This window comes from Roseivivax jejudonensis, from assembly GCF_900172265.1.
Lineage (GTDB): Bacteria > Pseudomonadota > Alphaproteobacteria > Rhodobacterales > Rhodobacteraceae > Roseivivax > Roseivivax jejudonensis.
Genome location: NZ_FWFK01000005.1, coordinates 333,515 through 388,531, shown reverse-complemented (window position 1 = coordinate 388,531; position 55,017 = coordinate 333,515). Strand labels below are relative to the sequence as shown.

The 55,017-nt window shown below is 68.9% G+C and carries 55 protein-coding genes (2 of these 55 only partly in view); 18 read left to right on the top strand and 37 right to left on the bottom strand.

Annotated elements, in window-relative coordinates:
* From ROJ8625_RS15460 to ROJ8625_RS15450, 3 genes are all read left to right on the top strand, one after another.
* Positions 1–178: the final stretch of a sigma-70 family RNA polymerase sigma factor gene (locus ROJ8625_RS15460; protein ID WP_234984284.1), read on the top strand. The gene continues 494 nt to the left of window position 1, outside the view; 178 of the gene's 672 nt are visible here — the last part of the coding sequence; the start codon falls outside the window, past its left edge; the stop codon is at positions 176–178.
* A gap of 11 nt (positions 179–189) precedes the next feature.
* Positions 190–834 (top strand): ChrR family anti-sigma-E factor, encoded by a 645-nt coding sequence (locus ROJ8625_RS15455; protein WP_234984283.1) that lies wholly within the window; start codon positions 190–192, stop codon positions 832–834.
* A 242-nt stretch (positions 835–1,076) separates the two neighbouring features.
* On the top strand, positions 1,077–1,283 hold the full coding sequence (locus ROJ8625_RS15450) for an MbcA/ParS/Xre antitoxin family protein (RefSeq protein ID WP_085792784.1): 207 nt from the start codon (positions 1,077–1,079) through the stop codon (positions 1,281–1,283).
* 87 nt (positions 1,284–1,370) lie between these two features.
* Here the strand turns inward: ROJ8625_RS15450 and lpdA are convergent, their stop codons facing one another.
* The 7 genes from lpdA to ROJ8625_RS15415 form a co-directional block, all read right to left on the bottom strand.
* A complete protein-coding gene (gene lpdA, locus ROJ8625_RS15445) occupies positions 1,371–3,161 on the bottom strand; it encodes a dihydrolipoyl dehydrogenase (RefSeq protein WP_085792783.1) in 1,791 nt (596 codons plus the stop codon).
* A 10-nt stretch (positions 3,162–3,171) separates the two neighbouring features.
* Entirely contained in the window at positions 3,172–4,488 is a 1,317-nt protein-coding gene (gene aceF / locus ROJ8625_RS15440; RefSeq protein ID WP_234984282.1) for a dihydrolipoyllysine-residue acetyltransferase, read from the bottom strand.
* Positions 4,489–4,514: 26 nt separating this feature from the next.
* Positions 4,515–7,169, bottom strand: a complete 2,655-nt coding sequence (gene aceE / locus ROJ8625_RS15435) for a pyruvate dehydrogenase (acetyl-transferring), homodimeric type (RefSeq protein WP_085792782.1) — start codon at positions 7,167–7,169, stop codon at positions 4,515–4,517.
* Between the two features lie 42 nt (positions 7,170–7,211).
* On the bottom strand, positions 7,212–7,409 hold the full coding sequence (locus tag ROJ8625_RS15430) for a hypothetical protein (protein ID WP_085792781.1): 198 nt from the start codon (positions 7,407–7,409) through the stop codon (positions 7,212–7,214).
* Between the two features lie 148 nt (positions 7,410–7,557).
* The gene (locus ROJ8625_RS15425) at positions 7,558–8,790 is read right to left on the bottom strand and encodes a DNA recombination protein RmuC (protein ID WP_085792780.1); all 1,233 of its coding nucleotides are present in this window, start codon (positions 8,788–8,790) and stop codon (positions 7,558–7,560) included.
* Positions 8,787–10,646: a DNA mismatch repair endonuclease MutL gene (gene mutL / locus ROJ8625_RS15420; RefSeq protein WP_085792779.1), complete on the bottom strand. Its 1,860-nt coding sequence runs from the start codon at positions 10,644–10,646 to the stop codon at positions 8,787–8,789. Before mutL ends, ROJ8625_RS15425 begins: the two co-directional genes overlap by 4 nt.
* Before the next feature lie 53 nt (positions 10,647–10,699).
* Complete coding sequence (locus ROJ8625_RS15415; RefSeq protein WP_085792778.1) at positions 10,700–11,668, bottom strand: 2-hydroxyacid dehydrogenase; 969 nt, start codon at positions 11,666–11,668, stop codon at positions 10,700–10,702.
* A 134-nt stretch (positions 11,669–11,802) separates the two neighbouring features.
* On the opposite strand from ROJ8625_RS15415, the gene ROJ8625_RS15410 reads away from it, so the two are divergent.
* The 4 genes from ROJ8625_RS15410 to folD all read left to right on the top strand — a co-directional run bounded on the left by ROJ8625_RS15410 (position 11,803) and on the right by folD (position 15,927).
* Positions 11,803–12,585 carry an ion transporter gene (locus ROJ8625_RS15410; RefSeq protein WP_085792777.1) on the top strand — a complete coding sequence of 261 codons (783 nt, stop codon included), beginning with the start codon at positions 11,803–11,805 and terminating at the stop codon, positions 12,583–12,585.
* A 333-nt stretch (positions 12,586–12,918) separates the two neighbouring features.
* Positions 12,919–14,595, top strand: coding sequence for a formate--tetrahydrofolate ligase (locus ROJ8625_RS15405; RefSeq protein ID WP_085792776.1), 1,677 nt, complete (start codon positions 12,919–12,921; stop codon positions 14,593–14,595).
* Positions 14,596–14,664: 69 nt separating this feature from the next.
* Positions 14,665–14,958 (top strand): chorismate mutase, encoded by a 294-nt coding sequence (locus ROJ8625_RS15400; protein ID WP_085792775.1) that lies wholly within the window; start codon positions 14,665–14,667, stop codon positions 14,956–14,958.
* Between the two features lie 75 nt (positions 14,959–15,033).
* Positions 15,034–15,927 (top strand): bifunctional methylenetetrahydrofolate dehydrogenase/methenyltetrahydrofolate cyclohydrolase FolD, encoded by an 894-nt coding sequence (gene folD / locus ROJ8625_RS15395; RefSeq protein WP_085792774.1) that lies wholly within the window; start codon positions 15,034–15,036, stop codon positions 15,925–15,927.
* Between the two features lie 42 nt (positions 15,928–15,969).
* Here folD and ROJ8625_RS15390 read toward each other — a convergent pair whose 3' ends face one another.
* Complete coding sequence (locus tag ROJ8625_RS15390; RefSeq protein WP_085792773.1) at positions 15,970–17,112, bottom strand: alpha-D-ribose 1-methylphosphonate 5-triphosphate diphosphatase; 1,143 nt, start codon at positions 17,110–17,112, stop codon at positions 15,970–15,972.
* 77 nt (positions 17,113–17,189) lie between these two features.
* Between ROJ8625_RS15390 and ROJ8625_RS15385 the strand changes: the two genes are divergently transcribed.
* A complete protein-coding gene (locus ROJ8625_RS15385; protein ID WP_085792772.1) occupies positions 17,190–17,879 on the top strand; it encodes a DUF1045 domain-containing protein in 690 nt (229 codons plus the stop codon).
* Here ROJ8625_RS15385 and phnN read toward each other — a convergent pair.
* The 5 genes from phnN to ROJ8625_RS15360 all read right to left on the bottom strand — a co-directional run bounded on the left by phnN (position 17,861) and on the right by ROJ8625_RS15360 (position 21,218).
* Positions 17,861–18,403 carry a phosphonate metabolism protein/1,5-bisphosphokinase (PRPP-forming) PhnN gene (gene phnN / locus ROJ8625_RS15380; RefSeq protein ID WP_085792771.1) on the bottom strand — a complete coding sequence of 181 codons (543 nt, stop codon included), beginning with the start codon at positions 18,401–18,403 and terminating at the stop codon, positions 17,861–17,863. The two genes, ROJ8625_RS15385 and phnN, sit on opposite strands and share 19 nt — an antisense overlap.
* Positions 18,400–19,083, bottom strand: a complete 684-nt coding sequence (gene phnL, locus ROJ8625_RS15375; protein ID WP_085792770.1) for a phosphonate C-P lyase system protein PhnL — start codon at positions 19,081–19,083, stop codon at positions 18,400–18,402. Before phnL ends, phnN begins: the two co-directional genes overlap by 4 nt.
* Positions 19,084–19,171: 88 nt before the next feature.
* Positions 19,172–19,942, bottom strand: coding sequence for a phosphonate C-P lyase system protein PhnK (gene phnK, locus ROJ8625_RS15370; protein WP_085792769.1), 771 nt, complete (start codon positions 19,940–19,942; stop codon positions 19,172–19,174).
* Positions 19,939–20,337 carry a VOC family protein gene (locus tag ROJ8625_RS15365; RefSeq protein WP_085792768.1) on the bottom strand — a complete coding sequence of 133 codons (399 nt, stop codon included), beginning with the start codon at positions 20,335–20,337 and terminating at the stop codon, positions 19,939–19,941. The genes phnK and ROJ8625_RS15365 overlap by 4 nt, the downstream gene beginning before the upstream one ends.
* Complete coding sequence (locus ROJ8625_RS15360) at positions 20,334–21,218, bottom strand: alpha-D-ribose 1-methylphosphonate 5-phosphate C-P-lyase PhnJ (RefSeq protein ID WP_085792767.1); 885 nt, start codon at positions 21,216–21,218, stop codon at positions 20,334–20,336. The genes ROJ8625_RS15365 and ROJ8625_RS15360 overlap by 4 nt, the downstream gene beginning before the upstream one ends.
* A 130-nt stretch (positions 21,219–21,348) precedes the next feature.
* On the opposite strand from ROJ8625_RS15360, the gene ROJ8625_RS21065 reads away from it, so the two are divergent.
* Positions 21,349–21,516: a hypothetical protein gene (locus tag ROJ8625_RS21065; RefSeq protein ID WP_159456780.1), complete on the top strand. Its 168-nt coding sequence runs from the start codon at positions 21,349–21,351 to the stop codon at positions 21,514–21,516.
* 44 nt (positions 21,517–21,560) lie between these two features.
* On the opposite strand, the gene ROJ8625_RS15355 is transcribed toward ROJ8625_RS21065, so the two are convergent.
* From ROJ8625_RS15355 to phnG, 3 genes are read right to left on the bottom strand one after another with little or no spacing between them, the layout of a single operon-like run.
* Positions 21,561–22,670, bottom strand: coding sequence for a carbon-phosphorus lyase complex subunit (locus ROJ8625_RS15355; RefSeq protein ID WP_085792766.1), 1,110 nt, complete (start codon positions 22,668–22,670; stop codon positions 21,561–21,563).
* Positions 22,670–23,239, bottom strand: a complete 570-nt coding sequence (gene phnH, locus ROJ8625_RS15350; protein WP_085792765.1) for a phosphonate C-P lyase system protein PhnH — start codon at positions 23,237–23,239, stop codon at positions 22,670–22,672. Before phnH ends, ROJ8625_RS15355 begins: the two co-directional genes overlap by 1 nt.
* Entirely contained in the window at positions 23,239–23,724 is a 486-nt protein-coding gene (gene phnG / locus ROJ8625_RS15345) for a phosphonate C-P lyase system protein PhnG (protein ID WP_085792764.1), read from the bottom strand. The genes phnH and phnG overlap by 1 nt, the downstream gene beginning before the upstream one ends.
* Before the next feature lie 140 nt (positions 23,725–23,864).
* On the opposite strand from phnG, the gene phnF reads away from it, so the two are divergent.
* A complete protein-coding gene (phnF, locus tag ROJ8625_RS15340) occupies positions 23,865–24,581 on the top strand; it encodes a phosphonate metabolism transcriptional regulator PhnF (RefSeq protein ID WP_085792763.1) in 717 nt (238 codons plus the stop codon).
* On the opposite strand, the gene ROJ8625_RS15335 is transcribed toward phnF, so the two are convergent.
* The 13 genes from ROJ8625_RS15335 to ROJ8625_RS15275 form a co-directional block, all read right to left on the bottom strand.
* A complete protein-coding gene (locus ROJ8625_RS15335; RefSeq protein ID WP_085792762.1) occupies positions 24,560–25,186 on the bottom strand; it encodes a DapH/DapD/GlmU-related protein in 627 nt (208 codons plus the stop codon). The two genes, phnF and ROJ8625_RS15335, sit on opposite strands and share 22 nt — an antisense overlap.
* A complete protein-coding gene (phnE, locus tag ROJ8625_RS15330; RefSeq protein ID WP_085792761.1) occupies positions 25,186–26,511 on the bottom strand; it encodes a phosphonate ABC transporter, permease protein PhnE in 1,326 nt (441 codons plus the stop codon). Before phnE (ROJ8625_RS15330) ends, ROJ8625_RS15335 begins: the two co-directional genes overlap by 1 nt.
* Positions 26,508–27,383, bottom strand: coding sequence for a phosphonate ABC transporter, permease protein PhnE (gene phnE, locus ROJ8625_RS15325; RefSeq protein WP_085792760.1), 876 nt, complete (start codon positions 27,381–27,383; stop codon positions 26,508–26,510). The genes phnE (ROJ8625_RS15330) and phnE (ROJ8625_RS15325) overlap by 4 nt, the downstream gene beginning before the upstream one ends.
* A gap of 62 nt (positions 27,384–27,445) precedes the next feature.
* Positions 27,446–28,342: a phosphonate ABC transporter substrate-binding protein gene (gene phnD, locus ROJ8625_RS15320; protein WP_085792759.1), complete on the bottom strand. Its 897-nt coding sequence runs from the start codon at positions 28,340–28,342 to the stop codon at positions 27,446–27,448.
* A 61-nt stretch (positions 28,343–28,403) separates the two neighbouring features.
* Complete coding sequence (gene phnC / locus ROJ8625_RS15315; protein ID WP_085792758.1) at positions 28,404–29,228, bottom strand: phosphonate ABC transporter ATP-binding protein; 825 nt, start codon at positions 29,226–29,228, stop codon at positions 28,404–28,406.
* A 93-nt stretch (positions 29,229–29,321) separates the two neighbouring features.
* The gene (locus ROJ8625_RS15310; protein WP_085792757.1) at positions 29,322–30,479 is read right to left on the bottom strand and encodes a WD40/YVTN/BNR-like repeat-containing protein; all 1,158 of its coding nucleotides are present in this window, start codon (positions 30,477–30,479) and stop codon (positions 29,322–29,324) included.
* Between the two features lie 82 nt (positions 30,480–30,561).
* Entirely contained in the window at positions 30,562–31,569 is a 1,008-nt protein-coding gene (locus ROJ8625_RS15305; protein WP_085792842.1) for a YeiH family protein, read from the bottom strand.
* Between the two features lie 189 nt (positions 31,570–31,758).
* Positions 31,759–32,820 (bottom strand): TRAP transporter substrate-binding protein, encoded by a 1,062-nt coding sequence (locus ROJ8625_RS15300; RefSeq protein ID WP_085792756.1) that lies wholly within the window; start codon positions 32,818–32,820, stop codon positions 31,759–31,761.
* 25 nt (positions 32,821–32,845) lie between these two features.
* Positions 32,846–34,321: a TRAP transporter large permease gene (locus ROJ8625_RS15295; protein WP_085792755.1), complete on the bottom strand. Its 1,476-nt coding sequence runs from the start codon at positions 34,319–34,321 to the stop codon at positions 32,846–32,848.
* A complete protein-coding gene (locus ROJ8625_RS15290; RefSeq protein WP_085792754.1) occupies positions 34,322–34,909 on the bottom strand; it encodes a TRAP transporter small permease in 588 nt (195 codons plus the stop codon). It abuts the gene before it with no gap.
* Positions 34,910–34,998: 89 nt separating this feature from the next.
* Positions 34,999–35,505: a flavin reductase family protein gene (locus ROJ8625_RS15285; protein WP_085792841.1), complete on the bottom strand. Its 507-nt coding sequence runs from the start codon at positions 35,503–35,505 to the stop codon at positions 34,999–35,001.
* 13 nt (positions 35,506–35,518) lie between these two features.
* On the bottom strand, positions 35,519–36,415 hold the full coding sequence (locus tag ROJ8625_RS15280; protein WP_370738476.1) for an aldo/keto reductase: 897 nt from the start codon (positions 36,413–36,415) through the stop codon (positions 35,519–35,521).
* Entirely contained in the window at positions 36,412–37,569 is a 1,158-nt protein-coding gene (locus ROJ8625_RS15275; RefSeq protein WP_085792753.1) for an LLM class flavin-dependent oxidoreductase, read from the bottom strand. Before ROJ8625_RS15275 ends, ROJ8625_RS15280 begins: the two co-directional genes overlap by 4 nt.
* 149 nt (positions 37,570–37,718) lie before the next feature.
* Between ROJ8625_RS15275 and ROJ8625_RS15270 the strand changes: the two genes are divergently transcribed.
* The 5 genes from ROJ8625_RS15270 to ROJ8625_RS15250 all read left to right on the top strand — a co-directional run bounded on the left by ROJ8625_RS15270 (position 37,719) and on the right by ROJ8625_RS15250 (position 43,712).
* The gene (locus ROJ8625_RS15270; protein ID WP_085792752.1) at positions 37,719–38,801 is read left to right on the top strand and encodes a Gfo/Idh/MocA family protein; all 1,083 of its coding nucleotides are present in this window, start codon (positions 37,719–37,721) and stop codon (positions 38,799–38,801) included.
* Positions 38,802–39,038: 237 nt separating this feature from the next.
* The gene (locus tag ROJ8625_RS15265) at positions 39,039–39,689 is read left to right on the top strand and encodes a paraquat-inducible protein A (protein ID WP_085792751.1); all 651 of its coding nucleotides are present in this window, start codon (positions 39,039–39,041) and stop codon (positions 39,687–39,689) included.
* The gene (locus ROJ8625_RS15260) at positions 39,659–40,315 is read left to right on the top strand and encodes a paraquat-inducible protein A (protein ID WP_085792750.1); all 657 of its coding nucleotides are present in this window, start codon (positions 39,659–39,661) and stop codon (positions 40,313–40,315) included. The genes ROJ8625_RS15265 and ROJ8625_RS15260 overlap by 31 nt, the downstream gene beginning before the upstream one ends.
* Before the next feature lie 2 nt (positions 40,316–40,317).
* Positions 40,318–43,149, top strand: a complete 2,832-nt coding sequence (locus tag ROJ8625_RS15255; protein ID WP_085792749.1) for an MlaD family protein — start codon at positions 40,318–40,320, stop codon at positions 43,147–43,149.
* Between the two features lie 5 nt (positions 43,150–43,154).
* On the top strand, positions 43,155–43,712 hold the full coding sequence (locus tag ROJ8625_RS15250; RefSeq protein ID WP_085792748.1) for a PqiC family protein: 558 nt from the start codon (positions 43,155–43,157) through the stop codon (positions 43,710–43,712).
* A gap of 101 nt (positions 43,713–43,813) precedes the next feature.
* On the opposite strand, the gene ROJ8625_RS15245 is transcribed toward ROJ8625_RS15250, so the two are convergent.
* The 4 genes from ROJ8625_RS15245 to ROJ8625_RS15230 form a co-directional block, all read right to left on the bottom strand.
* Positions 43,814–44,644: an ABC transporter substrate-binding protein gene (locus tag ROJ8625_RS15245; RefSeq protein ID WP_085792747.1), complete on the bottom strand. Its 831-nt coding sequence runs from the start codon at positions 44,642–44,644 to the stop codon at positions 43,814–43,816.
* 22 nt (positions 44,645–44,666) lie between these two features.
* Positions 44,667–45,356 carry an ATP-binding cassette domain-containing protein gene (locus ROJ8625_RS15240; RefSeq protein ID WP_143535146.1) on the bottom strand — a complete coding sequence of 230 codons (690 nt, stop codon included), beginning with the start codon at positions 45,354–45,356 and terminating at the stop codon, positions 44,667–44,669.
* A 67-nt stretch (positions 45,357–45,423) separates the two neighbouring features.
* Positions 45,424–46,131, bottom strand: coding sequence for an ABC transporter permease (locus ROJ8625_RS15235; RefSeq protein WP_085792745.1), 708 nt, complete (start codon positions 46,129–46,131; stop codon positions 45,424–45,426).
* Between the two features lie 81 nt (positions 46,132–46,212).
* Positions 46,213–47,283 carry an NAD(P)/FAD-dependent oxidoreductase gene (locus ROJ8625_RS15230; protein WP_085792744.1) on the bottom strand — a complete coding sequence of 357 codons (1,071 nt, stop codon included), beginning with the start codon at positions 47,281–47,283 and terminating at the stop codon, positions 46,213–46,215.
* Positions 47,284–47,331: 48 nt separating this feature from the next.
* On the opposite strand from ROJ8625_RS15230, the gene mnmC2 reads away from it, so the two are divergent.
* Together mnmC2 and ROJ8625_RS15220 are read left to right on the top strand one after the other, a co-directional pair.
* Positions 47,332–48,006 (top strand): tRNA (5-methylaminomethyl-2-thiouridine)(34)-methyltransferase MnmC2, encoded by a 675-nt coding sequence (gene mnmC2 / locus ROJ8625_RS15225; RefSeq protein WP_085792743.1) that lies wholly within the window; start codon positions 47,332–47,334, stop codon positions 48,004–48,006.
* Positions 48,003–48,872: a DMT family transporter gene (locus ROJ8625_RS15220; RefSeq protein WP_085792742.1), complete on the top strand. Its 870-nt coding sequence runs from the start codon at positions 48,003–48,005 to the stop codon at positions 48,870–48,872. Before mnmC2 ends, ROJ8625_RS15220 begins: the two co-directional genes overlap by 4 nt.
* Positions 48,873–48,963: 91 nt before the next feature.
* Here the strand turns inward: ROJ8625_RS15220 and ROJ8625_RS15215 are convergent, their stop codons facing one another.
* On the bottom strand, positions 48,964–50,913 hold the full coding sequence (locus ROJ8625_RS15215; RefSeq protein ID WP_085792839.1) for a transglycosylase SLT domain-containing protein: 1,950 nt from the start codon (positions 50,911–50,913) through the stop codon (positions 48,964–48,966).
* Between the two features lie 134 nt (positions 50,914–51,047).
* Between ROJ8625_RS15215 and dapA the strand changes: the two genes are divergently transcribed.
* Entirely contained in the window at positions 51,048–51,923 is an 876-nt protein-coding gene (gene dapA / locus ROJ8625_RS15210) for a 4-hydroxy-tetrahydrodipicolinate synthase (protein ID WP_085792741.1), read from the top strand.
* A gap of 21 nt (positions 51,924–51,944) precedes the next feature.
* On the opposite strand, the gene ROJ8625_RS15205 is transcribed toward dapA, so the two are convergent.
* The 3 genes in view from ROJ8625_RS15205 to ROJ8625_RS15195 are tightly spaced (at most 28 nt apart) and all read right to left on the bottom strand, a layout consistent with a single transcriptional unit that may run on beyond the window.
* Positions 51,945–52,367: a DUF4174 domain-containing protein gene (locus tag ROJ8625_RS15205; protein ID WP_085792740.1), complete on the bottom strand. Its 423-nt coding sequence runs from the start codon at positions 52,365–52,367 to the stop codon at positions 51,945–51,947.
* 28 nt (positions 52,368–52,395) lie between these two features.
* Positions 52,396–53,724: a M16 family metallopeptidase gene (locus tag ROJ8625_RS15200; protein ID WP_085792739.1), complete on the bottom strand. Its 1,329-nt coding sequence runs from the start codon at positions 53,722–53,724 to the stop codon at positions 52,396–52,398.
* Positions 53,721–55,017: the 3' portion of a M16 family metallopeptidase gene (locus ROJ8625_RS15195; RefSeq protein WP_085792738.1), read on the bottom strand. Its footprint extends 167 nt past the window's final position; 1,297 of the gene's 1,464 nt are visible here — the last part of the coding sequence; its start codon lies beyond the right edge, outside the window — the gene reads right to left on this strand; the stop codon is at positions 53,721–53,723. Before ROJ8625_RS15195 ends, ROJ8625_RS15200 begins: the two co-directional genes overlap by 4 nt.

The following is a 55,017-nucleotide window of genomic DNA, read 5'->3' as shown; positions in this document are numbered from 1 at the left end:
CGCGCGCCTCGGCGAGGCGCTCTCCACCCTTCCTGAAAAACAGCGTCACCTGATCGAACGAGCCTATTTCGGCGAGCTTTCCCACAGCGAGATCGCTGAAGAGACAGGCCTTCCGCTCGGCACGATCAAGTCGCGCATCCGCCTGGCGCTGGAGAGGCTGCGCCACGCGATGGCATGAGAAGAGCAGAGATGATCGAACACCACCTCACAGACGACCTGCTGATGGCCTACGCCGCCGGCACCCTCCCCGAGGCGTTCGACCTCGCCGTCGCGACGCATCTGTCGATGTGCGACACCTGTCGCGCCGCGGCCGAAAGCTACGACGCCGTGGGCGGCGCAGTCCTCGATGCGACGGACGGCGCGCAGCTCTCGGGCGACTGTCTCGAGGCGACGCTCGCCCGCATCCGCGGAGAGGCGCCGGAGACGCCGGCGCCGCGTCCGATCCGCGCCGATTCAGTGCTGCCGGACCCGCTGGCGCGGTATGCCGGTGGATCGCTCGACGACGTCGTCTGGCGATCGGTCGGAATGGGGGTCAAGCAGGCCCTACTGCCGACGACCGGCAGCGCGACGGCCCGGCTTCTGTGCATTCCCGCCGGCACGGCGATGCCGGATCACGGGCACCGCGGCACAGAGTTAACGCTGGTGTTGCAGGGCGCGTTCTCGGACGAGACGGCGACCTTCGCGCGCGGCGACGTCGAGATCGCCACGGCGGCAGACGACCACATGCCGGTCGCCGATATCGGTGAGGATTGCGTCTGCCTCGCGGTGACCGATGCGCCATTGCGATTCAAGGGCTGGCTCCCGCGACTCGCGCAGCCATTCCTCGGCATATAAATCGCAACTTCGTTAATATCTAAAGCGGCCTTAATTAATCGCGCCTAGCGTGTGCCGCGGCGACGGGTGACGCTCTTTGGATTCAAAGCGTTGCGCGGTTATCCACATGAATTTCATCAAATTTTATCAGGCAATGGCCCGCTGAATGCCGTGTTTTCGCTGCTCTGCAGCGTGACAAGCCACAATTGTGCCGCGTACAACTTTACGTCGGGGAGCAGGGGCAGAATCAAAGGGAGGCAGAGATGCACTCGAATAGCGTTGAGAGCCGCCGCAAACTGGTCGAACTGCTCGAAGCCAAGATCGGGAGCGATCGTGCGCGTGAATTTCTGCACACGCCGAATCCCGTGCTGGGTTGGCAGAAGCCGTCCGAGATCCTCGATACCGATCATCTTGGCATGATGCGGGTCACGGTTCTCGTCACTTCGATGGGGACGCCGACCGCGGCCTGAGCCGCCGGCGTCCGCAACATCACCGACCCTGAAAGCCGAGGCGGCGCCGAAGCGCCGCCTTTTTTCGTGTTCGGATGCACCGTTTGCTCAGGCGGATTTCTTTTTCGGCGGCATCAGATCCGTGATCGTGCCCTCGAACATCTCGGCGGCGAAGTTCACCGTTTCCGACAGCGTCGGATGCGGGTGGATCGTGTGGCCGAGATCGACCGCGTCCGCACCCATCTCGATCGCCAGCGCCACCTCCGAGATCAGGTCGCCCGCGTTGGTGCCGACGATCGCAGCGCCGATCACGCGGTCGTCCTCGGGATCGAAGATCAGCTTCGTCATCCCTTCGGACCGGCCGTTCGACAAAGACCGGCCGGACGCCGCCCACGGAAAGACGCCCTTCTCGATCTTGATGCCGCGATCCTTGGCCTGCGTTTCGGTCAGGCCGCACCATGCCACCTCGGGGTCGGTATAGGCGACAGACGGGATCACCCGCGCATCGAAGGCGCGCTTCTCGCCAGAGGCGACTTCGGCCGCGACCTTGCCCTCGTGCACCGCCTTGTGCGCCAGCATTGGCTGGCCCACCACGTCGCCGATGGCGAAGATGTGGCTCTGGCCCGTGCGCTGGAACTCGTCGACGGCAATGAAGCCGCGTTCGTCCACTGCGACGCCGGCCTTGTCGGCGTCGATCAGCTTGCCGTTCGGCTTGCGCCCGACGGCCACGAGCACCTTGTCGAACACGTCGGTGAAGCTCTCGCCCTTGTCATCCTCGAAGGTGACTTTCAGGCCCTGCTTCTGGGCGTCCATCGCGGTGACCTTGGTCTTCAGATGGATGTTCTCGTACCTGCCCTTGATGCGCTGCATCAGCGGCTTGACGAGATCCTTGTCGGCCCCCGGAATGATCTGGTCCATCAGCTCGACGACGGTGACCTTGGAGCCCAGCGCGTCGTAGACGCAGGCCATCTCGAGCCCGATGATGCCGCCCCCGAGCACGAGCATCCGCTTGGGGATGTCCATCAGCTCGAGCGCGCCGGTCGAGTCGACCACCCGGTCGTCGTCGTGCGGAATGAACGGCAGCTCCACCGGCTCGGACCCGGCCGCGATGATGCACTGGTCGAAGCTGACCTTGGTGTTCCCGCCGTCACCCTCCACCGCGATCATGTTGGGCCCGGTGAACTTGCCGAAGCCGCGGACGACCTGCACCTTGCGACCCTTCGCCAGCCCGTCGAGCCCGCCGGTGAGCTTGCCGATGACCCCGTCCTTGAAATCGCGCAACTCGTCGAGATCGATCTTCGGCTTGCCGAAGCTGACCCCGTGCGCGCCCATTTCCTCGGCCTCCGTGATGACCTTGGCGACGTGCAGCAACGCTTTGGACGGAATGCAGCCGACGTTCAGGCACACGCCGCCGAGCGTCGAATCCTTCTCGATCAGCACGACCTTCTTGCCGAGGTCCGCTGCCCGGAAGGCGGCGGAGTATCCGCCGGGACCGGAGCCGAGGACGACGATCTCGGCATGGACGTCGCCCTCGCCGCTGTCGCCGCCCGTGGCCTCGACCTTGGCCGGCGCGCCCTTGGTGTCCGACCCGCGATCGCCGTAGCCGCCACCCTGTTCGCCACCCTGGCCGACCGGAACGTCCGCCTTGTCCTCGGCGCCCTCGTCCGCATCGGCGCCTTCGAGAACGATGATGACGTCGCCCTCGGATACGCTGTCGCCTTCCTTCACCTTGATCTCTGTGATCTTGCCCGCATGGCTCGACGGCACTTCCATCGTCGCCTTGTCGGATTCGAGCTCGATCAGCGGGTCTTCCTTCTCGACGGTATCGCCGACGCTCACCAGAACGGTGATGACGGGCACGTCCTTGAAGTCGCCGATATCGGGGACCTTCACATCCATGAGTGTCTCCTCAGAGCATCAGCCGGCGCGGATCGGCCAGCAGGTATTTGAGATGCGCGTTGAAGCGTGCGGCCAGCGCACCGTCGATCGCACGGTGGTCGTAGCTCAACGACAGCGGCAGCATGTTGCGCGGCACGAACTGTTCGCCGTCCCAGACCGGCGCCATCTTCGACCGCGACAGACCGAGGATCGCCACCTCGGGCGCGTTCACGATCGGGGTGAAGTCTGTGCCGCCGATCCCGCCGAGCGACGAGATCGTGAAGGTCGCGCCCTGCATCTGGTCGCCCTTCAGCTTGCCGTCGCGGGCGGCCTTCGAGAGGTCGCCCAGCTCTTTCGAGATATCGACGATCCCCTTGCGGTCGGCATCCTTGAGCACCGGCACCACAAGTCCGTTCGGCGTGTCCGCCGCGAAGCCGATGTGGTAGAAATGCTTGCGGATGAGCTTGTCGCCGTCGGGATGGATCGACGAGTTGAACTCCCAGTGCTTCTTCAGCGCCGAGACACAGGCCTTGATGATGAAGGACAGGAGCGTGACGCGGTAGCCTTCTTCCTTCGCCTGCGTGTCCAGTTCCTTGCGGTATTTGTCGAGGTCGGTGATGTCCGCCTCTTCGTTGTTCGTCACGTGCGGGATGTTGAGCCAGGACCGATGAAGCGCCGGGCCCGACAGCTTCTTGATCCGGCTCATCTCGACGTCCTCGACCGGGCCGAACTTCGAGAAATCGACCGCCGGGATCGGCGGAATGCCCATACCGCCCTGAGCCGGTGCGCCGCCCGCAGAGGCCGGGGCGCTGCGCGAGGCCAGCGCCTTCTCGACGTCCTCGCGCAGGATACGGCCCTTGCGGCCCGTGCCGTTCACGGTGGCGAGGTCGACATCCACCCGTCGCGCGAACGCGCGCACCGATGGCGAGGCGTGCACCTTGGAAAAACCGGCATCGGTCACGGCCTGGGCGGGGCGCGCGGGCGCCTTCGGCTCTTCGGTCCGGGCCGCCTCGGCCTTCGGCGCCTCTTTCTTTTCTTCCTTCGGCTCTTCCTTCGCGTCGTCCTGCGACGCGCCGGAGCTGTCTCCGCCGCCGCCGGACCCGCCACCTGCGCCTTCTTCCTCGACGACGAGGATGACGGAGCCTTCGGACACGGAGTCGCCCTCGGACACCTTGATCTCGGTCACCTTGCCGGCATGCGAGGACGGCACCTCCATCGTGGCCTTGTCACTCTCGAGCTCGATCAGCGGATCTTCCTCGGCGATCGTGTCGCCCACGCTGACGAGCACGGAGATCACCGGCACATCGCTGAAGTCGCCGATGTCGGGCACTTTCACTTCGGTGGTCATCGTCTGTCTCTCTCCCTCGGTTCCCGTCAGCTCAGGCGCGGGTTCGGCTTGCCGCCGTCGATGTCGTATTTCTTGAGCGCCGCCTCGAGATCCTTGTCGGATACGGCTCCCTCGCGGTGGAGATCCACCATCGCGGCCGCCGCGATGTGGTTCGCGTCGACTTCGAAGAAGCGACGCAGGTTTTCGCGGCTGTCCGACCGGCCGAAGCCATCGGTGCCGAGCACGGTATAGCGATTGGGCACGAAGGCCCGGATCTGCTCGGCGAAGGCCTTCATGTAATCGGTCGCGGCGATGACCGGACCCTTCGCGTTGGCCATGATGTCGGTCACGTAGGGCACGCGCTCCTCGCCCAGGGGGTTCAGCCGGTTGTGGCGCAACGCGTCCTGCCCGTCGCGGGCCAGTTCGTTGAACGAGGTCGCGGACCAGATGTCGGACGTGACGCCGAAATCCTCCTTGAGCATCTCGGCCGCCTGGATCGCCTGGCACAGGATCGTGCCCGACCCCATGAGGTTCACGTGCTTCTTGCCGGGGCGCGACGTCTTCTTCATCCGGTAGAGCCCGCGGATGATCCCCTCCTCGGCGCCCGTGGGCATCTCGGGATGGGCATAGTTCTCGTTCATCAGCGTGATGTAGAAGTAGACGTCTTCCTGATCGACATACATGCGCTGCAGGCCGTGCTGGACGATCACCGCCACCTCGTAGGAGAAGGTCGGATCGTAGCTCACGCAGTTCGGAATGGTCGCCGCGAGGACGTGGCTGTGGCCGTCCTCGTGCTGCAATCCCTCGCCGTTCAGCGTCGTACGCCCGGCCGTCCCGCCAAGAAGGAAACCGCGCGCGCGGCTGTCACCGGCAGCCCAGGCGAAGTCGCCGATCCGCTGGAAGCCGAACATCGAGTAGAAGATGTAGAACGGGATCATCGGCACGCCGTGCGTCGAGTACGCGGTGGCGGCGGCGATCCAGTCGGCCATCGAGCCGGCTTCGTTGATGCCCTCCTGCAGGACCTGGCCGTCCTTCGATTCCTTGTAGAACATCATCTGGTCGGCGTCCTGGGGCGTGTAGTTCTGCCCCAGCGGATTGTAGATGCCGACGGACCGGAACAGGCCCTCCATCCCGAAGGTGCGGCTTTCGTCCGGCACGATCGGCACGACATACTTGCCGATCTGCTTGTCCCGCAGCAGCGTGGTCAGGATCCGCACGAACGCCATCGTCGACGAGAACTCGCGGTCGCCGGACGACTGAAGCTCCTTCTTGAACTTGTCGAGCGCCGGCACCTCCAGCTTCTCGACCTTGGAGGTCCGTTTCGGAAACTCGCCGCCCAGATCCTTGCGCCGTTCGGTCAGGTAGGACTTCTGCGCGTTGTTCAGCGTGACGAACGGCACCTTTTCCAGATCGCCGTCGTCGATCGGGATGCGGAACCGGTCGCGCATCGCCTTGAGCTGGTCGACCTGCATCTTCTTCGACTGGTGCGCGATGTTCTGGCCTTCGCCGGCCGAGCCCATCCCGTAGCCCTTGACCGTCTTGACGAGGATGCAGGTGGGCTGACCGTTCGTCTTGGAGGCGCGCAGATAGGCGTTGTAGACCTTCTTGGGGTCGTGGCCGCCGCGGCGCAGGGCCCAGATGTCGTCGTCCGACCAGTCCTTCACCAACTCCGCGGTCTCGGGATACTTGCCGAAGAAATGCTCCCGGATATAGGCGCCGTCCTTCGACTTGAAGGTCTGGTAGTCGCCGTCGATCGTCTCGTCCATCAACTGGCGCAGCTTGCCGGAGGTGTCCCGCTCCAGGAGGCCGTCCCAGCCGCGGCCCCACAGGAGCTTGATGACGTCCCAGCCGGATCCGCGGAAAGCGCCCTCGAGCTCCTGCACAATCTTCGAGTTTCCGCGCACCGGGCCGTCGAGCCGCTGCAGGTTGCAGTTGATGACGAAGATGAGGTTGTCGAGTCCCTCGCGGGCGGCGATGGAAATGGCGCCAAGGCTTTCCGGCTCGTCCATCTCGCCGTCGCCGAGGAATGCCCAGACCTTGCGGTCGCTCTTGTCGATGAGTCCGCGGTTCTCGAGATACTTCATGAACCGCGCCTGATAGACCGCCATCATCGGACCGAGGCCCATCGAGACGGTCGGGAACTGCCAGTAGTCCGGCATCAGCCACGGGTGCGGATAGGACGACAGGCCCTTGCCGTCGACCTCGTGGCGGAAGCTGGCGAGATCCTCCTCGCTCAGCCGCCCCTCCATGAACGACCGCGCGTAGATGCCGGGGATGACGTGGCCCTGAAAGAACACAAGGTCGCCGCCATGCATCGTGGAACGCGTGCGCCAGAAATGGTTGAGGCCGACATCGTAGAGCGCCGCCGACGAGGCGAACGACGCGATGTGGCCGCCGATCCCGTCGGTCGACTTGTTCGCGCGGACGACCGTCGCCATCGCGTTCCAGCGATTGATGGTGCGGATGCGCCACTCCATCTCGCTGTCGCCGGGCATGTCGACCTCGTCATCCGGCGAAATCGTGTTCTGGTAGGGCGTGGTCGCGGAAAACGGCAGCATCGCACCCGCGGCACGCGCCTGCTGGACGGCCTTGTCGAGCAGAAAATGCGCGCGGTCCGGACCGTCGCGCATGATGACGTCCTCGACAGCCTCCTGCCACTCCTTGGACTCGACCGGATCGATGTCGTTCGGCGTGTCCTTCATGAGTCCTCTCCCTTCATCGCCGGGCAGTCCGGCCCATCTAGTTCAGCGCTGAACATTCTTGCCGGGCGCGGCGCCGATCTCTGATTTCCTGCGGCGTTCGCGCCAATTCAGTGCGTCGCGGTTGCGATACCAGCCACTCTGCCCACCGAATAGGCAGCCGGGCACATGCCCGTCATGCACATCCCGCATGACATGCCGTTTAACGTTGAACAGGTTTTCGTGGTCCGCGATCGCGGTCAACGTCCTCTCCTCCCTGCCACGCCCCCGCGCGCATCTGGCGGCACGGCTGGAGGCGGTGGGGTCCCGCGCGAGCCCGCGCGACACCCGGGTCAGGTTGGACGACTTAGGCGACGAATGAAAAGAGGAAATGTCCGGCGCCGCGGCCGGCTCACTCTGTCCCGGTCAGCGCGCGGGTGTCCGCCGGCTCGCCAGAGAGTTCCTCGAAGTCGAAATTGTCGAGCCGGCGTGCGCGACGCCCGGCCTTCTCGGCGCTGATGCGGATCTCCGAGATATCCTTCTGCGCCTGCCCGAAATGCCGGTCGAGGTTCTCGACCCGCGCACCCAGACGGTCGACATCGGCATAGAGCAGCCCGAGCTCCTTGCGGATGGCGCCCGCCTGCTCACGCATCCGCGCGTCCTTGAGGATCGCGCGCATGGTGTTGAGCGTGGCCATGCAGGTCGTCGGCGACACGATCCAGACCCGCGCCGCGAATCCTTCGCGCACGAGCTCGGGAAAGTTGGAGTGGAGTTCGGCATAGACCGCCTCGGACGGCAGGAACAGGATCGCGCCGTCGGCGGTCTCGCCCTCGAGGATATAACGCTCGGCGATGTCGCGGATGTGTTTCTTCACCGACAACCTGAAGGCCTGCGCCGCGCGCGTCGCCTGGTCCTGCGTCTCGACCCGGCGCAAAGCCTCGAACGCCTCGAGCGGGAACTTGGAATCGACGGCAATCGGCCCCGGCGGGTTCGGCAGATGGATCAGGCAGTCCGCCCGCCGCCCGTTCGAAAGCGTCGCCTGAAGGGTGTAGCTGTCCGACGGCAGCGCCTTGCCCACGATATCGGTCAGTTGGATCTCGCCGAAGGCGCCGCGCGTCTGCTTGTTCGACAGGATGTCCTGCAGCGACAGCACGTCGCCAGACAGTTTGGTGATGTTGTCCTGCGCCTTGTCGATCGTTGCCAGCCGCTCCTGCAATTGAGTGAGCGAGGTCGCCGTCTTCTGCGCCTGCCCGGCGAGAACCTCGTTCATCTTTTCCTGCATGTCGGCCATCGAGCGCGCCTGCCGAAGCTGGCTGTCGGCCAGCCGCTCGCCCATCTGCCGCTGCACCTCGGCAAGCCGTGTCTCGACAGTGTGCAACACGTGCATCTGCGACTGCGCGGCGGTTTCGGACACCGTCTGAAGGCTGCCCGACAGTTGGGTCTGACCCTGTGCAAGCCCGCGCACGTCCTGCCCCATCCGGCCAAGGTGATAGGCGAGGGTCTCGGTCGTGCGCGCCGCGCGCCCCGTCCGCGCGATGAGTGCCAGGAGCAGAAGGACCAGCAGCACGAGAGCGGCACACGCGACCAATCCGGCCAGCGCGAGGGGATCGCCGGCAGCGAGTTTGGCGGACAGCGTGTCGATCATGTGCGCCCGAAGAGCTTCTCGATATCAGAGAGTTTCAATTCGACGTATGTGGGCCGGCCGTGGTTGCATTGCCCGGAATGAGGCACCGTCTCCATTTCCCGCAGAAGTGCGTTCATTTCCTCGGCCCGCATACGGCGGCCCGAGCGCACCGATCCGTGGCAGGCCACGCGCGACAGGATCGCGTCCAGCCGCTCCCGCACGAGGTCCGACCCGCCGGCCTCGGACAACTCGTCCAGCACATCGCGCACCAGCGCTTCGGCGTTGACCTCGCCGAGAATCGCCGGCGTCTCGCGCACGGCCACTGCGCCGCCGCCGAAAGCTTCCACCGCCAGTCCCAAACGGGCCAGATCCTCCGCGGCGTCGAGCAGGAGCGCGCAGTCCGCGGCCGACAGTTCGACGATTTCCGGGATGAGCAACGCTTGCGCCGCGACCCCGGTCGCGGCCATCTGCGCCTTGAGCTTCTCGTAGACCAGCCGCTCGTGCGCCGCGTGCTGATCGACGATCACCAGACCGTCCGCCGTCTGCGCGAGAATGTAGTTCTCGTGCACCTGACCGCGCGCCGCACCGAGCGGATGGTGCGCCTCGGCCGGGCTATCGGCATCGGCCTCACGTTCGGCCGCAGGCTCCGGCTCCACCACGCGGCCGCTCCAGGCGCTTTCGAACTCGGCGAACCCGGGCGCTTGCGCCGCATGCGCCGCGGCGCGCGCGCCGGATGAGGGCCGGTCCATCTGGTAGATCCGGGCCGGGCCCGCGGGCTCGGTCCGCATCGCGCCGAGCGCCGCGCCGGCCACCGTGGTCGAGGCGCGGTGACCGGCCTCGGCCAGCGCATGGCGCAGACCCGAAACGATCAGCCCGCGCACGATCCCCGCCTCGCGGAAGCGCACCTCGGATTTCGCCGGGTGCACGTTCACGTCGACGGCGCGCGGATCGCAATCCACGAACAACGCCACCGCCGGATGCCGGTCGCGCGACAGGAAATCCTGATACGCACCGCGCAAGGCCCCGAGCAGCATCCGGTCCTTCACCGGTCGGCCGTTGACGAAGAGATGCTGCGCCACCGCGGAGCCGCGTGAATAGGTCGGCAGGCCCGCGAATCCGGTGAGGCGTATCCCCTCGCGCGTCGCGTCCACGGCGACGGCATTTTCGGTGAACTCGCGGCCCATCACCTGGCCGAGACGCCCGCGCAGCGCATCGAACAGATCGCCGGTCACCGGATCGGCGCGAAACGTCACGCGTCCCTCGCCACCCCCCGACACGTCGCGGAGCGTGAAACCCACAGCGGGCTCGGCCATGGCGAGACGGCGCACGATCTCGCCCACGGCCTGCGCTTCGGCCCGGTCCGTGCGCAGGAACTTGAGCCGCGCCGGCGTCGCGAAGAACAGGTCGCGCAGGGTGACGGTCGTTCCGGTTTCGCGCGCGCAGGGCTTCACCGCGGCCATGACGCCGCCCGAGACCGCGATCTCGGCAGCCTCGCCGCCCTCGGCGCGCGAGGCGATGGTCAGACGGCCCACCGCGCCAAGCGACGGCAGCGCCTCGCCCCGGAAGCCGAAGGTATGAATGTCGAGGAGGTCGGAGCCATCGATCTTGGACGTCGCGTGCCGCGACAGCGCGAGCGGCAGATCTTCCGGCGCGATGCCGCAGCCGTCATCGGCTACCCGGATCAGCGTCTTGCCGCCGTCGGCGATCTCCACGACGATCCGCCGCGCCCCGGCATCGATCGCGTTCTCCACCAGCTCCTTGACCGCCGATGCCGGACGCTCCACCACCTCGCCGGCGGCGATGCGGTTGATCGCGGCATCGTCCAGTTGCCGGATCGGCGCGCGTTCTGCGCGGATATTGGGGCTGTGGCGGGTCATGCCACTAAACCTAGCAGGTCCACGCCCCATCTGACAACGCGATTCGGCGTCTCTCAGCCGACCCGATTCGGCACGTCGCGCCCGGCGAAGACCGCGTCGAGCGTATCGGCCACCATGTGGCCCATCGCCTCGCGCGTCTCTCGCGTGGCCGAGCCCAGATGCGGCAGAAGCACAACGTCGTCGCGCCGAGTTAGCGCCTCCGGCACGCGCGGCTCGTCCGCGTAGACATCGAGCCCGGCGCCCGCGATCGCACCGGCCTCGAGCGCCGCGACGAGCGCCGCCTCGTCCACGACATCGCCGCGCGCGGTGTTGACGAGAAAGCCCTCCGGACCCAGCAAGGCGAGCCGCTCCGCGTCGATCAGCCCCGCGGTCCCGGCGCCGCCCGGCACGTGCAGCGACACCACGTCGGCCGCCGTCATCACCTGATCCACGGTGTCGAGGCGCGCCGCGTCGAGCCCGGCGAGCGACTCGGCCGGAACCGGGCTGCGGTTGTAGTAGACGACGCGCATGCCGAAGCCCGCCTGCGCGCGCCGCGCGGTGGCGAGCCCGATCCGCCCCATGCCGACGATCCCGAGCGTCTTGCCCGAGAGTCGCGCGCCGATCATGTGCGTGGGCCGCCAGCCGGACCAGCGCCCGGCGCGAACCTCGCGCTCCCCCTCGCCGGCGCGCCGCGCGAGCATCAGCATCAGCGTCAGCGCGAGGTCGGCGGTGCAATCCGTCAGGACGCCGGGCGTGTTCGTCACCTCGATCCCGGCCGTGCGCGCCGCGTCCACGGCGATATGGTTCACCCCGACACCGAAATTGCCGAGGATCCGCGCGCGGTGGCCGCCGGTGAAGATCTCCGCCGGCAGGCGGTCGGACACCGTCGGGCAGACCGCATCGAACTCGGCGAGCGCCGCGCCGATCTCGGCGGTGCCCATCGCCGTATCCTCGCGGTTCAGCACGGCGTCGTAGTCGCGGGCGAGCCGGGCCTCGACCGCCTCGGGCCACGCGCGCGTCAGCAGGATCCTCGGCTTCGCCATGATGCGTCCTCCTCGAAATGCGCCCTGGCCGTCTATGCCCGCGGCGGCGCGTGGCGTCCACACCCGGCCCGCCCCCTTGCCCGTGGGCGCGCAAGGCCGCAATAAGGCGCCGCCACCTGTTCCACGGAGCCCGGATGTCCCTGCGCCAGCGCCTTTCCGCGATCCTCGACCGGCCCGCCACCCGCAACGTCATCACCGGCGTGATCCTGTTCAACGCGGTGATCCTGGGGCTCGAGACCTCGGACGCGGTGATGGCCACCGCCGGCGCGCTGATCGTCGCGCTCGACCGCGCCTGCCTCGCGGTCTTCGTGGTCGAGATCGCCGCCAAGCTCTATGCCCGCGGCCCGGGGGCCTTCTTCCGCAACGGCTGGAACGTGTTCGACTTCATCGTCGTGGGCATCGCGCTGGTTCCTGCGACGCAGGGGCTGTCGGTCCTGCGCGCGCTCCGGATCCTGCGGCTCCTGCGCATCGTGTCCGTGGCGCCGACGCTGCGCCGCGTGGTCGAGGGCTTCGTCTCCGCCCTGCCCGGCATGGCCTCGGTGTTCCTGCTGATGGCACTCATCTTCTACATCTCGAGCGTCATGGCCACGAAGCTCTTCGGCGACACGTTTCCCGACTGGTTCGGCTCGATCCCGCTCTCGGCCTATTCGCTGTTCCAGATCATGACGCTCGAAAGCTGGTCGATGGGCATCGTGCGCCCGGTGATGGAGGTGTACCCGCAGGCCTGGGCGTTCTTCGTGCCCTTCATCCTCGTGACCACCTTCGCGGTGGTGAACCTCGTTGTCGGCCTGATCGTGAACTCCATGCAGGAAGCGCATGCCGAGGAATCGAACGCCGCGACCACGGATTACCGCGACGAGGTGCTGCGCCGTCTCGACGCGATCGAGCGCCGCCTGGCCGAGCGCGAGGACCGCTAGAGCGCGGCGCCACCCGCAGCTGCGGGCCCGCGCGCCCGTCCGGTCGATGCGCCGTCGCCCGGCTTCATCTTGCCGAAAACCCCCGCCGGAGGCTCCCGCACGTCCCACCCGCGCGTCCGCCGGGCCGGGGCGCCGCGGCAGCCCGCCCCGCGGCCCCGACCGCGCCGACGCGTTTCCGATCGGCGCACCTTGCGGCCGAACCGCCCCGCCCGGGCCGCGCCTGTGCCGCGCGGGGCCGCGATTGGGTCGCATCCGTCGTTGTGGCCCCCGGCGCGGGCGTGCTTGATGCGGCCCGGAGCGCATTCTCATTCCAGCAGAAAGACCGACCGGCAGATGGCACCCAAGACCGACATCGAGATCGCCCGCGCGGCGAAGAAACGTCCGATCCAGGAGATCGGCGAAACGCTCGGCATCCCGGGCGAGCACCTGCTGCCCTACGGTCACGACAAGGCGAAGGTCGGGCAGGACTTCATCGACAGCCTCGCCGACCGGCCGAACGGCAAGCTGATCCTCGTGACCGCGATCAACCCGACCCCCGCCGGCGAGGGCAAGACGACGACGACGGTGGGCCTCGGCGACGGGCTGAACGCCATCGGCAAGAAGGCCTGCATCTGCATCCGTGAGGCCTCGCTCGGCCCGAACTTCGGGATGAAGGGCGGCGCGGCCGGCGGGGGCTACGCGCAGGTCGTCCCGATGGAGGACATGAACCTCCACTTCACCGGCGACTTCCACGCCATCACCTCGGCGCACAATCTCCTCGCCGCGATGATCGACAACCATGTCTACTGGGGCAACGAGGAGGACATCGACGTCCGCCGGGTCAGCTGGCGCCGCGTCATGGACATGAACGACCGCGCCCTGCGCCAGATCACGGCGTCGCTCGGCGGCGTCGCGAACGGCTTCCCGCGCGAGGCGGGCTTCGACATCACCGTGGCCTCCGAGGTCATGGCGATCCTCTGCCTTGCCAGGGATCTCGCCGACCTGCAGGAGCGGTTGGGTGCGATGATCGTCGCCTACCGCCGCGACAAGACGCCGGTCTTTGCCCGCGACATCAAGGCCGACGGCGCGATGACGGTGCTCCTGAAGGATGCGATGCAGCCGAACCTCGTGCAGACGCTCGAGAACAACCCCGCGTTCGTCCACGGCGGCCCCTTCGCCAACATCGCGCACGGCTGCAACTCGGTCATCGCGACCAAGACCGCGCTCAAGCTTGCCGATTACGTGGTGACCGAGGCCGGCTTCGGTGCCGATCTCGGCGCCGAGAAGTTCATGAACATCAAGTGCCGCAAGGCCGGCCTCGCGCCAGATTGCGTGGTTGTCGTCGCGACGGTGCGGGCGATGAAGATGAACGGCGGCGTCGCCAAGGCGGACCTCGGCGCCGAGAACGTCGAGGCGGTCAAGGCCGGCTGCGCCAACCTCGGCCGCCACATCGCCAACGTCAAAAGCTTCGGCGTGCCGGTCGTCGTCGGCATCAACCACTTCGCCGGCGATACCGAGGCCGAGATCGACGCGGTGCGCGAGTTCGTCGCCGCCGAGGGCGCCGAGGCGATCCTGTGCCGCCACTGGGCCGACGGCTCTGCCGGCATGACCGAGATGGCCACCCGCGTCGCCGAGATCGCCGATGGCGGGAGCGCGGATTTCCGCACGCTCTATCCCGACGACATGGACCTGTTCGAGAAGATCGAGACCGTGGCGCACAAGATCTACCGCGCCGGCGCGGTCGTCGCAGACTCCAAGATCCGCGCGCAACTCAAGGACTGGGAGGCGCAGGGCTACGGCAATCTGCCGGTCTGCATGGCAAAGACGCAGTACTCTTTTTCGACCGATCCCACGGCGCGCGGTGCGCCGACCGGGTTCGATCTGCCGATCCGCGAGGTGCGGCTGTCGGCCGGTGCCGGCTTCGTCGTCGCGATCTGCGGCGAGATCATGACCATGCCCGGCCTGCCGAAGGTTCCGTCGGCCGAGGTCATCCGCCTGAACGACGACGGCCAGATCGAAGGGTTGTTCTGAGGGTTTGCAGAGCGCGCGCGGCCGGTGCAGTGTCGCGCGCGACTGCTCCCTGACCGAAAGGCCGACCCCATGCGAGACCCCGAAACGCTGTCCGACATGGCGGCGCTTCGCTCAGAGATCGACGCGACCGATCGCGAACTCGTCGATATGCTGGCGCACCGGTCGCGGCTGATCGACCGCGCCGCGGTGCTGAAACCGGCAGAGAATCTGCCGGCCCGCATCGACGCGCGGGTCGAGGAGGTCGTCGGCAACATCCGCCGTCGCGCCGTGGCCCACGGGCTGGACCCCGATCTGGCCGAAGCGCTTTGGCGGCATCTCATCGACTGGTCGATCCGGCGGGAGGAAGCGACGCTCGGGCCCTGATCCGCCCGTCGCCTCAGCGCCCAACAAACCGACCGACCCGCTTCCCGTACCGCCGACAGATCAAAGGACCCGCCCATGACCGCGACTCTCCTAGACGGCAAGGCCTTCGCCGCCGGAATCCGCGCCCGCGTGGCGACACACGTGGCGCGGCTGCGCGAGGATCACGGGATCACCCCGGGGCTTGCCGTCGTGCTGGTGGGCGAGGATCCCGCCAGCCAGGTCTACGTCCGCTCCAAGGGCAAGCAGACGGTCGAGGCGGGCATGAACTCGTTCGAGCATCGGCTCGACACCGGCGTGTCCGAGAACGATCTGCTCGCGCTCGTCGCGCAGCTGAACGCCGATCCCGCGGTGCACGGCATCCTCGTCCAACTGCCGCTGCCCGCGCATGTCGACGCGGGCCTCGTGATCGACGCGATCGACCCGGCCAAGGACGTGGACGGGTTCCACGTGTCGAATGTCGGCCTGCTCGGCACCGGGCAAAAGGCGATGGTGCCCTGCACGCCGCTCGGCTGCCTGATGCTGCTGCGCGACCACCTCGGGAGCCTGTCCGGGCTCGAGGCGGTCGTGCTCGGCCGGTCCAACATCGTCGGCAAGCCGATGGCGCAACTCCTGCTCGGCGACAGCTGCACGGTCACCATCGCGCATTCGCGCACCCGCGATCCGCAGGAGGTCTGCCGCCGCGCCGACATCCTCGTCGCCGCCGTCGGCCGGCCCGAGATGGTCACCGGCGATTGGGTCAAGCCCGGCGCGACCGTGATCGATGTCGGCATCAACCGGATCGACGCGGGCGACGGCAAGACCCGCCTCGTCGGCGATTGCGCCTTCGACAGCTGCGCCGAGGTCGCCGGCGCGATCACTCCCGTGCCCGGCGGCGTCGGCCCCATGACCATCGCCTGCCTGCTGGCGAACACGACCACCGCCTGCTGTCGCGCGCATAACCTGCCGGAACCGGCCGACCTGACAGCCTGAGCCCGCGCTACGCAACTCTTGTGCGGCACCTCCGCGCGCCGCTCAACCGACCTTGCGGCCCTGGCTCCAGACCCCGTGCACGACCGGCGTACCGTCCACCTCGACCACGCGCACCACGTCGCCGCGCAGGCCCGGCGCGAGCCGTCCGCGGTCGGCAAGCCCCGTGGCCCGCGCGGGGGCATCGGTGACGGTGCGGATCGCGCGCGGCAGGTCGTCCCAAAGCGTCCCCAGCCGGAACGCCCCCAGCATCAGCGAGGACGGGATGTAGTCCGACGACAGGATGTCGAGCCGATCGACGCGCGCCAGCGTCTCGGCCGCCACGTTGCCGGAATGCGACCCGCCGCGGATCAGGTTCGGCGCCCCCATCATCACCGCGATGTCGTGGGCGTGGCACGCCGTCGCCGCCTCCTCCGTCGTGGGAAACTCGGCCAGCCGCACACCATGGCCCGCGCTCGTCGCGACCTGCGCCTCGGTGGTGTCGTCGTGGCTCGCCAGCACCGCGCCGAGGCGATGTGCCGCCTCGACCGCACCGGCCTCGTGCGCCGCGCCGAAGCGCTCCTGCAGCGCCTTCAGCCCGGCGACGTGCCGCTGGAACCCGGCTTCGTCGACGCCGTGCTTGCCCATGACGTAGGCGCGCAGCTTCGACACGTCGCGGAACTGGCGCTGGCCCGGCGTGTGATCCATGATCGACAGGATGCCCACGCGGTCCTCCGGCCCGAACTCGCCCAGCTCGTCGAGCAGGGTTTCCGAGCACACCTCCGCGCGGAGGTGCAGAAAATGGCTGATCCGCAAGGCGCCCTTCGCCCGGAGCGCGAACATCTCCCGCGACAGCGCGCGGGCGTACTGCGCGTAGTCGGTCTCGTTGTCGGTGACGATCGAGCCCACGCGCATGGCGTCGAAGACCGTGGTGATACCCGCACTCGCCAGTTCCCCGTCATGGGCGAGGATCGCCGTCATGTGCGGCCAGTCGACCCCGGGGCGCGGCTCGATATGCCGCTCGAGGTTGTCCGTGTGCAGCTCGATCAACCCGGGTATCAGGTGATCGCCGCCGCAATCCTCCGCGCCGCGCGCGGCGCTCGACCCGCCCGAGATGTCGGCGACCACGCCGTTGCGCAACACGAGCGTCCCGTGGATCACCTCCTCCGGCGCCACGATCCGCGCATTCGTCAGGATGATCTCGGTCATCTTGCCTCTGCCTCGCTGTCCTGCTTCATCATGGGTGCGGCCGCGCGCCGTGACAGTCCCGATCTAGGCCGACACACGTGACCGACTACACCCGCTACGCCGTCTACTACGCGCCCGAGCCGGGCGTCTTTGCCGACACAGCCGCGCGCTGGCTCGGCTGGGACGCCGGCGCCGGCGTGCCGCGCGATCCGCCCGACGTTCCCGGCCTGCCCCGCCCGGTTTCCGAGATCACCGCGCGCCCGCGCAAGTACGGCGTGCACGGCACGCTGAAGCCGCCCTTCCGCCTGTCCCCGGACAGCACGCAAGACGCCCTCGCCGCCGACGTCGCGGCCCTCGCCGCGCGCACCGCGCCGGTCACCCTGCCAGGCCTGCGACTGGCGCAGATCGGCCCGTTCCTCGCCCTCGTGCCCGAGGGCGACACTGCACCCCTCGCAGCCCTCGCCGCGGCGACGGTCGCCGACCTCGACCACCACCGCGCGGCCCCGACGGAGGCCGAGAGCGCCCGGCGCCGCGCCGCCCGCCTGTCGGAGCGGCAGGAGGCCCTGCTCGCGCGCTGGGGCTATCCCTACGTGATGGAAGAATTCCGCTTCCACGTCACGCTGACCGGGCCGCTGCCGCCCGAAGAGCGCGACGCCACGCACGACGCGCTCGCGGCCTGGATCGCCCCGGTGCTGCCCGCACCCTTCGCGGTGACCTCGCTCGCCCTCTTCGGAGAGGCCGAGGACGGGATGTTCCATCTCCTGCACCGCTACGCCCTGTCCGGCTGAAGCGCATCAAGAAGCTGCGCGAGCGCCGTCTCCAGCGCGCCGGAATTGTCGATCTCCGTCACCGGGAGCGCCGCGGGCAGCGGGGGCGGCACGCGCGCCACCCGCGCCGCGATCTCCGCGGCGTCTTCGCGGCCGCGCTCGGCCAACCGCGCTGCAAGCACGTCGCGCGGCGCGGTCACGAGAAGCACGCGCAACCGCGGAAACACCGCGGCCGCCGCGCTCAGCATCGCCCGGGAGCCGTTGAAGATCACGTCGTCTCCCTCGGCCTGCACCCGACGAGCGCTCTCCGGCAGAGCGTAGCACAGCCCATGCGCCTCCCACACGAGCGCGAAAGCGCCGGCGGCGCGGCGCGCGGCGAATGTCTCGGCGCTCACCCCCTCGAAATCCTCGCCGCCCGCCGCTTCCGGCCGGGTGACGACCCGCCGCACCACGTGCAGCCGGGGCCGCCGCGCGGCCGCGGCTGCCAGGAGCGTGTCCTTGCCGGCGCCCGAGGGCCCGACCAGCGCGAAGGCCCGTCCCGTCACACCGCGCGCCCGGGCGCGAACGCGCTCACGTCGACCTCGCGATCGGCCACCGCGTCGCGCGCGGCGGCGTCGTGGAAAATCCCCACGATCGCCGCGCCACGCGCCTTCGCCTCGGCGATCAGCTCCAGCACGACGGCCCGGTTCGCCACGTCGAGGCTCGCGGTCGGCTCGTCGAGAAGAAGCGCCGGCAGGTCCTGCGCGAAGCCGCGCGCGATGTTGACCCGCTGCTGCTCCCCGCCGGAAAAGGTGGTCGGCGACAGCTCCCACAAGGGCCGCGGCACGTTCAGGCGCTGCAGCAGCGCCTCGGCGCGCGCCACGGCCGTGGCCCGCGGCACCCCGACGGCGCGACAGGGCTCGGCCACCACGTCGCGCGTCGCGACCCGTGGCACCACCCGCAGGAACTGGCTGACATAGCCCAGCGTCTCGCGCCGGAGCCGGATGATCTCGCGCGGCGCGGCCCGCGCCACGTCGGTGGCGCCCACCCGTATGCTGCCCGACGCCGCGCAGTAATTGCCGTAGATCAGGCGCATCAGGGTCGACTTGCCCGCCCCCGACGCCCCGGTCAGCGCCACGCATTCGCCCGGCGCGACCCGCAGCGCCGCGCCGCGCATCACCGGGATCACCGCCCCCCCCTGGTTGTGGAGCGTGAAGCTCTTCGACACGTCCCGCAACTCTATCATCGCTCCGCCTCTCCGTCCGGCCCCGCGGCCGATCCTTCATCTTGCCTCGAAACCCCGGGGGTGTGGGGGCAGAGCCCCCACGCCGGTCTCACACCTGCAGCACGCTCGACACCAGAAGCTGGGTATACGCGTCCTGCGGATCGTCGAGCACCTGGTCGGTCAGTCCCGCCTCGACCACGCGCCCGTCCTTCATCACCATCAGCCGATCGGCGAGAAGCCGCACGACGGCCAGATCGTGGGTCACCACCACCGCCGACAATCCCATCTCGCGCACGAGCCCGCGCACGAGATCGAGAAGGCGCGCCTGCACGCTCACGTCGAGCCCGCCGGTGGGCTCGTCCATGAAGACGAGCCGCGGCCCGGTCACGAGATTGCGCGCGATCTGCAGCCGTTGCTGCATACCGCCGGAAAAGTCGCGCGGCCGGTCGTCGATGCGGTCGCCTGCGATCTCGACCCGGCCGAGCCAGTCGGTCGCCTCGGCGCGGATCGCGCCGTAGTGCCGCTGGCCGACAGCCATCAGCCGCTCGCCCACGTTGCCGCCGGCGCTGATGCCCATCCGCAGCCCGTCGCGCGGGTTCTGGTGCACGAACGCCCAGTCCGTGCGCCCGAGCATGCGGCGCTCGGGCTCGGACAGGCCGAGCGTATCGACCGGGCCGCGGTCCCGCGTGTCGAAAATCACCTGTCCCTCGTCGGGCGCCAGGTGTCCCGACAGGCACCCGAGCAGCGTCGATTTGCCCGACCCGCTCTCACCGACGATCCCCATGACCTCGCCGGGCCAGAGGTCGAAGCTCACCCCGGTGCAGCCGAGCCGGGACCCGTAGCGCTTGCCGATCCCGCGCACGTCGAGAAGCGGCGTCACGGCGTGCCCCGGTCCGGCGCATCGGGCGCGGGCGCGTAGGTGCCGAAGGACCATTCGTGTCCCTCGGGATCGCGCGCCCGATACCGCCGCGTACCGAATTCGGTGTCCTCGGGCGGATAGACGATGTCCGCGCCGCGCGCCGCGGCGGTCGCGTGGTGCATATCGACGTCGTCGACCACGAGGTAGGTGCCGGGGCTTCCGGTGGCCGGCGCCGTGTCGGCACTGCCCAGCATGATCACGCCGGTGCCGTGCGCGAGTTCGGCGTGCAGGACGCGCCCGTCGGGCCCGTCAAAGGCTTGCACCAGGCGAAAACCGAATGCCGCGGTCAGAAAGCCGATCGCCGCGCGTGCGTCGACATACGAGAAGTAGGGAACGATGGCAGGTTGGTGGCTCAAGCACGGTCTCCGGTGGCGGTGGTCGCGATCTGGTCGCGGCGGGTGGCGCAGTAATCGGTGTCCGAGCAGACATACATCCGCGTGCCGGAATCGTCGGTGATCACCTCGTCGAGGTAGCTGTCCTCCGCCCCGCACAGCGCGCAGGGATGGTCCGCCTTCGACGGCTCGAACGGATGGTCCTCGAAATCGAGGCTGACCACCCGCGTGTGCGGCGGCAATGCATAGATCCTCTGTTCGCGCCCCGCGCCGAAGAGTTGCAGCGCCGGGCTCTCCAGCTTCGGGTTGTCGAACTTGGGGATCGGCGAGGGATCCATCACGTAGCGCCCCTCGACCTTCACCGGGTAGGCGTATGAGGTTGCGATATGGCCGTGCCGGGCAATGTCCTCGTAGAGCTTCACGTGCATGAGCCCGTATTCCTCGAGCGCGTGCATCTTCCGCGCTTCGGTCTCGCGCGGTTCGAGGAACCGCAGCGGCTCCGGGATCGGCACCTGGTAGACGAGGATCTGGTCCTCGCGCAGCGGCGTCTCGGGCACCCGGTGGCGCGTTTGGATCACGCTGGCTTCGGGGGTCCTCTCGGTCGTCGCGACACCTGCGACACGCTCGAAGAACTTCCGGATCGACACCGCGTTGGTGGTGTCGTCGGCCCCCTGGTCGATGACCTTCAGGCAATCCTCGGGCGTGAGACAGGCTGCCGTGACCTGCACGCCTCCGGTGCCCCAGCCGTAGGGCATCGGCATCTCGCGGCTGGCGAACGGCACCTGATAGCCCGGGATCGCGACCGCCTTCAGCAGCGCGCGGCGGATCATCCGCTTGGTCTGGTCGTCGAGATAGCCGAACGTGTAGCTCTGCCCGGCTGTCGCGACGGGTCGCAGGTCATCCATGTCGCGTCTCCTTCGCAGGGCGTCGGGTCGCCGGCGCCGCGGCGAGATGCCCGCGCGCGCGCACAGGCCCGCCCCGCGCCCGCCGCATTCCCCCGTCAGCCTGTCCCTGCGACAGGGAACGGGAGGCGGCATGGACTGGACGCTCACGATGATCTTGCTCGGGTTCGCCGCCCTCCTCGGCGGCCGGCTCTGCGTCGGCCTGTGGTTCGAAGGCAGCGCGCTCAACGGCATCTTCGAACGCATCGAGGACTGGGCCTGCGAAAGCGACGCGGACGATAGCGGCGACGGCGGGGACTGAACCGACGGCGAGGACGCCGGGCCCGGCGGAGGAGCGGCACGCGATCATGGCGCGACCTCCGCGTCCGGGCCTGTGGATGGATTCGCGTCCGCACCGGCCTCGCGCCGCAAACGCCGCACCAGCTCGAGCTCCGACTGGAAATCGACGTAGTGCGGAAGCTTGATGTGCTCGAGGAACCCAGTGGCCTGGATATTGTCGGCGTGGCTCAGCACGAACTCGGCGTCCTGCGCGGGCGCGCCGGCCGGTTCCTCGCCCAGCTCCTCCCACCGCAGGGACCGGTCGACCAGCGACATGGAAATGGCCTTCCGCTCGCTCTGGCCGAACACGAGCCCGTAGCCGCGGGTGAATTGCGGCGGCTCCGTGCGCGACCCGGCGAATTGGTTCACCGTCTCGCATTCCGTCAGGACCACCTCGCCGATCTCGACGGCAAAGCCCAGTTCGGGCACGTCCATCTCAACCGCGACCGGACCAATCCGCAACTCGCCGACAAAGGGGTGCGTCCGTCCGTAGCCGCGCTGCGTGGAGTACGCCATGCCGAGCAGAAAGCCCTCGTCCCCGCGCGCCAGCGCCTGCAGGCGCAAAGGGCGCTCGGCCGGGTGGGCCATCGGCGTTCGGGTCATGTCGGGCGGCTCGGCCTCCGACGGCACCTCGTCCTCGATCAGCCCGTCGCGGCCGAGATACTCGGTGATGCGCGGCTTGGGGGCCGTGTCGCGCGCCGCCCGCGCCGCCGCCTTTGGCTTCTCGCCCCCTGCCTCCAGCATGAAATCGACGAGGCGGTGGGTGTAGTCAAAGGTCGGGCCGAGCACCTGGCCACCCGGCGCGTCCTTGAACGTCGCGCTGATGCGCCGGTCACAGCGCATGGTGCCAGTGTCCACCGGTGTCGACGCGCCGAAGCGCGGCAGGGTCGTACGGAACGCCCGGACGAGGAAGATCGCCTCGATCAGGTCGCCCCGCGCCTGCTTGATCGCGAGCGCCGCGAGGTCGGGGTCGTAGAGCGAGCCCTCGGCCATCACGCGGTTGACCGCGAGCGTCATCTGCTCACGAATCTGGGCGACGCTCAGTTCCGGCACGTCCGGATCGCCGCGCCGCTCCTCGGCCAGCCAGTCATGCGCGTTGTCGATGGCGCGCTCGCCTCCCTTGACCGCGACGTACATCAGCCAGCCTCCACACGAGTCGAGCGCGGCAGGCCCGCCACCCGGTCGCCGCAGGTCAGGAACAGGTCTACCCCGAGCGGGAACCGGTCGGCGTTCGTGGCCAGCGCCTCCGGCTCCGGCAGTGACAGCCGGTTTTCGGTGGCGATGCCGGGGCCGGTCAGGCGCGCGCCCTCCGCGACGAGGCGGTCGCATTCGACGATCAGGGTGGCGGAGCGGTCGGGATCCTCGGGCGTGCCGATGGCATAGGCGCCGAGCGGCCCGAGCGCCGTCCATTCGCCGATCGCGAAGCTGGCCTCGGCCGGTCCGACCAGCGGCGCTCCGAGGTGGAAAGCCACCCAGTCACGCAGCTCCGGCCGGTCATGATCGCCCGCAAGGTGGAGCGGCGTGTCGCCGTCGCAGAGCACGAGCAGAAGAGTCGCCGCCGCGGGCGACAGCGGCGCGGGCCCCCGCCCGCCGGCAATCCGCCGGATCGTACCCGGCCGCGCCAGCGCATCGAGCGCGGCGCGAAAGGCGCGCGCGGCATCGCGCGCCGGGTCGTCGAACCCACCGATCAGGGCCTCTGCCTGCATCAATCCTCGCCCCGCGCCACGGTGAAGAACTCGACGCGCGTCGCGGCGGCCTTTTCGGCGCGCTCGGCCCGCGCGTGCGCCTCCGCTTCGGTCAGCGGATCCAGAACCTCGGCGCGGAGCGACTCCGCCTGCGACGTCTGCATCATTGCGTCCACCAGCGCCGCGCGCTCGGCATGACGCTCATCGCGCCCCTGCACGTAGGCATGCCCGACGGTGCCGTCCTCGAGGCGCAGCACGCATCGCGTTACCGTCATCTCGCCAAGGTTGAAGGGCGCCCCGGTACCGCCGGCGCGACCACGCACCATCACGCTTCCGGTCTCCGGACGGCGCAGCCATGCGAACGCGGGGAGCGCGTGGTCGAACGTTGCCAGACGTTCGGCCAGCGTCTTTGGCGCGGCACGGGCGAGGAGACCCATCCAGTGCCGCCGCGCCGCGCCCTCCATGTCCGGGCCGGTCTCCGGTGCCGTACGATCCGCCTGCTGCATTCCCTCACCCGATCGCGGTCTCATGTTGACCTGACGCGATTCCTATACAACTATACAAATCAATACGCCCCGGCGACCTGTCGGACAAGCGCACCACGCGTGAAGTTTTCGTGACGCGGGACCAAGCAGGGGGAGCACCGATGCCACGCACGCCGGTCTGGAGCGCGATTGCCCGGACGCTCGAGACCGAGATCGCCGAGCGGCTCTACGCGCCGGGCGCCAAGCTGCCGACGGAAGCAGAGCTTGCCGCGCGGTTCGACGTGAACAGGCACACGGTGCGGCGCGCGCTCGCGGATCTGTCCGAACGAGGGCTCGTGCGGGCGAGACGCGGCGCCGGTGTGTTCGTCGATATCGCGCCCACGGACTACCCGCTCGGCCGTCGCGTCCGGTTTCACCAGAACCTCCGCGCCGCGGGTCACGCGCCGGAAAAGCGTGTGCTGCGGATCGAACGACGCCTCGCACGCACGGTCGAGATCGAAGCGCTTCGCTTGGACGGCGCCGCAGAGGTCATCGTCTACGAGGGTCTGTCGCTGTCCGACGGAATCGCGATTGCGCATTTCGAAAGCGTGTTTCCGAGCGCGCGCCTGCCCGAGATGGAGGCCGCGCTGGCACAGACGGTTTCGGTCACCGAGGCGCTGTCGCGCGCGGGCGTGGCCGACTACGTCCGGGCCGATACCCGGATCACCGCCGAACGCGCGACCGCGACCCAGGCGCATCACCTGAGCCTGCGCGAAGGCGACCCGCTGCTGCGAACCACGAGCCGCAACGAAACGCCCGACGGCGTGCCGGTCGAACGCGGCTCGACATGGTTCGCCGGAGACCGCGTGGCGCTCACCTACGCACCCGAAACAGCGTAGGCCTCGAGAAACGCCTCGGCGCTCAGTCGGCGGAACTCCGGCAGCCGCGCGCGCAGCGTGTCGTGGTCCCAATCCCACCAGGCGAGCGCCTGCATCCGCTCGGCCACCTTGGCCGGATACCGCCGGCGCAACGGCCGTGCGGGCACGCCGCCGACGATCTCGTAGGGGGCCACGTCCTTCGTGACCACCGCGCCCGCGGCGACCACGGCGCCGTCGCCCACCGTGATCTCTGGCCGGATCACAGCGTTGTGGCCGATCCACGTGTCATGACCGATCCGCGCGATGCGCGATCGTCGATGGCGAAAGAACGCCTCATCGAGGTCGGCGTCGTCCCAGTAGTCGTGCGACCGGTAGAGGAAATGATGCAGTGACGCGTTCGCCATCGGGTGATCCGTCGGTCCGATCCGGGCAAAGCTCGCGATGTTGGCGAACTTGCCGATCTCGGCGTTGGCGATATCGGCATAGCGGTCGCAATAGCTGTAATCGCCGATCTCGGCGTGGGCGATCCGGCTGCCGCGCCCCACCTCGCAATACCGGCCGAACCGTGTGTCGGTGATTTCGCAGTCGGGGTGCAGAAACGGGGTGTCCGCGCTCAGCCGTGGCATCAGTCGCCGCGGATCAGCTTGTTGCGAAGCCAGCCCGACACTGTGTCCATCAGGATCACCATGACGACGATAAGCACGATGTAGTAGCTGACCTCTTCCCAGTCCTTCTGCGTGATGATCGCCTGCGTCAGCAAAAGGCCGATGCCGCCGCCGGTGATCGCCCCGATGATCGTCGCGGACCGCGTGTTCGATTCCAGCAGATACAGGACCTGGCTGAGCAGGACCGGCGTGATCTGCGGGATGACGCCGAAGCGGTAGCGCTGAAGCGGCTTCGCTCCCGTCGAACGCACGCCCTCGATCTGGCGGGTATCGACGTTCTCGAGCGTTTCGGAGAAGAGCTTGCCGAAGGTGCCGGTATCGGTCAACAGGATCGCCAGCGTTCCCGTCAGCGGCCCCGGCCCAAAGGCGCGCGACAGCAGGATGGTCCAGATCAGCGCATCGACGCCGCGCGCGAAGTCGAACACGCGCCGGACCGCGAACCGGATCGCGAGGACAGGGGCAAAATTGCGGGCGGCCGCAAAGCCGAGCGGCAACGCCACGAGCGCCGCGCCCATCGTGCCAAGGAACGCCATCAGGATCGTCTCGCCCAGCGCCCAGGCCACATCGGCGTGCCGCCACATCGGGTTGCCCCAGAAATCCTGCCACGCGCCGACGATGTTGGACCGATCGGGGTCGATCCGGTCCCCGAACAGGATCTCGCCCGCCGCGTGGCCATGATACGGCGAGCTCAGCGTGAAGAAGAACAGCTCCCACCCCGCGAAATAGCGGAACACTTCGTTGCGGTTGCGGGTGAGCGACACCCGGCCGGCATGGGTCGTGATGTCGACGCGGGCACCGGAGGCCGAGATGAAGTCCGGCACCGTGCCGTCGGGCGTGTCCAGCGCGATGTCGCGGCCATCATGCTCGGCCGTCACGAGCCCGTATCCGGGCACGTCGTAACGCACCTGCCCGCCGTCGAAGACCGCCAGGTGATCGGGCGCGAGGCGGATCTCGGTCACGTCGCCGTCGCGCGTGACCCAGTCCGGGGCCGCGCCCTCGGCATAGGTGCCCTGCCGTTCGCCCTCGATCGCGACCTCGACGTCGCCCGAGCGATTGTCGCGCGTGACGTGGGTCTTGTAGCTCCAGGTGTCGGAAACGAGCGTGACCATGTTGTCGACCCGGAGCCGACTGGCGAGGCCCGGCAGGTCGAAGGCAAAGAAGATATAGATGAGATAGAGCAGGATCGCCGCCGGGATCGCCAGCGCGATGCGGCGCTGCCGCCGGATGCCGGCCTCGGCGCGCGCGCGCGGATCCGTGGCCGCGAGGGATGCGGTCGCGTCGGTCACAGCGCCCCCTTTCCGTGCGCCAACCGGTGACGGGCGGCACTCGAGAGCTGGTCGAAGAAAACGATGGTCGCGAACAGCAGGATGAAGATCGCCGCGCTTTCGGCGAATTGCCCCTGGCCCCAGGTGATCGCGTTCTTGAGCTCGTAGCCGATGCCGCCCGCCCCGACGAAGCCGAGGATCGCGGAGGCCCGAATGTTGATCTCGAACCGCAGGAGCGCATAGCTGAGCAGGTTCGGCGCGATCTGCGGCAGGACGCCCAGATACATCTGCTGCAGCCACCGCGCGCCGACCGATTGCAGCCCCTCGACCGGTTTGAGGTCGGCGTTTTCGGCCACCTCGGAAAACAGCTTGCCGAGCGCACCGGCGGTGTGGATCGCGATGGCGATGACGGCGGGCATCGGGCCAACCCCCATCAGGAAGATCAGGATAAGCGCGATCACGATGTCCGGGATCGCGCGCATGATATCCATGATCCGGCGGAAGAGCGGTATCGCCCGCGGCCACCGTGCGAGCCCGCGCGTCGACAGGAGCGCCAGCACGATCGCCGCGATGGCACCCACCAGCGTCGCGACCGCGGCAATGTTCACCGTCTCGATGAGTGCCGGAAGAAACGCGAGGAAATGGCCCGGAAGCTCGGCGGCGTTGCGCCATGCCTCGGACACGACGTCGGCGGGGAAGTCGAGGATCTGCGGTAATCCGTCGACGAACCCGCCGGCATTCCGGTCGTTGGCGATGCGGAAACCCGACACCATCAGTGCGACGAAGACGATGAGCAGCAGGAACGAATACGTCTGCCGCCGCCGCACGAGCGCGAGGTAGGCGCTGCGGCTGTCTCCGGCGCGGTCGATGTCGCGGGCGGTCAGGTCGGCCATGACGTCCTCGGGCAAACGAAGGCGGGCCCCGCAACCGGGGCCCGCCCTGGGTCAGGTCGCGATCAGCTCGACTCGGCCTTGCGGACCTCGATGATGGTCTCGTAGGCGTCGTGCGTGATCGGGGTGAAGCCCGCGGTTTCACCCGCCGCGACGCCGTAGGCGCAATCGGGATCGGTTTCGTGCAGGTTCTGCACGAGGTCCACCATGGTCTGCTTCACGTCGTCCGGCAGCGCCTTGCGCAGCACGACCGGGCCTTCGGGGATCGGCTTCGACTTCCAGATCTCCTGGATCGCGTTCATGTCGACGATGCCGGCATCGGCCGCCTTGCGCAGCGCGCCGGAATTGTAGCCGTCTTCCCAGGCGCCGAGCCCGTCCGCCCAGGTCACGCCGGCGTCGATGTCGCCATTTGCGACCGCGACGATGGTCTGCTCGTGACCGCCGGTGAAGCGCACGTCACCGAAGAACTCTTCCATGTCGGCACCGATCTCCTGCGGGATCTCCACCTGCGGGATCAGGTAGCCCGAGGTCGAGTTCGGGTCGCCGAAGCCGAAGACCTTGCCCTCGGCGTCCTGCAGGCTGCCGATGCCCGAGTCCGTCCGGGCAAAGCCGATCGAATGATAGGAGTACGAGCCGTCGAGGTTGGTCTTCACGAGCACGGGCTCGACCGCCTCGGGATCCTGCACGTAGACCCCGGCATAGGACGACGCGCCGAGCCACGCCATGTCGATGGTGCCGCCCAGAAGGCCCTGCATCACGCCGTTGTAGTCGGCGGGCGCGAACAGCTTGACCGGAACGCCGAGCGCCTCGGTGGCGTAGTCCGCGAGGCACTGGTTCGACGCGAGACGGTCCTGCGCGTTCTCGCCGCCCAGGAGGCCGATGTTGAATTCCTCGATTTCCTGCGCGGCGACCGGCGCGGCCAGCGCGGTGGTGGTCAGGGCCAGAGCGATCAGTGTCTTCATGGTACTCTCCGTTGGTTGCCGACCCTTGTCGCGGGTCCGGTCTGGTGGAAGCGGTAAAATCTCAGACGGTCGCCTCGGCGTCGCGCAGCGCGGCCTCGGCATAGAGGTCGCGGTCACGGATCTCGGTCGACGTGGCATCTTCGGAGAAGTCCGCGCCTGCGCCGTAGATGTCGCGGGCCGCGCCAGTGGTCAGTTGCGCCGGCGTGCCGTCGAAGACGATCCGTCCCAGCCGCATGCCGATGACCCGGTCGCAGTAGCGGCGCGCGGTATCGAGCGTGTGGAGGTTGGCGATCACCATGCGGCCGTCCTCCTCGTGGATGCGCCGAAGCGCCTCCATCACGGTCTGCGCATTCATCGGGTCCAGAGACGCGATCGGCTCGTCGGCGAGGATCATCTTCGGCTCCTGCATCAGCGCCCGGGCGATCGCCACGCGCTGCTGCTGGCCGCCCGACAGCGCCTCGGCGCGCTTGGCCGCATGCTCGGCGATGCCCAGACGCTCGAGGATGTCGATGGCGCGGTGGATGTCCTCTCGCGGAAACAGGTTGAACATCGTCGCGAGGGTCGATCGCTGGCCCAGCGTCCCGTGGAGCACGTTCGACACCACGTCGAGCCGCGGAACGAGGTTGAACTGCTGGAAGATCATCGCGCAATCGGACTGCCATGCCCGCTTCGCGCGGCCCCGAAGCTGCAGCACGTCGCGCCCGTCGAACAGGATGCGCCCCTCGCTTGCGTCGGTCAGCCGGCTGATCATCCGCAGCATCGTCGACTTGCCGGCGCCCGAGGCGCCGATGATTCCGATCATCCTCGGCGCGTCGACCGTAAAGCTGGCGGCGTCCACGGCGGTATTGGCGCCGAAGCGCTTGGTCAGGCTCTCGATCCGGAGCATGCGTCCCCCACAATGCTGGGGCTGCATATGCGCGCGTCCGGCAACCGGTTCGTGACGGTTCCGAAAAGGTTTTGTGACGGCGCCGGCGGGGCGTCAGGCGTGGGCCGCCGTCTCCACGCAGAGGATCGTCGGCAGGTGGCGCGCGATCTCGGACCAGCGCGCCCCCTCGTCATCCGAGGCAAAGACCGACCCTGTATTGGTGCCGAAATAGACCCCCGCCGGATCAAGCGTATCGGTCGCCATCGCCTGCCTCAGCACGGTGAAAAAGCAGTCGCGCCCCGGAAGCCCGTCGCGCTGCGCCTCCCAGCGCTCGCCGCCGTCGCGCGAGCGCCAGACCGCCGCGGCCGCGCCGGGCGGATAGCGGCCCTCCGTGTCCCCGTTGAGCGGCAAGACCCAAAGCGTGTCCGGATCGCGCGGGTGCACCGCGACCGGAAAGCCGAAGGTCGAGGGCAGGCCGGCGGTGATGTCGTCCCAGTTGCGTCCGCCGTCGCGCGAGCGGAAGACGCCGTGGTGGTTCTGCTGGTAGAGCACGTCGCGCGCGCCCGGCGCGCGCACCATGTTGTGTACGCAGCTGCCGACGTGGCTGCCGTCTCCGCCGGCGGTATGCGCCGGGGCCGGCATCGCGTTCGACCGGCGCGTGCGTGGCTCCCAGCTCTCGCCGCCGTCCTCGCTGGCGAAGACGCCGGCGGCCGAGATGCCGAGCCAGAGCTTTTCCGGCGCGCCCGGCGCGCCCACGATCGTGTGCAGCGTCAGGCCCGCCGCGCCCGGGTTCCAGGCGTCGCGCCCCGGATAGCCGGCAAGGCTGTCGACCAGCGTCCAGCTGCGACCGCCATCGGCGCTCCGCAAGAGCTGCGCCGGCTTCGCACCGGCGAAGAGGAGCCCGTCGGCGGCGTGCAGGGACCACACCGCCTCGATCGTGCCCGAGAACGGTGCGGGATCGCCCGGCGCAATCCCCAGCGTCGCGGCGAGGTCGGGATCCGCGCGCACCCAAGCGTCGAACTCGCCATCTGCGAGCTTCGCGAGCGTCCAGCTCTCGCCGCGATCCTCCGAGCGCCAAACGCCGGCACCCGAAAAGCCGCTGCCGCCGCCGGCCCAGAGCGTTCCCGTCGTCGGGTCGGCGGCCACGTGGTTGATGGCCCAGCCGTCGCAGAACGGGCCACGCAGCGTCCAGTCGCCGCGCCCGCCCGGGCCGCCGCCATCGAGGCGGAAGGCGCCCTTCGTCGTGCCGATCAGGATCGTGACCGAATCCATCGCCGCCCCCGCGCCGGTCCCACGTCGTCGATCAGCGTACCACGAAACCGCGCACCGCCCGCGTTTTCCGCGACCGGACCGCTCAGAGCAGCAGCAAGGCGCCGGCGAGCACGAACAGGGCGAGGAACAGGGTCTCGCCCACCAGCATCAGGATCGCGGTGCGCCCGACCTTCAGGAGGTTGGGGATCGAGGTCTTCATGCCGACCGCCGCGATCGCGGTCAGCAGCGCCCAGCGCGACACCGCGTTGGCCAGCTCGCGGGCGGGCTCGGGCACGATCCCGGCGGAATTGGCCGCCGCCAGCACGAGGAAGCCCAGCACGAAGCCAGGCAACAGCGGCGGCCGGGCACCACCGGCCCCCTGCGCCCGCAGGACAAGGGCGGCGATCAGGACGACGGGCGCCAGCAGGCTGACCCGGATCAGCTTGACCAGCGTCGCCGCGTCGCCCGCGCCGTCCGACACGGAATAGCCGGCGCCGACGACCTGCGCCACGTCGTGAATCGTTCCGCCGAGGAAGACCCCGGTCACCACCGGATCGAACCCGACCGCGCCCGCCAGGATCGGGTAGAGGATCATCGCGACGGTCGACAGGACGGTGACACCGACGACGGTAAAGACCAGGTCCTGCTCGGAGCGGTCGGTGCGCGGCAGGATCGCGGCGATGGCCATGGCCGCCGAGGCGCCGCAGATCGCCACCGAGCCGCCGGTCAGGAAGGCGAAGCGCCGCCCGCGCCCGAAGAGCGGCGCGGCAAGTTGCGCGATACCGATCGTGGCCGCAACCCCGGCCACGGTCAGGAGCACCACGCCGGCGCCGAGATCGAGCACAAGCTCCGCCGAGATCCTCACACCGAGGAGCGCGACCCCGACCCGAAGCACGTGCCGCGCCGCGATGTCGATCCCGGGCGCCGCGCGCCCTTCCTCGGACAGGAAATGCAGCGCGATCCCGAGCAGGATCGCCATAAGCATCGCCGGAGCCCCGTAATGCTCGGCGAGGAACTGCGCGGTCACCGCGACACACCCCGCCACCGCCAGCCCAGGAAAGGCCCGGTCGGCTTCCGATTTCAGCACCGCCGGCCGAAAGGCGCCTCGCATCGCCGTCCACTCCATGCGCGCGGACGAGACGCGCATGCCGCCGGGACGGCGCGCTCGATCCGCGCTTCATCTTGCCGATAAACCCCCGCCGGAGGCTCCCGCACGGGCCGCCGGCGCGGACGCCGGGCCGCGGGGGGCCGGCGCCGCCTGGACGGCCCCGCGCCGTGTGTCGGCGCGGGGCCGCGCGTCCTACTCGAGATCCGCCGCGATGTCGGCGTCGATCTCTTCCTCGACCTGCGCGACGGCGTCGCGCAGCGCCTGCAGTACCTCGTCACCCTGGTCGACGTTCTCGCTGAACCACTGGTAGACGGGCTGCACCGCGTCCTGGAAAGCCTGCTTTTCCTCCGGCGTCGGCACATAGACCTCGCCACCGGCGGCCGCGAACTCCTCGTAGGCCGAGATCGACTTGCGCTTGGGCGAGGCAAAGGTCGCCTGCTGCAGCTCGGCGAAGCCGTTGACCACGACCCGGCGCATGTCCTCGGGCATCGACATGAACTTCTCGTTGTTCATCACCCAGATGGCCGCCATGTAGGCGTGCCCGTCCAGCGTCAGGTACTGCAAGCCGGCATCGGGGAACTTCATGTTCATGATGTCGGTGATGCCGTTCTTGGTGCCGTCGACCACCCCGGTCTGCAGCGAGGTGAAGAGCTCGGGCCACGGGATCGGCGTCGGCGAGGCGCCGAGCACCTTCACCAGCTCCTGCGGCAGGTCGGCGACGACCGTGCGCATCTTCATGCCCTCGAGATCCGCCGGCGTGGCGACGGTCTTCTGCGTGTTGGCGAAGTTGCGCCACCCGCCGGTGTTGCCGATGGTCATGATCCGGATCGCGTCGCCCGAGGACTCGAGCGCGAGATCACGCAGCGTGCGCGTGAAGTCGGTGTCGGTCAGCACCGCCTCGGCCACGCGGTCCGAACGCATCAGATAGGGCAGGTCGAACACCTGCACGTAGGGGAAGATGCCCGCGGCCCCGCCGGAGGTGGTGACGAACACGTCGATCGAGCCGTCGGCGACGCCCTGCAGGCACTCGGCGCCGTTCGAGCACAGCTGCGTGCCGATGAAGAGCTCCACCTCGATCGCGCCGTTCGACGCCTGCTCGACGAAGTTCTTGAACACGATCAGGCCGTCGTAATCCTCGTCCTGTTCGTTCGAATTCGCGGTCGCGCGGATCGTGTACTCCTGCGCCGCCGCGGCCGTCGCGGTACCGGCGAGGATGCCGGCCGCCGCGAGGGCCTTGAGGGTCGTTGTCAGCATGTGTTGGCCTCCCTGTCTGCTGAGCTCAGTTCGCGAAGCCCGCGAGCCGCGGGATCGTCATGGAAATCGCGGGGAAATAGGTGATCAGAAAGATCACCAGCACTTCGACCGCGAGAAACGGCAGGATCGCCTTCGAGATCGTCTCGACCCGTTCGCCCGACACCGACGAGGCGACGAAGAGCACCAGGCCCATCGGCGGCGTCGCCAGCCCGACGGTCAGGTTCACGCTCATGATGATGGCGAAATGCACCGGATCGACGCCGAGCCCGGTGAAGACCGGCCCGAGGATCGGCCCGAGGATGATGATCGCCGGCCCCGCGTCGAGGAACATGCCCACGATGAACAGCAGCACGTTGATCAGGAACAGCAGGATCAGCGGGTTCTCGGACAACGACAGGATGAAGTCGGCCATGATCTCGGGCGCGTGGGACAGCGACACCACGGTCTTGAAGCTGACGGCCGCGCCGACGAGCAGCAAAACCGTCGCCGAGGCGATCGCCGAGCGCCGCAAAACGTCGGCGAGGTCCGCGACGCGCATCACCCGCAGCACGCCGAACGACACGATCAGCGCATAGGCCACCGCGATCGCCGCGGCCTCGGTCGGGGTGAAGACGCCGATGAGGATCCCGCCGAGAATGATGATCGGTGTCTGGAGCGGCGCCACGGCCTTCTTGCAGACGATGCGGAAATCCCGGCTGACCCGGCCGCGATACCATACCAGCGCGAAATGCGCCGGCACCAGCAGGCCCAGATAGACCGCCAGGCCGCCCTCGCCCCAGCCTGCCGGCAGGAGCCAGCTGAGCATGTAGAGGACGCCGGCGACGTTGAGGCGCAGCAGCGCGAAGCTGACCCAGTATTCGACGGGTGCAATGGTCGCGTCGCGCTCGACGATGCGTTCGGCTTTGGGCAGGTCGTACCGGTCGGCGAGCGCGCGGACCGTCAGCATCAGCCCGACGCCGACGAGCAGCCCGGGCACGATCCCGGCGAGGAACAGCGCCGCGACCGATTGGCCCATGACGTAGGCGTAGATGATCATGATCCCCGACGGCGGGATGATCGGCCCGATCACCGAGGACGCGGCGGTGATCGCCGCGGCGAAGCGCCGTGTGTAGCCCTGTTTCTCCATCGCCGGGATCAGCGTCGACCCCAGCGCCGAGGTGTCGGCCACCGCCGAGCCCGACAGGCCGGCGAAGAGGATCGAGGACAGGATATTGACCTGCGCGAGCCCGCCACGCAGGTGGCCCATGAACGCCTGCGCGAACGACACGAGCCGCTCGGTGATGCCGCCGCGGTTCATGATCTCGCCGGCGAGTAGGAAAAACGGCAACGCCATCAGCGGGAAGCTGTCCATGCCGTTGTAGAGGTTGCGGTAGAGAAGCGCGAGATCGCGCTCCTGCCCGTTAAGCCACAGCAGCGCGCCAGGCGCGAAAAGCAGCGCGAAGAAGACCGGCAGACCGACGATCAGGAGCACGAGAAAGACCGGCAGGAACCAGACCAGCATCTATTCGGCCTCCGGAAGGTCGCCCGGCGCGAGGGGCGAGAGCGTGTCGGCCTCGCCGCCGATCCGAACGATCTGGCGCAGGATCAGCTCCACGGCGACCACCGTCAGGAGCACCATGCCGATCCAGACCGACATGTACATCCAGGCGAGCTTCACGCGCACGGTCTCGCCGCCCACGAGGTCGAGCGGCACGCGCAGCGAGGACGAGTTGAAGAGCCAGCCGGAATTGACGTGATTCCAGCCGAGCTGGATCCCGACCGCCAGGACGCAGAGAGACAGCGCCAGGAGCACGAGAACGAGGACGTCCGCCACGCGGCGCGGCATCAGGCGCTGCACGGTGTCGATGGCGACGAACCCGCCGCGGCGGAAGGCCGTCGGCGCGGCGAGACCGGTCATCCACAGCATCAGGAAGCGCGCCGCCTCGTCCGGCCACGGCAACGCGTTGTTCAGCACGTAGCGGAAGAACACCTGCGCCAGGATCACGATGACCATGATCGCCAGCGCCACGAGCGCCAGCCCGCGCCCGAGCGCCAGCGCCCAGCGGTTCCAGAGCTCGAGCGGCACGAGCAGTCCGCGCACGAGTCCCATCGTTTCCTCCCATCCAGCGCCCGCGCCCGGGGCGCCGCTCCTCCGCCGTGTCCGGCGTCCTCGCCCGCGTTGTCCGCGGGTCGTCCGTTTCAGCCCAGCGCCCGGAAGCCGCCGAACTGTCCCTGGAGGAACAACAGCGGCTCGCCCTCGCGCATGCGCACACGCTCTACCCGGCCCACCACGATCACGTGGTCGCCGCCGTCGTGCACCGCGTCGCGCGCGCACTCGAAATGCGCGAGCGCCGACTCGATCAGCGGCACGCCGCGTTCGTTCTCGGTCAGGTCACCGGGCCGGAAGCGGCGGGCGTCCTTGGCGACCTCGGAACAGAGCGCCGCCTGATCGGCGGCAAGCACGTGGATCGCGAAATGCTTCGCCTCCGCGAAGGGCCTGAACCGGGCCGACGCCTTGGCCGGCGACCACAGCACCAGCGGCGGATCGAGCGACAGCGACGCGAAGCTGTTGGCGGTGATCGCAATGGGCCCGTCCTGGGTCTGGGTGGTCACGATCGTCACGCCCGTCGCGAACCGCCCGAGCGCATCGCGAAAAGCCCTTTGCGTCTCGGGGCCGGGCGTGAAGGTCTGATGATCGGTGTCCATGGCCCCATCCATGTCACGGCACCTCGTGGCCGAGCGCAAGGGTATAAAGCTCGAACCATGTCTCACGGTCGAGTGTCACCTTTTCGGCGTCGCCGAGCTGCCGGATGCGCTCGATCGTGTTGGTGCCCATCACCGGAAGGATCCGCGCCGGATGCGCCAGAAGCCAGGCTACCGCGACGGCGGCCGTGTCGACGTCGTGCGCCGACGCGATCTCGTCCAGCCGCGCCCGAAGGCGCGCCGAGCTTTCGGCAAAAAGCGAGCCACCGCCGAGCGGCGACCACGCCATGGGCGGCAGGCCGCGTTCCTGCAGAAACGCCACATCACCGTTGGTGAAGCCCTCGTGCGCGAGCAACGACAGCTCGATCTGGTTGGTCACGAGCGGCGCGTTCATCGCCGACTGGAGCAGCGTCCAGTCGTGCGGCTTGAAGTTCGACACGCCCACATGGCGCACCTTGCCCGCCGCCACGGCGGCGTCGAGCGCGGCGCCCGTTTCGTGGTGATCCATGAGCGGGTCGGGCCGGTGGATCAGCAGGAGGTCGATCCGGTCGGTTCCCATGAGCCGCAGCGAGTGGTCGACGGAGGCCTCGATATGTGCGGCCGAAGTGTCGTAGTGCTTCACCCGCCGGTCGGCATAGCGCCCGGCCGGCGCGACGATGTCGCATTTCGTGACGATCTCGATCCGGTCGCGCAGGTCGGTGCCGGCCATCGCGCGTCCCATCACCTCCTCGGCCTCGTAGCCGCCGTAGATGTCGGCCTGATCCATGGTGGTGATGCCCTGATCGAGGCAGGCCTCGATCTTCGCACGGACGTGCTCGGGGCTCGTGTCGGTGTCGTCCGAAAGCCGCCACATGCCATAGACGATGCGGCTGAGCTCGAGGTCATCGGCGACGGAAATGCGGCTCACGGTCATTTGCGCTCTCCTTCTCCCAGCGGCGTCGCGGGGGTCTCGTTCGGCACGCGTCCGTAGGCGTGCGGCAGCGAGCATGTCTTCAGCTCCGGCAGAACCTTCTGACCGAAGTGCCGGCATTCGTCGAGATGCGGATACCCCGAGAATATGAAGGCGCGGAGACCCATCTCGCGGTAGCGCTCGATCTTGGTCATGACCTGGTCGACCGAGCCGACGAGCGCCGCACCGCAGCCCGAGCGGGCCCGCCCGATCCCCGTCCAGAGCCCCGGCTCCACGTAGCCGTACGTATCGGCGAGTTCGCGCGCCCGCGCCTGGTGGCTCACCCCGAGCGATCCATGATCGTGCGCCCGCTCCCGGATCAGCTGGCCGAGTTCGTCGTCGAGCTTCGACACGAGGTAGTCGGCATACTCCCGGGCCTCGGCCTCGGTGTCGCGCACGATCATGTGAACGCGCAGCCCGTAGTCGAGCGTGCGCCCGTAGCGCTCGGCCACGGCGTTCACGTCGCGCATCCGCTGGGCCAGCTGCTCTTCCGGCTCGGGCCACATCAGGTAGACATCGCAATGCTGGCCGCAGAGTTCGAGCGCGTGGGGAGAATAGCCGCCGAAGTAGAGCAGAGGTCCGCCGTTCTGCTGGTAGGGCTTCGCGGGATCGGTCCAGAGATCGCTGAAGCTGTAGACCTCGCCCTCGTAGTCGATCCTGTCGCGGGTCCAGGCCTGCTTGAGGATTTCCACCACCTCGCGGGAGCGCTGATAGCGGAAGGCGCTGTCGGCCTTTTCGCCGGGGAAGTCCGAAGAAATGACGTTGAGCGTGAGCCGGCCCTTCATCATGTGATCGATGGTCGCGATGGTGCGGGCCAGCATGATCGGCTGCATTTCCCCGCAGCGGATCGCGGCCAGCATGTTGATGTCGGACGTGACCTGCGAGCCGGCGGCGACGAAGGACAGGACATCCTGCCCCACCTGGTAAGACGACGGGCACAGGATGTTCCGAAAGCCCTGTTTCTCGGCCTCGCGCAGGATGTCCGAGCAATGCGCCCAGCTCGACCGCAGCCGCCCCTCGGGCACGCCGAGGAACTGGTAATCGTCCGAACACAGCGCCGCGAACCACGACACTTCACTGGCATCGAGATCGGCGGAGGTGACGGGAACGATGGTCATGGCGACTCCTCTGGCGACTCTCTTCGGTGCTGCGCTTTGACCCTTGCGTAGCATCCGCATTGATGTGCATCAATACTGTATCAATTTTTACGAGTCGTGTCCGGCGCGGCACGACACGACGAACGGCGGTCGGGACGAACGAGGCAGGAATGATCAACTACGGCATCATCGGCGCGGGCATGATGGGCCAGGAGCACATCCGCAACATCCGCCTTCTTGGCGACGCGCGCGTCGCCGCGATCTACGAACCCGACCCGGTGATGGCCGAGGCCGCCCGCGCCCTCGCCCCGGAGGCCATATTCGTCGACTCCGTCGAAGCGGTTCTGGACCAGTCGGCGCTCGATTGCCTGCTGATCGCATCCCCCAACCACGTGCATGTCGATCAGATGGAGGCGATCGCGGCGCGTCGGCCGCTTCCGATGATGGTGGAAAAGCCACTGTTCACCACATCGGAGCAGGCCGAGAGGGTCGCACGCCTGGCTCGCAACTACCCGGCGCCGGTCTGGGTGGCGATGGAATACCGCTACATGCCACCGATCGCGATGATGGTCGACCGCGCGGACGCCGCCACCGGCGGCATCCGCATGCTGAGCTTGCGCGAACACCGCTTTCCGTTTCTCGACAAGGTCGGCGCCTGGAACCGGTTCAACGCCACGTCAGGCGGCACGCTCGTCGAGAAATGCTGCCACTTCTTCGATCTGATGCGCCTGATCCTGCGCGCCGAGCCGGTGCGCGTGTCGGCTTCTGGCGGCGCCGACGTGAACCACCGCGCCGAGGAGTACGACGGGCGCCAGCCCGACATCTGGGACAATGCCTTCGTCATCGTGGATTTCGACGGCGGCCAGCGCGCGATGCTGGAACTGTGCATGTTCGCCGAGGGCGCCCGCTACCAGGAGCACCTGAGCGCGATGGGCCCGGCCGGCAAGATCGAGGCGTTGGTGCCTGGCCCCACGCGGTTCTGGCCCGAGGCGCTCGGTCCCGCACCGGTGCCGCAGGTCATCCTGAGCCCGCGCAACCCCAAGGGCGAACAGGCGCTCGACGTGCCGGTGGACCCGGATCTGCTGGAGGCGGGCGATCACAACGGCTCCACCTTCTACCAGCATCAGCGGTTCCTGCGCGTGCTGCAGGGCGCGGGCGACGTCGAGGTGACGCTGGCCGACGGCGCGAAGGCCGTCGCGATGGGCCTTGCCGCACAGCGTGCGGCCGAAACAGGGCAAGTTGTCACGCTCTGACAGCGGCAGGGGGCGCCGCGCCCGCCATGTCCCACGCGATACAGCGCCCGCCTTGTCGCGCGCGATACAGGCACGCGCGCCCGCGGCGAAACCGCGCGGGCGCTGGATGCGTGCATGGTCGGTAGCAGTGCTTTCACGACAGGTTCGCATGCCTCGAGGCGCTTGCGATCTGGCCTGTCGGGTGGACATTCGCGCCAAGACTACCAAAACTCGCGTGATGCTGGAGGAACGCTGCCGATGACGGAAGTGACAGCCGGCGCGACCGCGCTCGGTCGCCCGCTCGAAGACCTGATCGCCTGTCCGTCGTGCGATGCGCTCTATGTCGCGCGCATGCCGGAGACGGGCGGCCGCGCCGTATGCGACCGGTGTCACACGGTGCTGATCGCGCCAAAACGACGTGCAGGCCTGCGGATCATCGCCCTGACCGTCGCGGTTCTGATCCTCGTGATCTCGGCGGTGTTCTTTCCGTTCCTCGAGATCCACCGGCTCGGCCTCGGCAACCGCGCGTCGATCATCGACACGGCGACAGCGTTCTCGTCCGGGCCGATGGCCATTCTCGGCCTCGCAACACTTTTCATGATCGTGATCGTGCCGCTGATCCGGATGATCCTGATCCTCTACGTGCTGACCCCGGTGGTGTTCGACCGCCCGCCATGGCCGCAGGCCCGGCGCTTCTTCCGCTGGAGCCAGGACCTCAAGCCCTGGGCGATGGCCGAGATCTTTGCGATCGGCTGCGCCGTGGCGCTGGTCAAGGTCGCCGATCTCGCGCAGATCGGCTTCGGCCCCGCCTTCTGGATGTTCTCGGCCCTCGTCGTGATCGTCCTGTTCAACGACAACTACCTCTGCACCTGGTCCGTATGGAAATCGCTCGAAACGCCCCGCGACTGACCGCGCGCGAGGCCGGCCTCGTTGCCTGCCGCAACTGCGCGCGCGTCTGGACGCCCGACCATGACCGCTGCGAGCGCTGCGGTTCGCGGCTGATGTCGCGCGACGCGGGCAGCATCCAGCGGGTCTGGGCGTGGTGGATCGCTGGCATGACCTGCTACATTCCGGCGAACATCTACCCGATGCTGGTGACCGACACCCTGACCCACGAGTCGGCGAGCACCATCGTCGGCGGCGCGGTCGAAATCGCGAACCACGGCTCCTACGGGATCGCCGCGATCATCCTCATCGCCAGCGTACTCATCCCGGTCGGCAAGTTCATCGCCATCGCGTTCCTTGCCGTCACTGCGCGCCGCGGCTCGGGTGTGCCGCCCGAAAAGCGGCAGCACCTTTACGAGATCGTCGAGTTCATCGGTCGCTGGTCGATGATCGACGTCTTCGTGGTGGCGATCCTCTCCGCATTGGTACAGCTCAGCTCGGTCGCGTCGATCCATCCGGGACCGGCCGCGCTGACCTTCGCGCTCTCGGTGATCTTCACGATGCTTTCGGCGCAGAGCTTCGACTCGCGCTTGATCTGGGACAAGGCCCGCGCCCGCCGGATCGCCGCACGACATAAAAAGGACGACTGACAGTGACCGACGACGACACCCGCGAGCTGGGCGAGGTCCCTCTCGAGCCCGAGAAGCGCAGCCTCTGGAGCAAGGTCTCGATCATCTGGCTGATCCCGATCGCCGCGCTCGTGATCGCGCTCGCCGCCGCCTACAACAACTACGCGGGGCAGGGACCGCTCATCGAGGTCGCGTTCGAGAACGCGGCCGGCATCACCGCGGACGAGACCGAGTTGCGGTACCGCGACATCGGCGTCGGCCTCGTCGAGGAGGTCGGCTTCGACGACAATCTCGAACAGGTCGTGGTGTCGATCCGGGTCGAACAGGAGATGGCCGAGTATATCGACGAGGACGCGCGATTCTGGGTGGTGCGCCCCGAAGTCAGCGCACGCGGCGTCTCCGGTCTCGATACCGTCCTCTCGGGCGTCTACGTGCAGGGCGCGTGGGACAACACGCCCGGCGCGTTCCGGAGCGACTTCGACGGGCTCGCGAGCGCGCCGCTCATCGGCTCGGGTGACGAGGGCACGGAGTTTGTCATCACCTCGCCCGAAAGCCTGCCGACGTCCAAGACCCCGATCATCTACAAGGGCGTCGAGGTCGGCATGGTCGACGCGGCCGAAATCGACGCCAACGGCGCGGCGGTGCGCGCCGACGCTGTGATCTACGCCGACTACGCCGATCTGGTGACGACGCAGACGCGGTTCTGGGACATCTCGGGTTTCTCCTTCTCGCTCGGCGCGTCGGGTGCCCGGCTGAACTTCACCTCCTTCGCCTCGCTGATCTCGGGCGGGGTGACGTTCGAGACGCTCGGATCCGGCGGCCAGCCGATCGAGAGCGGGGCCGAGTACGAGCTCTTTCCCGACGAGGACACCGCGCGCGACGACTTCCTCGTGGAAGGCGACGGCGAGGCCGTGGACGTGACGATGGTGTTCGAGGAGAATATCGCGGGCCTGTCCGCCGGCGCGGCGATCGAGCTTGGCGGTCTCCGCGTGGGCGAGGTCGCGAGCCTGACCGGTCTCGTCGATCCCGAGCGCTTCGGCGACGACGAGGTGCGCCTGCTGGTGACCGCGAGGCTCAATCCCGGCCGGTTCGGGCTGGAGGAAGGCGCCGATCAGGAAACGCTCTTCGACTACCTGGAGAACCGGATCGATAACGGGCTGCGCGCGCGTCTGACAAACGCGTCCATCCTGACCGGCGGGCTCAAGATCGAGCTGGCCGACGTCGACACCCCGCCGCCGGGCACGCTCGATTCGGATGCGGACCCCTATCCGCAGCTGCCGACCGCGGCGGCCAACATCACCGATGTCACGGCGACGGCGCAGGGCGCGCTGCAACGGGTCGCGGACCTGCCGATCGAGGAGGTGATGCAGTCGGCGATCGACCTGATGAACCAGACCACCGCCCTGATCGGCAGCGACGACCTGCAGGAAAGCCCGTCCGAACTGCGCGGCATCCTTGCGGCGGTGCGTGGCCTGACCGAGAGCGACGAAGTCCAGGGCATCCCGGAACAGGTGTCGGCGTTGATTGCCCAGCTTCAGGGGACCACGGACACGCTCAACGGCGTGGTCGAACGCATCGAGGAGCAGGACACGGTCGGCGAACTGACCGCGGCGATCTCCACGCTCGGGACGGCCGCCGAAGAGCTGCCAACGCTTCTCGAGGACGCCGAGGCGCTGCTCGAGAACGCCAACGGCGTGCCGCTTCAGGAGCTGTCGCAGGAAGTCTCGACCCTCCTCGCCGCGGCGCAGACCCTCGTCGGCGAGACCGAGACCCTGATCGCCAGCGAGGATGTGCGCGGCGTGCCGACGGAACTGCGCGGCCTTCTGTCCTCCGCGCGCGGCGTGGTCGAGAGCGAGGACGTCCAGGGCCTGCCGGCCGAGGTCACCACGCTTCTGACCGAGCTGCAATCGACCGCCTCCACGCTCGATAGCGTGGTCGGCACCATCGAAGAGCAGAACACGGCTGCGACGCTGACCGAGGCGGTGGCCTCCGTCGGACGGGCGGCGGATCGCTTGCCCGCCCTCCTCGACCAGACCGAGGAGGTGATCGCCGGGGCCAACGACGTGCAGTTCGACCAGATCTCGGCCCAGGTGTCGGACCTGCTGCGGGCGGCACAGTCGCTTCTCGCTCAGATCGACACGCTGGTCGGCAGCGAAGACGTGCAGGGGGTTCCGGCCGAACTGCGCGGCACGCTGGCCGCGGCGCGCGGCGTCGTAGAGAGCCAGGAGGTCCAGGGACTGCCCGGACAGGTCGGCGGCCTCGTGACGCAGCTCGAAAGCGCCAGCGAGACGCTCAACCGCCTCCTCGCCGAAGTCGAGACCCAGGATGCAGTGGGCAAGCTCGTCCAGGCAGTCGAGGACGTGCAGACGGCGGCCGACGGCCTTCCGGCGATCGTCGACGAGGCGCGCGGCATCGTCGAGCGCGCCGGCGAAGTGCCGATCGACCAGCTGACCGCCGACATAAACGACCTTGTGAACTCAGCCGACGCGCTGGTCGATCAGGAGAGCACCCGCGCGCTGCCGGGCGAGTTGAACGCCGCGCTCGAAGATCTGCGCGCGACGCTGGCCGAACTGCGCGAGGGTGGACTTGTCGAGAACGCAAACGCGACGCTCGCCTCGGCACGCGGGGCTGCGCAGGCCATCCGCGACGCGAGCGAGACGCTTCCCGCCCTGTCGGCGCAACTGCGCACGCTGGCCACGCAGGCGGGCGCGACACTCGGCACCTACGAGGACGACGCGCCCTTCACGCGTGACACGCGCGCCGCGATCCGGCAGGTGACCGAAGCCGCCGAAGCGGTGGAACGGTTGGCGCGCACCATCGAACGCAATCCGAACTCGCTCATCCTGGGACGGTGAAAGACATGACCTTCAAGATACTCATTGCGGCCGGCGCGCTTGCGACACTTGCCGCCTGCGGCGCCGGCGATACCCGCTACGCGACCCCGCCGTCGCAGCCGACCGCACGGGTCGCATCGGCCTATCCGACGCTCGAGGTGGTCGAGGTGCAATTGCCGACCTACGCCGCGTCCGAGGATATCTACGTCGCGGCGCCGGGCGGCGCACTGGCCCCGCTCGGCCCGCTCTGGGCCGACGATCCGGGGCGCGCGATGACGCTACAGCTGGCCCGCGACCTGTCGGCGATCACCGGCGCGCAGGCGGCGCCGGAACCCTGGCCGTTCCGCGACTACGCCGCCGCCAAGGTGGATGTGCGGCTCGAAGACATGCTGGCGACCGCGGAAGGGGCGTTCCGGCTGTCGGGGCAGTTCTTCGTCGCGCCCGATGCAGGCGGACGCGACCAGTCCGGCGCGTTTTCGATCGAGGTGCCGATCCCCGAGGGCGCCGGCGCCGCGACCATCGCCGCGGCACGCAGCGCGGCGGTCACCCGGCTTGCCGAAACGATCGCCCGCCGCGGTCTCTGACACCTCGAGCGGCGATCAAATGCAAAGGGGCGGGCCGATGGCCCGCCCCTTTTCGTTTCACCCGGCACGGTACCGCTCGGGACGCGCCGCCGCAGGCCGCCTCAGCCGTCGGTGCCCTCGCGCGGCGCGTTCGGGAAGAACAGCTGCTGGCCGTCGACCTCGTAGGCGGCGATCGCGTCCTGGCCGGCCTCCGACACCAACCAGTCGGCAAAGGCCTGCGCCCCCTCCGCGTTGACGCTCGGGCACGCCTCCGGGCTGACCGGGATCACGCCGTACTGGTTGAACAGGTCCTCGTCGCCCTCGACAGCGATCTCGTAATCCTGCTTGTTCTCGAAGCTGATCCACGTGGCGCGATCCGTCATGACGTAGGCGCCCATGCCGATGCCGGCGTTGAGCGTCGCGCCCATCCCCGACCCGGTCTCGCGGTACCAGGCGCCCGATCCGGACGCCGGATCCACCTCCGTTCCGGACCAGAGCGACAGTTCCTTCTTGTGAGTGCCGCTGTCGTCGCCCCGCGAGGCGAAGGGCGCCTCGGCCTCCGCGATCGCGCTGAGCGCTGCCTGCGCGTCCTCGGTTCCGGCGATCCCGGCGGGATCGCCCTGCGGCCCGACGATGACGAAGTCATTGTACATCAGGTCTGTGCGCGCGGTGCCGTAGCCATCGGCGACGAAGGCTTCTTCGGCCGGCTTGGCATGCACGAGCAGCACGTCGCCGTCGCAGTTGCGCGCGTTCTCGATGGCCTGCCCGGTGCCGACCGCGACGACGTTGACGGTGATCCCGCTCTCCGACTCGAAGGCTGGCAGCAGGTAATCGTAAAGCCCCGAATTGGCCGTCGAGGTCGTCGACTGCACGAGGATCGAGTCCGATTGCGCGACCGCCGCTCCGGCGGCGAGCGCGAGTGTCGAGACGAGGGCGATGCGAGAAAATGCCATGATGGGACGATCCACTTCCTGGTCAGAGAACGATGCGGCCGGCGAGGAAATCGCGGGCCGCCTCAGCCGCCGGAGCGGCAAAGAAGGTGTCGGTCGGCGCGTGCTCGATCACGCGCCCCCGATGCAGGAACACGACGTCGTCGGCGAGCCGCCGCGCCTGCGCCACGTCGTGCGTGACGATCACGAGGCGCGTGCCCCGCTCCGCTTCCTCGCGCACGATCCGTTCGATCATCAGCACAGATCCGGGATCGAGGCTGGCCGTCGGCTCGTCGAGGAACAACACGTCCGGCCCGGTCGCGAGCGCGCGGGCCAGCGCGAGGCGCTGCTTTTCGCCGCCGGACAGCAGGCGGGCGGGCCGATCAGCCTTGTCGCCCAGTCCGACCCGGTCCAGCAGCGCGGCGCGCAGTCCCCTGTCGCGGCGTCGCGCCCGAAGCACGAAGTCCAGATTGGCACCGACCGACCGCCGCAACAGGACGGGCGTCTGGAAGACGAGCGCCTGGCGCGCCGTTACCTCGCGCGACGCAGGCGCGCCGTTCCACGTGACGGCGCCGGCCTCAGGCGGTTCGAGTCCGTGCAGGAGGCGCAGCAGAAGGCTCTTGCCGGCGCCGTTCGGCCCGAGAATCGCGGTGCAGCCGCGCAACCCGAGATCTAGGTCGATCCTGTCGACCACCGCGACGCCGCCGCGCCGGAGCGTCAGCCCCCGCGCGCGCATCGGCAGGAGCGGCGCCCGCGGCGATGCGGCCGCGCCGGCGCGCCCGCCGAGAAAGGGCAGCGCAGCGTCAGACATAGGCGTGCCGCACCGCGCTCGCACGCAGCCCGTGCACGGCGGCGTTCACCCCGAGGGCGAGCGCCATCAGGACGATTCCCAGCGCCAGCGCCATCGGCAACGCCCCTTTCGACGTCTCGAGCGCGATGGCCGTCGTCATCACGCGGGTCAGGTGATCGATGTTGCCACCGACGATCATGACCGCGCCGACCTCGGCCACCGCGCGACCGAACCCGGCCAGCGCCACCGTCATCAGCGCATACCGCCCGTCCCACAGCAACGCGCCCACCACCTGCGCCCGCGTCAGGCAGAGCGAGCGGAACTGCGCGGCATACTCGTCGTGCAGATCCTCCAGCACCTGCCGCGACAACGCCGCGACGATCGGTGCGATCAGGATCGTCTGCGCCACGATCATCGCGGTCGGCGTGTAGAGCAGACCGAGAAAGCCGAGCGGCCCGGCGCGCGACAGATGCAGGTAAACGATCAGCCCGACCACGACCGGCGGCAGACCCATGAGGGCGTTCATCACGACAAGAGCCGTCCCGCGCCCGGGAAAGCGCGCCACAGCCACGAGCGCGCCCAGCGGCAGGCCGATCGCGCAGGCGACCGCGGTCGCCGTCAGGCTCACCCGCAGAGACAGAACAACGATCTCGACGAGATCGGCGTCGCCCGACAGGACGAGCGACACGGCCAGTCGCAATGCCTCTGCAATATCCTGCAAACTCTCCGTCGCCTCCCGCATCCGGATTTTATGCAGGGTAACGACAGAATGTGCATGCCTGCAAGCCCTCAAGCGCGTGTGTCAGCCTCGCACGCCATGCGCCGACCCCGGACCGAGCGCCGCCTCGGCGTGGAATGGCACGGGGATCGCGTCCCGTGCCTCCAGCACCAGGTCGGCCATGACGTCGCCCACCCGCGGCGCCATGCCGAAGCCGATCTTGAACCCGCCATTGGCGACGAAGTGATTCCGTCGGCCGGGCCAGGGCCCGAGGAGCGGCGCGCGGCTGCGCGCCCGCGGCCGGACGCCCGCCCAGCGGGCCACGATCTCCGCGCCCGCCAGGACCGGCAGCACCCTGACCGCCCGTGCCACGAGATCGTCGACCTGCGCGTCGGTCGCGTCCGGCGCGTCGAACGTCCGCTCGCTGGTCGAGCCGATCGCCACCGTTCCGTCGTCGTGGGGCACGACGTGCAGCCCGTCGGCAAAAACCTGCGGCACCGCGCCGGCGTCGTGGCGTATCAGGGCCGCCTGTCCCTTCACGCCGGCGCCCGCCGGACGCCCGGCGGCGTCGGTCATCTCGGACAGCCCGCGCCATCCCGTCGCCCAGACGACGGCGCCCGACTCGCACGCATCTGCGACGATCTCCACGCCACGCACGCGCAACGCCGCGGCCAGCGCCTCGCAGGCCCGCCGCGGGTGGATTCGCGCGCTCAGCGTGTCGTGTACCAGCCAGCCGGTCGGCGTGACCGGGGCAAAGGTTCCGGCGGCCTCGGCCCGGATCACCCGCCACTCGGCCGCCGCGCGCCAGTGCCCGGCCGCCCCGTCGGCGCGCTCCCGCGCCCGCTCCAGGCCTGCGTCGTCCTCGACCGGCTGCAACCGCCCCAGCCGGCCGTATCCCGGATCGGCGCCGCCGACATCGCGCACCTCGGCCCAGAACGCGGCAGCCGCCAGCAGGCTGTCGAGCTGGAACGCCTTCTTCTCGTTCCAGGTCTCGGGCACGTGCGGCGCCAGCGCGCCGACGATCCCGCCCGAGGCGCCGGCCGCGACGCCGTGCGGATCGATCACCCGAACCGACGCGCCCCGACGCGCGCAGGCCCACGCCACCGAAAGCCCGAAGATTCCCGCCCCGCGCACCGTCACGTCGATTGCCGCCATCGCGTGCCCCCTTTTGCTTTGCCGCGCCATGACCTAAGCGCTTGGAGCATGAGCGACCAGCCCGAGACCCTGTGGCGCGACGGCGACGTCCCGGTCTCGCGCCGGTTCGACGACCCGTACTATTCGCTGGACGACGGCCTCGCGGAGGCCCGGCACGTCTTCCTCGCCGGCAACGACCTGCCGGCGCGGTTCCGCGACGGCTTCCGGATCGCCGAGCTGGGCTTCGGCACCGGCCTCAACCTCTTGGCGGCGCTCGACGCGTGGCGCCGCGCCGGCCTCCCCGGCCGCCTTCACGTGACCAGCTTCGAAGCCTTCCCGCTGTCGCCCGGCGACATGACCCGGGCGCAGGCCGCCTTCCCCGAACTCGCTTGCCTCGCGGACGAGCTCGCGCCTTTCTGGGCCGCCGGCACGACCCGGATCGATCTGCCCGATCTCGCGTTCCGCCTCGTGACGGGCGACGCGCGCGCCACGCTGCCGAACTGGGACGGCCAGGCCGACGCGTGGTTCCTCGACGGCTTCGCGCCGGCCCGGAACCCCGAATTGTGGGAGCCCGCGCTGCTCCGCGAGGTCGCGTGGCACACCGCCACCGGTGGCACCGCCGCCACCTACAGCGCCGCCGGCCACGTGCGGCGAGCGCTGGCCGCGGCCGGCTTCGCCGTCACCCGCGTCCCCGGTCACGGGCGCAAGCGCCACATGACCGTCGCCACGAAGGCTCCAGCATGACCCGCAACGACACCCGCCTCGGCATCACCCTGATGATCGTGACGACCTTCATCTTCGCCGCACAGGACGGGCTCTCGCGCCACCTTGCCGACGCGTACAGCGTCTGGATGGTGGTGATGATCCGCTACTGGTTCTTCGCCGCCTTCGTGATCGCCATCGCGCGCCGCCAGGCCGGCAGCATCCGCGCCGCCGCGGCGACGACCCAGCCCCTCCTGCAGGCCTTCCGCGGGGCGCTTCTGGCGCTCGAGATCATGGTGATGGTGCTTGGCTTCGTCTTTCTCGGCCTTGTCGAGAGCCACGCCGTCTTCGCCTGCTACCCGCTCCTGATCGGCGCGCTCGCAGGCCCCGTTCTGGGCGAGACGATGGGCTGGCGGCGCTGGACCGCGACCGCCATCGGCTTCGTCGGAGTGCTGATCGTGCTGCGGCCCTCGGGCGGCGTCTTCTCGCCCTACGCCGCGATCCCGCTTCTCGCGGCGCTGATGTTCGCGCTCTATGGCCTCCTCAACCGCTACGCGGCGCGGCGCGACGACGCCGCCACCTCGTTCTTCTGGACCGGCACGGTGGGCGCCGTCGTCTCGACCGCCATCGGCATCTGGTTCTGGGAGCCGATGACGCCCGGCGATTCAGTCCTGATGGGGCTGCTCTGCATCACCGGCGCGCTGGGCCATTTCACGCTGATCAAGACCTACGAGGTGGCCGAGGTCGGCGCGGTGCAGCCCTTCGCCTATCTCCAGCTGGTCTTCGCCTCGGCGCTCGGAATCGTCGTCTTCGACGAAACGCTGCGCCTCAACGTGGCGCTCGGCGCACTGATCATCGTCGGGGCCGGCCTCTTCTCGCTGCGGCGCGCCCGCCGCGCGGCCGCCTGATCCCGCCACTTCTTCTTGGGTCAAATACTCCGGGGAGCGCGAGGGGCCGCGCCCCTCGCTCCCGCCGGCAGGCCCGGGCGCGCCGGCGCGCCTATTCGCCCAGCGCCATCAGCGTGCTGCCGGTCAGTTCCTGCGAGAACGGCACCGGATGCGGATCGAGACCCAGCCGAGCACGGTAGATCGGCAGGCTCTCGGCGACGCGCATCACGTAGTTCTGGGTCTCGCGGAACGGGATGAACTCGATGAAGTCGATGACGTCGATCTCGCCCCGGCGAAAGTCGCCGAAGCGCTCGGCCCATTGCCGCGGTCGACCGGGGCCGGCGTTGTAGCCGGCGGCCATCATGACGACGTTTCCGTCGAAGCTCCGCGCGAGATAGGCGAGGTAGGCCGAGCCCAGCCGCGCGTTGTAGGCCGGATCGGAGGTCAGGCGCGACTCCGAGTAGGTTTCGCCGAGCCAGCCCGAGACGTCGCGCGCAGTGCCCGGCATCAGCTGCATCAGACCGCGCGCGCCGGCATGGCTGACGACAACGGGATTGAATTCAGATTCGCGCCGCGCGATCGCGAGCACCAGCTCGGTCGGCACCGGGAAATCGCGCGCGGCGAAGCCCGGCAGCGGGTAATAGGGCGCATGCACCTCCAGTCCCGCCTGCGCCGCCCGCTTGCCCAGCATCACCTGGATATGCGGACGGTCCATCTCCTCGAGCATCGCGCCCAGCTTGGCGATCTCGTCGGCCTCGAGGCTCTCGGCCAGGTGCGTGAAGAATCGCTCGGCGAGGGTGTCCTCGCCGGCGGCGAGCAGAAGCGTTGCCGCCTCGAACACGCTCGATCGGGTGAACGCCGCGTCTTCCCACGCGCCGGGGCTCACGCCCGCGAGCGCCGGGTCGGGCGCGATCCCGCCCGCCTCGGCGGCCAGGAGCCCGTAGAACGAGGTCTGGTAGCGGCCGCCGAAGGCATAGGCCGCCTGCGCCGCGTCGGGATTGCCGGCGGCTTCCTCGGCCCGGCCGATCCAGTAGCCCGCGCGCCCGAGCGATATCGGCGTCGCGACCGAATCGCGCATCCGCCGGAAATGCTCGGCCGCCAGTGCCGGGTCGTCGAGAAACCGAAGCGCGAGATAGCCCGACAGCCATTCGAGGTCGGCGTAGTCGTATTCCCCGTTGGGCACCATGTAGTGGGTCGCGGCGACCCGGTAGGCGGTGTCGTACTCCCCGTCGCGCATCAGATCGCGGGCCAGCGTTCGCCGGCGCGACGCCCAGGCCGACGGCTCGCCCAGCGCCTTGGCGTCCGTCGATCGCGCGAGCAGGAAGGCCGCGGCATCGTCGGTGCGCCCCTTGCGCATGCGCCACTCGAAACGGTCGTGCGCGAGACCCGGATCGTCGGCGAGCGAGTCGGGGACCGCGGCGATACGCGTATCGACCCCGGCTTCCATCTCCTGCAGTGCCAGGCGCGCCTCCGCCAGCTTGCGCCGGTCGTCGTCGACAAGCCCGAGCATGCGGCGCGCGTTGACCGTCCAGCCGGCCCACAGCGCCATGTCGAGCCGTGCCGCGTGATGCGGCAGCAAGAGGTCGCCATGATCGGCGAGGAAGGCGGCGATCTCCTCGGACGACAGCGCCAGCGTGCGCCAGGCCAGCACGACGCTGGCCTCGGCCATCCCGTGCTCGCCCGCGTTCGCCAGCGCCCTGGCGTAGGACAGCGCGCCGGACCCGGTCTGCGGCAGCGAATCGGAGAAGAACGCGCGCACGTCGGCATGCGAGGCGGCGGTGATCGCCTCCTCGCTCTTTTCCCGCAGGTAGGCGAGGCCCGGCCAGTCGGGATTGCGCGCGATGAAGTCCTGGACCTCCGCGGCGGAGCCCCGGCCGTCGCGCAGCTTGTGCCACATGACAACGTCGCGGGCGACCGCGCCGTCCGCCCGGGCGGCAATGGTCGCACCGGCCCAGTCGCCGCTGCGCACGAGATCCATGGCGCGGCCGAGGCCGCGCGCGTCCTGCGCGTGCGCAGCGGCAGCGAAGATCGACAGGAGGAGAGCGGCCCAAAGACGCGACATGAGCTTGCAATTCACCATTCGAGAGAGGATAGACACGGCCCGGAGCATATCCACGAGCGGGCGCCCGACAACTCACGTCTGCGACAGGCGGCGGCGCCACGCAACCCGCAATCGGGCTGGAAAAGGAGCGTGTCATGTTCAAGGGGTCGATGGTCGCCCTCGTCACGCCGTTCAAGGACGGCGCGGTGGATTTCGAGACGCTCAAACGCCTCGTCGACTGGCATGTCGAGCAGGGCACTCACGGAATCGTTCCCGTAGGCACGACGGGCGAAAGCCCGACGCTGAGCGCCGAGGAGCACGAGGCGGTGGTCGAGACAGTGGTGACCGCCGCGGCGGGCCGCCTGCCGGTGATCGCCGGTGCCGGCTCGAACAACACGACCGAGGCGATGCGCTTCATCATGCATGCCGAGCGTGTGGGTGCCGACGCCGCGCTGGTGGTGACGCCCTACTACAACAAGCCGACGCAGGCCGGGCTCTACGCACATTTCAAAATGCTGCACGATTGCTGCACGCTGCCGATCATCATCTACAACATTCCGGGCCGGTCGGCCGTGGACATGACGCCTGTCACGATGGGCGAATTGTCAAAGCTGCCGCGCATCGTCGGCGTGAAGGACGCGACGGGCGACCTGGCCCGGGTCTCGGCACAGCGGATCGCCTGCGGCCGCGACTTCGCGCAGATCTCGGGCGAGGACGCGACGGCCCACGGCTTCAACGCGCAGGGCGGCATCGGCGTGATCTCGGTCACGGCCAACGTCGCGCCGCGGCTATGCGCCGAAGTGCAGGAGGCGTGCCTGTCCGGGGACTACGCCCGTGCGCTCGACCTGCAGGATCGGCTGATGCCACTGCACCACGCGATCTTCACCGAGCCGGGCCTGTGCGGCGCCAAGTACGCCATGTCGCGGCTCGATCTTTGCGAAGAGGACGTGCGGCCACCGCTCGTGCCGCTCACGCCCGAGACGCGCGAAAAGGTCGATTTCGGACTGCGCCACGCCGGTCTGCTGAACTGAGCGCCGCGCCGCGGATGCCGCCTACTGCGACATCTCGCGGCGCCGCATCGGCATCGCGTCGATCGTCCCGAAAAGGTCAGCGGCCGCCACAGGCGCGGTTTCGGTGCGTTTGACGCCGCCGTCCTTGCCCACGAGCACGAATAGAAAGCCGTCGGGCGCGAACCGCGCCCGCAACGCGCCGCCGGCCTGCGGATCGGTGTCCGACAACACGACGATATCGCGATCTTCCACGTCCGGCTGCGCCGCCTCCAGCGTGGCGACCTGACGCCGGAATTCGGGATCATCGGGCGACGGTGCGAACAGCAGGACCGGCCGGTTTTCCCAGCGGTAGGCGCTGAGATCGTCGGTGTCGGGCGACAGCGTGCGCATGATGCCGCGGTCCGCGTCCGCTGGCGCGGCCAAGGCGGCGCCGGCGACCGACAGGCTCGCGATCAACCGGCGCATGCCGGCACCCGTGTTCGATGCGCCACGCTCACTGCGTCGCCTCGCCGTCCAGCCCCTCGGGCTGACCCACGATCGTGAAGTGCAAAGCGTCCGGCTTCATGAGCTCACCGGCCACGCGCTGGATATCCTCGGCGGTGACGGCCTCGATCATGTCGTTCCGCGTGTTCACGTAATCCGGCGACAGGTCCTGCAATTGCATCCCGACGAGAATGTCGGCAATGGCGCCGTTGCCGTCAAATCGCAGCGGATAGGCCCCGGTCAGATAGGTCTTCGCGTCCTCGAGCTCGGTGTCGCTCACGCCGTCTTCGGCGGTGCGAGCCCAGGTGTCGCGGATGACCTGCACCGTCTCGGCCATGCGTTCGTTGGCGGATGCGACCCGCCCCATCATGAGGTCCGCGTAGTCGCGCGTCGCGAGGTAGGAATAGACACCGTAGGTCAGACCGCGCTTCTCGCGCACCTCTTCCATCAGGCGCGATTCAAACCCGCCGCCGCCGAGAATGTGATTGAGCACGTAGGCGGGGAAGAAATCGGGATCGTGACGATCGATGCCGGAATGCCCGAATATCGCGACGGATTGCGGCGTGTCGAACGGCACGACGGTCACACCGCCACTGTCGGGGATCTCGACCTCGGTCGGCAGACCCGGTCCGCTCTCCGGCAGATCGGCGAGCAGCGAATCGACAAGAGCGGACAACTCGTCGGCACTGATATCGCCGGCTGCGGCGATCACCGCGCGGTCCTGCACGAGCGCGGCCGCATGCGCCGCGACGATGCTCTCGCGCGACAGGTGCGGCACGGTCTCCAGCGTACCCGAAACGGGGCGCGCGTAGGGGTGATCGCCGAACGCGTAGTCGGCCGCGCGCCGCTCCGCGATCTCGTCGGGGTCGGTCTGTGCGGACCTGAGGCCGGAGATCACCTGCCCGCGCACCCGCTCGATCGCGTCGGCGTCGAAGCGCGGAGCCACGAGACTGTCTCGCAGGAGCGCCACGGCCTCGTCACGGTTCTCGGTCAGGAACCGCGCGGACACCGATACGCTGTCGTGGTTCGCGTCGTAGCCGAAGGAGGCGGCGAGCTCTTCCTCGGCCGCGGCGAAGGCGCGCGCGTCACGCTCGCCCGCGCCCTCCTCCAGAAGGCCCATCATGAGGTTCGTGACGCCCGCCTGCCCCTCGGGATCGAGGACGGCGCCGCCCACGAAGCGGATCTCGAGCGAAACGAACGGTACGCTGTCGTCCTCGACCAGCCAGGCCTCGAACCCGGCGTCGGTGGTGACCTCCTCGATATCGACCTGCGCCGCTGCCGGGACGGCAAGGGCGAACAGCGCGGCGACGGCCGCGGCGGCTTGGATGCGGCGGATCATTGCGTGATCTCCCCCTGACCTTCGATCGTGTCCGCCGCGGGCTCCCGCGTCGGCGTGGCAGCCGGCGACACCTCGGATTCGCCCTCGTCGGCCGCGGCACTCTGGTCGCCGGTGAGGTAGCCGGTAACAGAGCGATCACTGACGAAAAGCTCGCGTGCCGCCTGCATGATGTCCTCTTCGGTCACGGCCTGCAGGACATCGGGCCAGTCCTGGACGTCCTCGACCGTCAGGCCGGTCGCCAACGCGGCGCCGTAGCGGCGGGCGAGCCCGTCGGAATTGTCGAGCGCGTAGATCTGCTGTGCGCGCAAACGAAACTTGATCCGCTCCAGCTGTTCCGGGTCGATCCCTTCGGACATGAAGTTCTCGAGCACGCGGTTCAGGTCAGCCTCCAGCGCGGCGAGACTCACGCCCTCCGCGGGGACGGCCGCGATGCCGAACGACGTGTCGTCGACCGACGTGCCGTCGTAGAACGCGCTGGTATAGACCGCTGCCGGGCGCTCGAACTGCAGTGTCCGCGTGAGCACCGACGTCTGACCACCGCCGAGGATCTCGGCGAGGATGACCAGCGCCGCGGCACGTTCCTGGTCACCCGGATCGCGCTCCGGCGCGAGGTACGTGCGCACCATGTAGGGTTGCGATACGCGCGGATCGGCCATGCTCAGGCGCCGCTCTGCGCGCTGCGGCGGCTCCTGCGGCCGCGTCCGCTCCGGCAATGACTCGTTGGCCGGGATCGCGCCGTAGTGCCGCTCCGCCATCGTGCGCACCTCGTCGGGCGTCACGTCGCCGGCCACGACGAGGATCGCGTTGTTGGGCGCGTAGTAGGTTTCGTAGAAATCGCGCGCCTTCACCTCGTCCAGTTCTTCCATCTCGTGCCGCCAGCCGATGACCGGCGTGTTGTAGGGATGGTTGAGGTAGAGCGCCGCGCTCGTCTGCTCGTTGAACAGCGCACCCGGCGAGTTCTCGACCCGCTGGTTGCGCTCCTCGAGGATCACGGACCGTTCGGTGTCGGCGTCCTCTTCCGTGAGCTGGAGATTGACCATGCGGTCGGCCTCCATCTCCATCATGCGGTCCAGCCGATCGGCGGCGACGCGCTGGAAATACGCGGTGTAGTCGTAGCTGGTAAAGGCGTTGTCGCTGCCGCCGTTCCGCGCGACGACGCGGCTGAACTCGCCGGGCTCGAGGGTCTCGGTGCCCTTGAAGAGAAGATGCTCGAGGTAGTGTGCGACACCGGAGGTGCCCGGTGTCTCGTCCGCCGCCCCGGCCCGGTACCAGACCATGTGGGTGACCACCGGC

What these genes read in the sequence shown, in the direction of transcription:
- ROJ8625_RS15455 (WP_234984283.1), top strand. Translation starts at nt 190, where the DNA reads ATGATCGAACACCACCTCACAGACGACCTGCTGATGGCCTACGCCGCC.
- ROJ8625_RS15450 (WP_085792784.1), top strand. Translation starts at nt 1,077, where the DNA reads ATGCACTCGAATAGCGTTGAGAGCCGCCGCAAACTGGTCGAACTGCTC.
- lpdA (WP_085792783.1), bottom strand. Translation starts at nt 3,161, where the DNA reads ATGGATGTGAAGGTCCCCGATATCGGCGACTTCAAGGACGTGCCCGTC.
- aceF (WP_234984282.1), bottom strand. Translation starts at nt 4,488, where the DNA reads ATGACCACCGAAGTGAAAGTGCCCGACATCGGCGACTTCAGCGATGTG.
- aceE (WP_085792782.1), bottom strand. Translation starts at nt 7,169, where the DNA reads ATGAAGGACACGCCGAACGACATCGATCCGGTCGAGTCCAAGGAGTGG.
- ROJ8625_RS15425 (WP_085792780.1), bottom strand. Translation starts at nt 8,790, where the DNA reads ATGATCGACACGCTGTCCGCCAAACTCGCTGCCGGCGATCCCCTCGCG.
- mutL (WP_085792779.1), bottom strand. Translation starts at nt 10,646, where the DNA reads ATGACCCGCCACAGCCCCAATATCCGCGCAGAACGCGCGCCGATCCGG.
- ROJ8625_RS15415 (WP_085792778.1), bottom strand. Translation starts at nt 11,668, where the DNA reads ATGGCGAAGCCGAGGATCCTGCTGACGCGCGCGTGGCCCGAGGCGGTC.
- ROJ8625_RS15410 (WP_085792777.1), top strand. Translation starts at nt 11,803, where the DNA reads ATGTCCCTGCGCCAGCGCCTTTCCGCGATCCTCGACCGGCCCGCCACC.
- ROJ8625_RS15405 (WP_085792776.1), top strand. Translation starts at nt 12,919, where the DNA reads ATGGCACCCAAGACCGACATCGAGATCGCCCGCGCGGCGAAGAAACGT.
- ROJ8625_RS15400 (WP_085792775.1), top strand. Translation starts at nt 14,665, where the DNA reads ATGCGAGACCCCGAAACGCTGTCCGACATGGCGGCGCTTCGCTCAGAG.
- folD (WP_085792774.1), top strand. Translation starts at nt 15,034, where the DNA reads ATGACCGCGACTCTCCTAGACGGCAAGGCCTTCGCCGCCGGAATCCGC.
- ROJ8625_RS15390 (WP_085792773.1), bottom strand. Translation starts at nt 17,112, where the DNA reads ATGACCGAGATCATCCTGACGAATGCGCGGATCGTGGCGCCGGAGGAG.
- phnL (WP_085792770.1), bottom strand. Translation starts at nt 19,083, where the DNA reads ATGATAGAGTTGCGGGACGTGTCGAAGAGCTTCACGCTCCACAACCAG.
- ROJ8625_RS15360 (WP_085792767.1), bottom strand. Translation starts at nt 21,218, where the DNA reads ATGGATGACCTGCGACCCGTCGCGACAGCCGGGCAGAGCTACACGTTC.
- ROJ8625_RS21065 (WP_159456780.1), top strand. Translation starts at nt 21,349, where the DNA reads ATGGACTGGACGCTCACGATGATCTTGCTCGGGTTCGCCGCCCTCCTC.
- ROJ8625_RS15355 (WP_085792766.1), bottom strand. Translation starts at nt 22,670, where the DNA reads ATGTACGTCGCGGTCAAGGGAGGCGAGCGCGCCATCGACAACGCGCAT.
- phnH (WP_085792765.1), bottom strand. Translation starts at nt 23,239, where the DNA reads ATGCAGGCAGAGGCCCTGATCGGTGGGTTCGACGACCCGGCGCGCGAT.
- phnG (WP_085792764.1), bottom strand. Translation starts at nt 23,724, where the DNA reads ATGCAGCAGGCGGATCGTACGGCACCGGAGACCGGCCCGGACATGGAG.
- phnF (WP_085792763.1), top strand. Translation starts at nt 23,865, where the DNA reads ATGCCACGCACGCCGGTCTGGAGCGCGATTGCCCGGACGCTCGAGACC.
- ROJ8625_RS15335 (WP_085792762.1), bottom strand. Translation starts at nt 25,186, where the DNA reads ATGCCACGGCTGAGCGCGGACACCCCGTTTCTGCACCCCGACTGCGAA.
- phnE (WP_085792760.1), bottom strand. Translation starts at nt 27,383, where the DNA reads ATGGCCGACCTGACCGCCCGCGACATCGACCGCGCCGGAGACAGCCGC.
- phnD (WP_085792759.1), bottom strand. Translation starts at nt 28,342, where the DNA reads ATGAAGACACTGATCGCTCTGGCCCTGACCACCACCGCGCTGGCCGCG.
- phnC (WP_085792758.1), bottom strand. Translation starts at nt 29,228, where the DNA reads ATGCTCCGGATCGAGAGCCTGACCAAGCGCTTCGGCGCCAATACCGCC.
- ROJ8625_RS15310 (WP_085792757.1), bottom strand. Translation starts at nt 30,479, where the DNA reads ATGGATTCGGTCACGATCCTGATCGGCACGACGAAGGGCGCCTTCCGC.
- ROJ8625_RS15305 (WP_085792842.1), bottom strand. Translation starts at nt 31,569, where the DNA reads ATGCGAGGCGCCTTTCGGCCGGCGGTGCTGAAATCGGAAGCCGACCGG.
- ROJ8625_RS15300 (WP_085792756.1), bottom strand. Translation starts at nt 32,820, where the DNA reads ATGCTGACAACGACCCTCAAGGCCCTCGCGGCGGCCGGCATCCTCGCC.
- ROJ8625_RS15295 (WP_085792755.1), bottom strand. Translation starts at nt 34,321, where the DNA reads ATGCTGGTCTGGTTCCTGCCGGTCTTTCTCGTGCTCCTGATCGTCGGT.
- ROJ8625_RS15290 (WP_085792754.1), bottom strand. Translation starts at nt 34,909, where the DNA reads ATGGGACTCGTGCGCGGACTGCTCGTGCCGCTCGAGCTCTGGAACCGC.
- ROJ8625_RS15285 (WP_085792841.1), bottom strand. Translation starts at nt 35,505, where the DNA reads ATGGACACCGATCATCAGACCTTCACGCCCGGCCCCGAGACGCAAAGG.
- ROJ8625_RS15280 (WP_370738476.1), bottom strand. Translation starts at nt 36,415, where the DNA reads ATGACCGTGAGCCGCATTTCCGTCGCCGATGACCTCGAGCTCAGCCGC.
- ROJ8625_RS15275 (WP_085792753.1), bottom strand. Translation starts at nt 37,569, where the DNA reads ATGACCATCGTTCCCGTCACCTCCGCCGATCTCGATGCCAGTGAAGTG.
- ROJ8625_RS15270 (WP_085792752.1), top strand. Translation starts at nt 37,719, where the DNA reads ATGATCAACTACGGCATCATCGGCGCGGGCATGATGGGCCAGGAGCAC.
- ROJ8625_RS15265 (WP_085792751.1), top strand. Translation starts at nt 39,039, where the DNA reads ATGACGGAAGTGACAGCCGGCGCGACCGCGCTCGGTCGCCCGCTCGAA.
- ROJ8625_RS15260 (WP_085792750.1), top strand. Translation starts at nt 39,659, where the DNA reads ATGGAAATCGCTCGAAACGCCCCGCGACTGACCGCGCGCGAGGCCGGC.
- ROJ8625_RS15250 (WP_085792748.1), top strand. Translation starts at nt 43,155, where the DNA reads ATGACCTTCAAGATACTCATTGCGGCCGGCGCGCTTGCGACACTTGCC.
- ROJ8625_RS15245 (WP_085792747.1), bottom strand. Translation starts at nt 44,644, where the DNA reads ATGGCATTTTCTCGCATCGCCCTCGTCTCGACACTCGCGCTCGCCGCC.
- ROJ8625_RS15240 (WP_143535146.1), bottom strand. Translation starts at nt 45,356, where the DNA reads ATGCGCGCGCGGGGGCTGACGCTCCGGCGCGGCGGCGTCGCGGTGGTC.
- ROJ8625_RS15230 (WP_085792744.1), bottom strand. Translation starts at nt 47,283, where the DNA reads ATGGCGGCAATCGACGTGACGGTGCGCGGGGCGGGAATCTTCGGGCTT.
- mnmC2 (WP_085792743.1), top strand. Translation starts at nt 47,332, where the DNA reads ATGAGCGACCAGCCCGAGACCCTGTGGCGCGACGGCGACGTCCCGGTC.
- ROJ8625_RS15220 (WP_085792742.1), top strand. Translation starts at nt 48,003, where the DNA reads ATGACCCGCAACGACACCCGCCTCGGCATCACCCTGATGATCGTGACG.
- ROJ8625_RS15215 (WP_085792839.1), bottom strand. Translation starts at nt 50,913, where the DNA reads ATGTCGCGTCTTTGGGCCGCTCTCCTCCTGTCGATCTTCGCTGCCGCT.
- dapA (WP_085792741.1), top strand. Translation starts at nt 51,048, where the DNA reads ATGTTCAAGGGGTCGATGGTCGCCCTCGTCACGCCGTTCAAGGACGGC.
- ROJ8625_RS15205 (WP_085792740.1), bottom strand. Translation starts at nt 52,367, where the DNA reads ATGCGCCGGTTGATCGCGAGCCTGTCGGTCGCCGGCGCCGCCTTGGCC.
- ROJ8625_RS15200 (WP_085792739.1), bottom strand. Translation starts at nt 53,724, where the DNA reads ATGATCCGCCGCATCCAAGCCGCCGCGGCCGTCGCCGCGCTGTTCGCC.